The 56,478-nt window shown below is 45.4% G+C and carries 51 protein-coding genes and 1 pseudogene (1 of these 52 only partly in view); 27 read left to right on the top strand and 25 right to left on the bottom strand.

What is annotated here, in order from left to right; translation table 11 throughout:
* The coding region (locus QUA58_RS09470; RefSeq protein ID WP_333393800.1) for a transposase at positions 1 to 248 on the bottom strand (248 nt) is incomplete at its 3' end.
* A gap of 247 nt (positions 249 to 495) precedes the next feature.
* Between QUA58_RS09470 and QUA58_RS09465 the strand changes: the two are divergent.
* Both QUA58_RS09465 and QUA58_RS09460 read left to right on the top strand, forming a co-directional pair.
* Positions 496 to 957 (top strand): annotated as a pseudogene (locus QUA58_RS09465) (transposase); the annotation flags it as partial.
* 135 nt (positions 958 to 1,092) lie between these two features.
* On the top strand, positions 1,093 to 1,722 hold the full coding sequence (locus QUA58_RS09460) for an adenylate/guanylate cyclase domain-containing protein (RefSeq protein WP_333393803.1): 630 nt from the start codon (positions 1,093 to 1,095) through the stop codon (positions 1,720 to 1,722).
* Positions 1,723 to 1,879: 157 nt separating this feature from the next.
* Here the strand turns inward: QUA58_RS09460 and QUA58_RS09455 are convergent, their stop codons facing one another.
* Positions 1,880 to 4,867 (bottom strand): PAS domain S-box protein, encoded by a 2,988-nt coding sequence (locus QUA58_RS09455; RefSeq protein ID WP_333393798.1) that lies wholly within the window; start codon positions 4,865 to 4,867, stop codon positions 1,880 to 1,882.
* A 689-nt stretch (positions 4,868 to 5,556) separates the two neighbouring features.
* Between QUA58_RS09455 and QUA58_RS09450 the strand changes: the two genes are divergently transcribed.
* On the top strand, positions 5,557 to 5,730 hold the full coding sequence (locus QUA58_RS09450) for a hypothetical protein (protein WP_333310036.1): 174 nt from the start codon (positions 5,557 to 5,559) through the stop codon (positions 5,728 to 5,730).
* A 10-nt stretch (positions 5,731 to 5,740) separates the two neighbouring features.
* Positions 5,741 to 6,856, top strand: coding sequence for an anthranilate phosphoribosyltransferase (trpD, locus tag QUA58_RS09445; RefSeq protein ID WP_333393796.1), 1,116 nt, complete (start codon positions 5,741 to 5,743; stop codon positions 6,854 to 6,856).
* A gap of 237 nt (positions 6,857 to 7,093) precedes the next feature.
* Here trpD and QUA58_RS09440 read toward each other — a convergent pair whose 3' ends face one another.
* Positions 7,094 to 7,558 carry a retropepsin-like aspartic protease gene (locus QUA58_RS09440; RefSeq protein WP_333256398.1) on the bottom strand — a complete coding sequence of 155 codons (465 nt, stop codon included), beginning with the start codon at positions 7,556 to 7,558 and terminating at the stop codon, positions 7,094 to 7,096.
* 499 nt (positions 7,559 to 8,057) lie between these two features.
* On the opposite strand from QUA58_RS09440, the gene carA reads away from it, so the two are divergent.
* From carA to QUA58_RS09415, 5 genes are all read left to right on the top strand, one after another.
* A complete protein-coding gene (gene carA, locus QUA58_RS09435; RefSeq protein ID WP_333256401.1) occupies positions 8,058 to 9,215 on the top strand; it encodes a glutamine-hydrolyzing carbamoyl-phosphate synthase small subunit in 1,158 nt (385 codons plus the stop codon).
* A 153-nt stretch (positions 9,216 to 9,368) separates the two neighbouring features.
* Complete coding sequence (locus QUA58_RS09430; protein WP_333082737.1) at positions 9,369 to 9,725, top strand: STAS domain-containing protein; 357 nt, start codon at positions 9,369 to 9,371, stop codon at positions 9,723 to 9,725.
* A 383-nt stretch (positions 9,726 to 10,108) separates the two neighbouring features.
* Positions 10,109 to 10,555, top strand: coding sequence for a ribonuclease III domain-containing protein (locus QUA58_RS09425; RefSeq protein WP_333256403.1), 447 nt, complete (start codon positions 10,109 to 10,111; stop codon positions 10,553 to 10,555).
* 262 nt (positions 10,556 to 10,817) lie between these two features.
* Entirely contained in the window at positions 10,818 to 12,245 is a 1,428-nt protein-coding gene (rlmB, locus tag QUA58_RS09420; RefSeq protein WP_333256405.1) for a 23S rRNA (guanosine(2251)-2'-O)-methyltransferase RlmB, read from the top strand.
* A gap of 292 nt (positions 12,246 to 12,537) precedes the next feature.
* Positions 12,538 to 12,804, top strand: a complete 267-nt coding sequence (locus QUA58_RS09415; RefSeq protein WP_333256408.1) for a DUF1816 domain-containing protein — start codon at positions 12,538 to 12,540, stop codon at positions 12,802 to 12,804.
* Positions 12,805 to 12,952: 148 nt separating this feature from the next.
* Here the strand turns inward: QUA58_RS09415 and QUA58_RS09410 are convergent, their stop codons facing one another.
* From QUA58_RS09410 to QUA58_RS09400, 3 genes are all read right to left on the bottom strand, one after another.
* The gene (locus QUA58_RS09410) at positions 12,953 to 13,789 is read right to left on the bottom strand and encodes an alpha/beta hydrolase (protein ID WP_333393794.1); all 837 of its coding nucleotides are present in this window, start codon (positions 13,787 to 13,789) and stop codon (positions 12,953 to 12,955) included.
* Positions 13,790 to 13,845: 56 nt separating this feature from the next.
* A complete protein-coding gene (locus QUA58_RS09405) occupies positions 13,846 to 15,147 on the bottom strand; it encodes a serine hydrolase (RefSeq protein WP_333256414.1) in 1,302 nt (433 codons plus the stop codon).
* A 199-nt stretch (positions 15,148 to 15,346) separates the two neighbouring features.
* On the bottom strand, positions 15,347 to 15,802 hold the full coding sequence (locus QUA58_RS09400; RefSeq protein ID WP_333256417.1) for a helix-turn-helix domain-containing protein: 456 nt from the start codon (positions 15,800 to 15,802) through the stop codon (positions 15,347 to 15,349).
* A 1,103-nt stretch (positions 15,803 to 16,905) separates the two neighbouring features.
* Between QUA58_RS09400 and gatA the strand changes: the two genes are divergently transcribed.
* Together gatA and QUA58_RS09390 are read left to right on the top strand one after the other, a co-directional pair.
* Positions 16,906 to 18,366: an Asp-tRNA(Asn)/Glu-tRNA(Gln) amidotransferase subunit GatA gene (gatA, locus tag QUA58_RS09395; protein WP_333256420.1), complete on the top strand. Its 1,461-nt coding sequence runs from the start codon at positions 16,906 to 16,908 to the stop codon at positions 18,364 to 18,366.
* A gap of 142 nt (positions 18,367 to 18,508) precedes the next feature.
* The gene (locus QUA58_RS09390) at positions 18,509 to 19,483 is read left to right on the top strand and encodes an alpha/beta fold hydrolase (RefSeq protein ID WP_333393792.1); all 975 of its coding nucleotides are present in this window, start codon (positions 18,509 to 18,511) and stop codon (positions 19,481 to 19,483) included.
* A 102-nt stretch (positions 19,484 to 19,585) separates the two neighbouring features.
* Here QUA58_RS09390 and QUA58_RS09385 read toward each other — a convergent pair whose 3' ends face one another.
* Positions 19,586 to 20,329, bottom strand: coding sequence for a pentapeptide repeat-containing protein (locus QUA58_RS09385; RefSeq protein ID WP_333256425.1), 744 nt, complete (start codon positions 20,327 to 20,329; stop codon positions 19,586 to 19,588).
* 581 nt (positions 20,330 to 20,910) lie between these two features.
* Between QUA58_RS09385 and QUA58_RS09380 the strand changes: the two genes are divergently transcribed.
* The 3 genes from QUA58_RS09380 to QUA58_RS09370 all read left to right on the top strand — a co-directional run bounded on the left by QUA58_RS09380 (position 20,911) and on the right by QUA58_RS09370 (position 24,613).
* Positions 20,911 to 21,561 (top strand): ATP-binding protein, encoded by a 651-nt coding sequence (locus QUA58_RS09380; RefSeq protein ID WP_333393790.1) that lies wholly within the window; start codon positions 20,911 to 20,913, stop codon positions 21,559 to 21,561.
* A 297-nt stretch (positions 21,562 to 21,858) separates the two neighbouring features.
* Entirely contained in the window at positions 21,859 to 22,197 is a 339-nt protein-coding gene (locus QUA58_RS09375) for a DUF3593 domain-containing protein (RefSeq protein WP_333256433.1), read from the top strand.
* A 325-nt stretch (positions 22,198 to 22,522) separates the two neighbouring features.
* Positions 22,523 to 24,613: a serine/threonine-protein kinase gene (locus tag QUA58_RS09370; RefSeq protein ID WP_333393788.1), complete on the top strand. Its 2,091-nt coding sequence runs from the start codon at positions 22,523 to 22,525 to the stop codon at positions 24,611 to 24,613.
* On the opposite strand, the gene QUA58_RS09365 is transcribed toward QUA58_RS09370, so the two are convergent.
* From QUA58_RS09365 to QUA58_RS09345, 5 genes are all read right to left on the bottom strand, one after another.
* The gene (locus QUA58_RS09365; protein ID WP_333393787.1) at positions 24,590 to 26,248 is read right to left on the bottom strand and encodes a helix-hairpin-helix domain-containing protein; all 1,659 of its coding nucleotides are present in this window, start codon (positions 26,246 to 26,248) and stop codon (positions 24,590 to 24,592) included. The genes QUA58_RS09370 and QUA58_RS09365 overlap by 24 nt on opposite strands.
* Positions 26,241 to 27,020: an endonuclease gene (locus tag QUA58_RS09360; RefSeq protein WP_333393786.1), complete on the bottom strand. Its 780-nt coding sequence runs from the start codon at positions 27,018 to 27,020 to the stop codon at positions 26,241 to 26,243. The genes QUA58_RS09365 and QUA58_RS09360 overlap by 8 nt, the downstream gene beginning before the upstream one ends.
* Position 27,021: 1 nt before the next feature.
* Complete coding sequence (locus tag QUA58_RS09355) at positions 27,022 to 29,685, bottom strand: DNA polymerase III subunit alpha (protein WP_333393785.1); 2,664 nt, start codon at positions 29,683 to 29,685, stop codon at positions 27,022 to 27,024.
* Positions 29,686 to 29,918: 233 nt separating this feature from the next.
* Positions 29,919 to 30,338 carry a lysozyme inhibitor LprI family protein gene (locus QUA58_RS09350; RefSeq protein WP_333393784.1) on the bottom strand — a complete coding sequence of 140 codons (420 nt, stop codon included), beginning with the start codon at positions 30,336 to 30,338 and terminating at the stop codon, positions 29,919 to 29,921.
* Positions 30,339 to 30,354: 16 nt separating this feature from the next.
* Positions 30,355 to 30,669: a DUF2499 domain-containing protein gene (locus QUA58_RS09345; protein ID WP_333380497.1), complete on the bottom strand. Its 315-nt coding sequence runs from the start codon at positions 30,667 to 30,669 to the stop codon at positions 30,355 to 30,357.
* Between the two features lie 199 nt (positions 30,670 to 30,868).
* Between QUA58_RS09345 and csaB the strand changes: the two genes are divergently transcribed.
* The 3 genes from csaB to trmB all read left to right on the top strand — a co-directional run bounded on the left by csaB (position 30,869) and on the right by trmB (position 33,411).
* Positions 30,869 to 31,912 (top strand): polysaccharide pyruvyl transferase CsaB, encoded by a 1,044-nt coding sequence (csaB, locus tag QUA58_RS09340; protein WP_333380495.1) that lies wholly within the window; start codon positions 30,869 to 30,871, stop codon positions 31,910 to 31,912.
* Between the two features lie 16 nt (positions 31,913 to 31,928).
* A complete protein-coding gene (locus QUA58_RS09335; RefSeq protein WP_333393782.1) occupies positions 31,929 to 32,639 on the top strand; it encodes a Uma2 family endonuclease in 711 nt (236 codons plus the stop codon).
* 139 nt (positions 32,640 to 32,778) lie between these two features.
* Positions 32,779 to 33,411, top strand: coding sequence for a tRNA (guanosine(46)-N7)-methyltransferase TrmB (trmB, locus tag QUA58_RS09330; protein ID WP_194011865.1), 633 nt, complete (start codon positions 32,779 to 32,781; stop codon positions 33,409 to 33,411).
* Between the two features lie 218 nt (positions 33,412 to 33,629).
* Here trmB and QUA58_RS09325 read toward each other — a convergent pair whose 3' ends face one another.
* Complete coding sequence (locus QUA58_RS09325; protein WP_333393780.1) at positions 33,630 to 35,144, bottom strand: phospholipid carrier-dependent glycosyltransferase; 1,515 nt, start codon at positions 35,142 to 35,144, stop codon at positions 33,630 to 33,632.
* A gap of 352 nt (positions 35,145 to 35,496) precedes the next feature.
* A complete protein-coding gene (gene acsF / locus QUA58_RS09320) occupies positions 35,497 to 36,570 on the bottom strand; it encodes a magnesium-protoporphyrin IX monomethyl ester (oxidative) cyclase (protein WP_333253344.1) in 1,074 nt (357 codons plus the stop codon).
* On the opposite strand from acsF, the gene QUA58_RS09315 reads away from it, so the two are divergent.
* The 4 genes from QUA58_RS09315 (at position 36,571) to QUA58_RS09300 (ending at position 38,404) form a co-directional block, all read left to right on the top strand.
* The gene (locus QUA58_RS09315; protein WP_333253346.1) at positions 36,571 to 36,867 is read left to right on the top strand and encodes a hypothetical protein; all 297 of its coding nucleotides are present in this window, start codon (positions 36,571 to 36,573) and stop codon (positions 36,865 to 36,867) included.
* A gap of 115 nt (positions 36,868 to 36,982) precedes the next feature.
* Positions 36,983 to 37,459, top strand: coding sequence for a TM2 domain-containing protein (locus QUA58_RS09310; RefSeq protein WP_333253348.1), 477 nt, complete (start codon positions 36,983 to 36,985; stop codon positions 37,457 to 37,459).
* A gap of 181 nt (positions 37,460 to 37,640) precedes the next feature.
* Positions 37,641 to 37,814 (top strand): 50S ribosomal protein L32, encoded by a 174-nt coding sequence (gene rpmF, locus QUA58_RS09305; protein WP_006632406.1) that lies wholly within the window; start codon positions 37,641 to 37,643, stop codon positions 37,812 to 37,814.
* A 455-nt stretch (positions 37,815 to 38,269) separates the two neighbouring features.
* Entirely contained in the window at positions 38,270 to 38,404 is a 135-nt protein-coding gene (locus QUA58_RS09300; protein ID WP_333135483.1) for a hypothetical protein, read from the top strand.
* On the opposite strand, the gene queA is transcribed toward QUA58_RS09300, so the two are convergent.
* Positions 38,405 to 39,571: a tRNA preQ1(34) S-adenosylmethionine ribosyltransferase-isomerase QueA gene (gene queA / locus QUA58_RS09295; RefSeq protein WP_333253349.1), complete on the bottom strand. Its 1,167-nt coding sequence runs from the start codon at positions 39,569 to 39,571 to the stop codon at positions 38,405 to 38,407.
* Positions 39,572 to 39,728: 157 nt separating this feature from the next.
* On the opposite strand from queA, the gene QUA58_RS09290 reads away from it, so the two are divergent.
* The gene (locus QUA58_RS09290; RefSeq protein WP_006632408.1) at positions 39,729 to 40,118 is read left to right on the top strand and encodes a hypothetical protein; all 390 of its coding nucleotides are present in this window, start codon (positions 39,729 to 39,731) and stop codon (positions 40,116 to 40,118) included.
* A gap of 197 nt (positions 40,119 to 40,315) precedes the next feature.
* Here QUA58_RS09290 and QUA58_RS09285 read toward each other — a convergent pair whose 3' ends face one another.
* On the bottom strand, positions 40,316 to 40,909 hold the full coding sequence (locus QUA58_RS09285; RefSeq protein WP_333253353.1) for a YraN family protein: 594 nt from the start codon (positions 40,907 to 40,909) through the stop codon (positions 40,316 to 40,318).
* Between the two features lie 14 nt (positions 40,910 to 40,923).
* On the opposite strand from QUA58_RS09285, the gene QUA58_RS09280 reads away from it, so the two are divergent.
* Positions 40,924 to 41,439 (top strand): pentapeptide repeat-containing protein, encoded by a 516-nt coding sequence (locus tag QUA58_RS09280; RefSeq protein WP_333253355.1) that lies wholly within the window; start codon positions 40,924 to 40,926, stop codon positions 41,437 to 41,439.
* Positions 41,440 to 41,455: 16 nt separating this feature from the next.
* On the opposite strand, the gene QUA58_RS09275 is transcribed toward QUA58_RS09280, so the two are convergent.
* The 3 genes from QUA58_RS09275 to dnaG all read right to left on the bottom strand — a co-directional run bounded on the left by QUA58_RS09275 (position 41,456) and on the right by dnaG (position 45,131).
* A complete protein-coding gene (locus QUA58_RS09275) occupies positions 41,456 to 42,463 on the bottom strand; it encodes a transposase (protein WP_333393779.1) in 1,008 nt (335 codons plus the stop codon).
* Positions 42,464 to 42,629: 166 nt separating this feature from the next.
* Positions 42,630 to 42,842 (bottom strand): hypothetical protein, encoded by a 213-nt coding sequence (locus QUA58_RS09270; protein WP_333393778.1) that lies wholly within the window; start codon positions 42,840 to 42,842, stop codon positions 42,630 to 42,632.
* Between the two features lie 270 nt (positions 42,843 to 43,112).
* Positions 43,113 to 45,131, bottom strand: coding sequence for a DNA primase (dnaG, locus tag QUA58_RS09265; protein WP_333253362.1), 2,019 nt, complete (start codon positions 45,129 to 45,131; stop codon positions 43,113 to 43,115).
* Between the two features lie 976 nt (positions 45,132 to 46,107).
* On the opposite strand from dnaG, the gene QUA58_RS09260 reads away from it, so the two are divergent.
* Positions 46,108 to 46,581: a transposase gene (locus QUA58_RS09260; RefSeq protein ID WP_333253431.1), complete on the top strand. Its 474-nt coding sequence runs from the start codon at positions 46,108 to 46,110 to the stop codon at positions 46,579 to 46,581.
* A 323-nt stretch (positions 46,582 to 46,904) separates the two neighbouring features.
* Here the strand turns inward: QUA58_RS09260 and QUA58_RS09255 are convergent, their stop codons facing one another.
* Positions 46,905 to 48,035 (bottom strand): cupin-like domain-containing protein, encoded by a 1,131-nt coding sequence (locus QUA58_RS09255; RefSeq protein WP_333253364.1) that lies wholly within the window; start codon positions 48,033 to 48,035, stop codon positions 46,905 to 46,907.
* A 229-nt stretch (positions 48,036 to 48,264) separates the two neighbouring features.
* Complete coding sequence (locus QUA58_RS09250) at positions 48,265 to 49,122, bottom strand: sugar kinase (RefSeq protein ID WP_333253366.1); 858 nt, start codon at positions 49,120 to 49,122, stop codon at positions 48,265 to 48,267.
* A gap of 48 nt (positions 49,123 to 49,170) precedes the next feature.
* Between QUA58_RS09250 and rsmI the strand changes: the two genes are divergently transcribed.
* The gene (rsmI, locus tag QUA58_RS09245; protein ID WP_333393777.1) at positions 49,171 to 50,052 is read left to right on the top strand and encodes a 16S rRNA (cytidine(1402)-2'-O)-methyltransferase; all 882 of its coding nucleotides are present in this window, start codon (positions 49,171 to 49,173) and stop codon (positions 50,050 to 50,052) included.
* 81 nt (positions 50,053 to 50,133) lie between these two features.
* Complete coding sequence (locus QUA58_RS09240) at positions 50,134 to 51,351, top strand: glycosyltransferase (RefSeq protein WP_333393776.1); 1,218 nt, start codon at positions 50,134 to 50,136, stop codon at positions 51,349 to 51,351.
* 186 nt (positions 51,352 to 51,537) lie between these two features.
* On the opposite strand, the gene QUA58_RS09235 is transcribed toward QUA58_RS09240, so the two are convergent.
* A complete protein-coding gene (locus QUA58_RS09235; RefSeq protein ID WP_445301869.1) occupies positions 51,538 to 52,536 on the bottom strand; it encodes a DNA cytosine methyltransferase in 999 nt (332 codons plus the stop codon).
* Between the two features lie 150 nt (positions 52,537 to 52,686).
* Here QUA58_RS09235 and QUA58_RS09230 point away from each other — a divergent pair, with 150 nt between their 5' ends.
* Positions 52,687 to 53,976, top strand: a complete 1,290-nt coding sequence (locus tag QUA58_RS09230; protein WP_333393774.1) for a folylpolyglutamate synthase/dihydrofolate synthase family protein — start codon at positions 52,687 to 52,689, stop codon at positions 53,974 to 53,976.
* Positions 53,977 to 53,981: 5 nt separating this feature from the next.
* Here the strand turns inward: QUA58_RS09230 and QUA58_RS09225 are convergent, their stop codons facing one another.
* From QUA58_RS09225 to QUA58_RS09215, 3 genes are all read right to left on the bottom strand, one after another.
* Positions 53,982 to 54,557 (bottom strand): Uma2 family endonuclease, encoded by a 576-nt coding sequence (locus QUA58_RS09225; protein WP_333393773.1) that lies wholly within the window; start codon positions 54,555 to 54,557, stop codon positions 53,982 to 53,984.
* Between the two features lie 164 nt (positions 54,558 to 54,721).
* A complete protein-coding gene (locus QUA58_RS09220; protein ID WP_333393772.1) occupies positions 54,722 to 55,165 on the bottom strand; it encodes a retroviral-like aspartic protease family protein in 444 nt (147 codons plus the stop codon).
* A gap of 277 nt (positions 55,166 to 55,442) precedes the next feature.
* Positions 55,443 to 56,478 carry the 3' portion of a sugar ABC transporter substrate-binding protein gene (locus tag QUA58_RS09215; RefSeq protein WP_333393802.1) on the bottom strand. It continues 248 nt past the right edge of the window, so 1,036 of the gene's 1,284 nt are visible here — the last part of the coding sequence; its start codon lies off the right edge, out of view; it ends in the stop codon at positions 55,443 to 55,445.

The raw sequence follows: 56,478 nt of genomic DNA, 5'->3' as shown, positions 1-56,478 counted from the left end.
AAACGTTGGATAGCAAAAATAGCACGTTGGGCCATCGCTTGGCGTGCCGTTGAGTTAAGCTTGCCTGCCCATTCAAACTCTTTCGCTATAACGGCGCATTGTTTGTACAGGTCTACTAACTTAATCCCTTGATTTTCTACCCAATGTCTAAGAGTTTTGTTTCTGACAAATTGAGCCGTCCGAATCATGTCGTCGATGATTCGATATTGCTCCGCTTTGCCTTTCAACTTAAACTCTAAAACTATCATTGGAATAGTTTATCACTTTTGCTAAAACTTTTACTTATAAATCTGTAGAGTTAACAAGTCTTCACACTTCTTGTAATTAAAGCCGTCCTATAAGGACGGGGCTTTAGACCCAACTTTCTGGTAAGAAATTAACAATATTTTAGCCAAAAACAAGGCTGGCATAGAATCGGGAGAAATAATAGTATTTTTTTTAGATGAATGTCATCTACTTCATGGCGATATCAATGGCTAAGCTTGGGGTCGCTCCGATCTAAGAATTGAAGTCCCAATTACCAATCAAAAAAATAGACAAACTTATTTTGGCGCACTCAATTATCAAGCCAAACAATTCCATATTAAAGGTTATAAGTCTGGGTATGGAAAATCAACAGTTGAGTTCATAAAATACTTGCAAAATAAATACAAAGAGCGGAAAATTATCTGGATTTGGGATGGAGCTAGTTATCATAGATATGGAGAATTTAGAGATTATTTGTCAGAAGTTAATCGTGACAAAGAACCTGATGATTGGTCAATCACTTGTATTTTATTTGCTCCCAATGCTCCCGAACAAAATCCCGTTGAAGATATTTGGTTACAAGCTAAAAATTTTTTACGAAAGTATTGGTATTTATGTAAGTCTTTTAAGATAATTAAATTTTTGTTTGAGTTTTTCACAAAGGAACATAAATTTGATTTCCCCAAAATTCATCAGTACACCTATACATAGAAAATGATTTAGGATTGCTATATTTGGAATTTTATTCATGACTACAATTACCAAATCCGATTAGCAATGCTGAAGACTCAACCGCCTCAATTTTATCCATCGTTTACATAAAAGCACTACCAAAATTTCAAATTTATCAATTCTTATCTGAGTCGAATGGAACCGCTGATTGTGGAAAATAAGGGGTTTATTGATAAGTATATTGGCGATGCAATTATGGCTTTGTTTAGCGAGGGTGCGGATGATGCTTTGAAAGCGGGAATTGCCATGCTGCATACTCTTGCTGAATACAATCGAGATCGCGCTTCTCTGGGTTATGTGCCGGTTCAGATTGGGGTGGGAATCAATACTGGTTCTTTGATTCTGGGTATAGTGGGCGGAAAAAGCCGGATGGACGGTACTGTGATTAGCGATGCGGTTAATTTGGCTTCTCGGATTGAAAGTTTGACGAAAAATTATGGGGTGTCGCTGTTAATTACTCAGCAGACATTCGATCGCTTGATAAATCCGGGTGATTATGCTATTCGGGTAATTGATAAAGTTCAGGTTAAGGGTAAGTCTGAATGGGTGACTGTTTATGAAGTTTTTGATGCAGATTTGCCGGAAGTTAAAGCGGGGAAGTTAGCGACTCTGCAACTATTTACTGAGGCTTTGTCTTTGTACAATATGAATAGTTTTAGGCAAGCGGCGGGACTTTTTGCGGATTGTTTGCGGCAAAATCCGGGTGATAAGGTGGCTCGAATTTATTTGGAAAGGTGTCAATAGTTAGTTGACAGTTGACAGTTGACAGTTGTCAGTTGTCAGTTGTCAGTTGTTAGTTGTTAGTTGTTAGTTGTCAGTTGTTAGTTGGTGATTTTTAGTAATAACCAATGACTACTGATTGCTGACTAATGACTAATGACTAATGACTACTGACTACTGACTACTGACTAATTTGTTCGATCGGCAATTCTATGATAAACTCGGCTCCGTGGCCGAGTGCCGACACGCAGCTCAGTTTGCCACCGTGTTCTTGGACAACTTTGTAGGAAATTGACAGGCCTAAACCGGTGCCTTTGTCGGCGGGTTTGGTGGTAAAAAAAGCCTCGAATAACTGCTGGGAAACTTCTTCTGGCATACCGGGGCCGTTGTCAGAAATCCTAATTACAGCATTGGAGTTTTGGACTTCTGTCCTAATTTTAATCTTGCTGCGGTTAGCTTTGACTTCGGCAACTGAACGCCCTTCGTTGTATTCCTCGATCGCGTCGATCGCATTTCCGATCAAATTCATAAATACCTGATTGATTTTCCCAGCATAACACTCAACCAAAGGCAAATTTCCATAGTCCTTAATTACCGCAATTTCGGGATAGTTACCTCTGGCTTTCAGGCGACTTTGCAGAATCAGCAACGTTCCTTCAATCCCTTCGTGCATGTTAACTTTGCTCATTTGAGAATCATCTTTGCGGGAGAAATTTCTGAGCGATCGCACGATTTCCCGAATGCGATCGGCCCCAACCTGCATCGAAGACATCGCTTTCGGCAAATCTTCTAGCAGAAACTCTAATTCGATATCCTTAATTTTATTTTGAATTGCTGCCGGCGTCTGCGGGCAGTGCTGCTGGTACATATCGATCAAATTCAGCAAATCTTCCGTGTAGTGGCCGACGTGAACGAGATTGCCGCAGACGCTGCTAACGGGATTGTTAATTTCGTGAGCAACACCAGCTACCATTTGACCGAGTGTAGACATTTTCTCAGTGTGAATCAATACCGCTTGAGTTTGCTGCAATTCGTGCAAAGTATTTTCGAGCTGAAGTTTTTGTTGGGTTAACTCTGTTTGCGATCGCAGCAAGGCTTCTTCACTGCGTTTCTGCTCAGAAATATCAGTAATTAACCCTTCCAAAGCTATCAATTCTCCCGAATCGGAAAACACTCCCAAACCTTGCTCCCAAACCCATTTTAATTCGCCGTTTTTAGAAGTAATTCGGTAATTTAGCTGATAGGGTCGATTTTCTTGCAAAGCAACTTGCACGGCATTCCACAAATTATCGCGATCGTCCGGGTGAGTCAATTCCGAGAGAGAAATTTGCCGAGTGCCGATAAATTCTTCAGGAGAATAGCCAGCTAACTGATAACAACCTTCGCTGACAAACTCCATACTGCGATCGGCATCGTTGCGAAAACGGTAGGCCATCCCTGGTAAATTGCTCATCAGCGTCGCCAAAGCCCGCTGGCTTTCCCGTAGGGCTTCTTCGGCGTGTTTGCGATCGGTAATATCCGTCATCACCGCCAGCATACAGAGTTCGCCCTCCAAATTAATCAATTCCGCTGACAGCAAACACACCACCACCGATCCCGACTTCATCCGAAACTCGCATTCCTGATTGCGAACAACACCTTGTTCGTGCAAACTTTGTCTAAAATTAAGTCTGTCTTGAGGCCTTACCCAAATATTTAACCCCGGTACTGTATTCCAGGTCGTTTCTTCTAAAGCGTAGCCAGTCATCGACAAGAAACTATCATTAACTTCAATAAAACGGCCCTCACCAAAAGTAGTAATAATCATCGGATCGGGGCTTGATCTAAAAGCTTTAGAAAACTTTTCTTCCGATAAACTCAACTTTTTAATAGCCTCTTCCAACTGACTTGTCCGCTCTTTAACCCGGCATTCCAATACCTCATTAGCCTGCTTCAGGGCTTCCTCAGCCTGCACCCGATAAGTGATATCGCGCACCACGCCTTGCAGCCCTATTTTGCCGCCGATATCCATAGAAGTTAGCAGCACTTCCGCCGGAAACTCAGAACCATCCAAACGGCAGTGCCGCCAGTCAAAACGGCAATTTCCCGATCGCAGAGCCGTATTAATTCGCTCTTGAGAAAGACTCCTAGAATCTTGTCCGTCCGGTTGCAACAGCGGGCTGAACTCCGAAGGATGCTTGCCGCAAAACTCCGACTCAGTGCTGCATCCAAATAACTTTAAAGTCGCCGGATTGCAATCCAAAAAACCCTCTTCGTCTAGCAGCATTACCGCATCAGTCGTCGATTCGTACAAAGTGCGAAACTTTTTTTCCGACGCCTGCAAAGAAGCAATCAACTGCATCTTTTCCTCAGCCGCCCGCTTTTGCTCAGTAATATCCTGCATTACTTGAGAAAAGCCCTGCAACTTTCCCCTTTCATCGCGCAAAGGAGTAACAATAATATTCGCCCAAAATCGCGATCCGTCTTTGCGAAGCCGCCAGCCTTCATTTTCGTATCTACCTTCTGCCACTGCCCGGATTAGTTTTTCTTTGTGCTTGCCGATTTCAAGATCTTCTTGAGTGAAAAAACACTCCGAATTATTGCCGACTATTTCATGCGCTCTGTATCCAAAAATGCGTTCTGCACCCGAATTCCAGCTAGCTACATACCCATCAGGATCTAACATGAATATAGCGTAATCCTTAACGCCTTCAATTATTAAGCGCAGGCGTTCTTCGCTTTCTCGAAGTGCAGATTCTGCTTGCTTGCGCTGGGTGATATCTTCTACAAAACCTTCGTAGTAGAGTAATTTACCCGCTTCATCGCAGACAGCCCGCGCATTTTCAGCGATCCAAATTATTGTTCCGTCTCGGCGATAAATCTGCGACTCAAAATCCGATACGATGCCCTGTTCTTGCAAAGCAGAAACAAACTGATCGCGCCGATCGCGATTGACGTAAAGCTGATCGCTGATATCAGTCAGACTGCCCATCAATTCTGCGGCGGAATTATATCCGTAGATGCGAGCCAAAGCTGGGTTAGCGCTGATGTAGCGACCCTCTTGGGTTGTTTGAAAAATGCCCGACACAGCATTTTCAAACATACTATAATATTTTGCTTCCATTTGGTGCAGTGCCTCCGCGACATTTAGGCATTCTATCGCTTTATTTTCTAATTTTTGATTTCCCACTTGTGAATACCCTGCTCTTGTGTGTGAGTTGAATATTTTTGGTCTACCGCCTGTTAAATTTGAGCCGTTATTTAGGCTGAAAGATGGTGTGTCGCAGCCGGATACGAGTGTGTTTATTGATCTGTCCTAGTGGACTGTTAGTTGTTAATAGTTGCTGCGGAAAGTTTAGGTGCTCCGGTATTTATTTGAGGGTTGACTGGCTGTCACGATCGCATTGGCATATCGATCGGCCTGCGGTGCAGGTGTTCGAGCAAAACCGGCTCCTTAAAATCTCCCTGAATATATTAGCAGTTGAATACCCTGAAATAAGTTAGTAGCAAGGATGTTGTTACAATAAAAGGCAGCGACTTTTACAACCGCAAGACTCTATTTTTAGGATTTGGGTGAGAGTACGATCGACTCTTACCCGAGGCAACTAACCCGCCTGTATGAGCTAAACGCTCGCTTTCCTTGCTGTCAGTCGATTTGTGATTTTAGATTTTAGATTAAAGAATTGACTCCACAGATGAATCTGGGGCTCTCCTAATGTCTAAAATTTTTTGCTCTCCACAACTCCTGTCGGAAACTTTTATCGGTATTTGGGTGCTCTGAGTTACTGTTAAGTATTATTGCTGATAGATAATACAGCAGACTGCTGGCAGTTGTACGATCTGGGGTTTATATGTAAAGTTGGCACAACAATAGGGTAATTGTTGTATCAAAAAATTCATATTCTGCTGCTGCGGGCGGAAAAATTCTGTAGCGGTGCTGGCATTTGGGCAAAAATATGGGCCCGATCGCGCAAAATGTGGTCGGCAAGTCTGGTAAAATCCCGATCGATTCTCGGTTTAGCCGCAAAGCTCGATCGGGCTAAATTTGACTAGAAACTAATAAATGACAGATTCTCCTCTACTAGCAACGCCAGAGTTATCCCCTGCTTCAACCCAGACGGCGGATTCTCCTCCGTGGCCAGCCATCCTGCAACAACTACTAGACAGACAATCTCTCTCACGCCCCACTGCAGCCAACTTAATGCAGGGATGGCTCGCAGAAGCGATTCCCCCCGTCCTCTCAGGAGCAATTTTAGCGGCTCTCCAAGCAAAAGGCATCTCTCCCCAAGAATTGGCAGGAATGGCTCAGGTATTGCATTCTCAGTCGCTTGCAGGCGAGTCGGAGAGCGTTTTCAATCCCAAACCCTCAATTTCCAATCTCAAATTAATTGATACTTGCGGCACAGGTGGCGACGGCGCTTCCACGTTTAACATTTCCACTGCTGTAGCTTTTGTGGCCGCCGCCGGCAAAGTTCGAGTTGCGAAACACGGAAATCGATCGGCATCAAGCAAAGTGGGTTCTGCTGACGTGTTGGAAGCACTCGGAGTCAACCTCAACGCCGATCCCGCGAAGGTTAGAGCTGCGGTAGACTCTGTGGGCATCACCTTTTTATTTGCCCCTGGGTGGCATCCCGCACTTAAGGCTGTAGCGTCGCTCCGGCGCACTTTGAAGGTGCGGACTATTTTTAACCTATTAGGGCCGCTCGTCAATCCTCTGCGCCCTACAGGGCAGGTAATCGGGGTGTTCGATCCAAGTCTGGTATCAACTATTGCCCAAGCTTTGGGCGAGTTGGGGACTGACTTGGCGATAGTCGTTCACGGCCGAGAAAAGTTGGATGAGGCGGGTTTGGGTGATGTGACTGATTTGGCGGTTTTGTCGGGCGGCGAGGTGGAACTGACTACTTTACACCCGGAACAGGTAGGATTGACACCAAGTGCGATCGGCTCGTTAAAAGGCGGAAATGTTGAGGAAAACGCCGAGATTTTGCGGAACGTTTTGCAAGGCAAAGGTACGCCCGCACAAATGGATGTTGTAGCTTTGAATGCCTCTTTGGCTTTTCAGGTGGGAGGTGCAATTCCTATGGGTTCCCACGCAGCAGGAGTTTCTCTGGCTAAGGACATTTTATTGAGCGGCGAATCTTGGTTGAAGTTGCAGCAGTTGATTGAGTTTTTGAAATGAAGTCAGTTGTCAGTTGGGAGTTGGCAGTTGACAGTTGACAGTTGACAGTTGACAGTTGACAGTTGACAGTTTTTATATCAAATCCGGGTTTGCCATCCCCATGAGGACTCGGCGGTTGAAACCGCTACTACACAAACAAAGTCCGCCTTCGCGGACTAAGAAATAAACGGGATATTTAAGGCGGATTTGGTATTAGTTGTTATTTGTAGCAACTAACAACTAACCACTAATTTCTTTTTAAGAGCGCGATCGAAATTCAATGACATCTTGCTTAATAGTCACATCTTTATTACCAAAAAAGTCGTGTCCCAACAGTCCGATATCTAGGGATGGCGAGACTGCGACAACTACATTGTTAACTGCCAGACCACCTGCTTCCATAGAAGTCAGGCGACCGAGGGGAAAAGTAGCCACTCCGTTGGGAGTTTGTGCTTGCACTGTTCCCTGGAGAACAACGCCCAAGGCTTTAGCCATTGCTGGTGTAATTACTGTGCCACTAGCTCCAGAATCTACCATCATCTCGAACTTTTGTTTGCCGTTAAACGTGACTTCTATGACCGGGATATTAGCCTCTCGGCGTTTGATTTTTGCCTGAAACACTCCCGACTTTGCCGCCGCCGAAGTGGTGGGAGTCAATCCTTCGGGTAGAAAACCGCAGACTGATTGGCTGAGGTTGAGGGTTCGGCCTGACGAGCTCCGCATGAAGCATCCCTCACTTTCTTGAGCAACTGCTGGCGAGGAGTTGGCAACAGTCCCTATTAAAATTGAGCTGCTCAGAGAAATAACTGTTGTTACAAGCAGTAACGGTTTGCACAGTTTTTGAGAGTTCAGTAGAGGCTTGTATAAGTTTGAGAGTAAAGGCAAGGGAGATTTACTAGCCATAGTTTCGTTAAACGGTGTAGCTCGATCGTAACAGCGACAACTGCCTTTTGGTATAGATTTGGTAGAGATATAGAATTTCCGCCCGCCGCCTAAGCTGCTGGCAGATCAATTGCTAGCGCAGGGGGAGATGCAGAATTTGCACTTATTGCTGCTTTTTGATTGCCTGTGGCATAAGTGCCTTCTGCCTCCGGCCTCCGGCATAAGTGCCTTGCTTTTCCGAACCCTTGCACAAATTAAAATAATATCTGTACATTGCCGACTAGCATCAAATCCCTGGCAGTGGTAAGAATTAAACCAAACGAAAGTAATTAAGGATGCCATGTCACTTTCAACTGCACAACCCGCTCTCTTAGTCCTGGCTGACGGTACTGCTTACCGCGGCTGGTCGTTTGGCGCTGACGCCACCGTCGTTGGCGAGGTAGTATTTAATACGGGAATGACGGGCTACCAAGAAGTATTGACCGATCCCAGCTATTGCGGTCAAATTGTAACTTTTACTTATCCAGAATTGGGCAATACCGGGGTAAATCTTGAAGACGAAGAATCCTCGCGCCCGCAAATTCGGGGTGCGATCGCCCGGAACGTATGCAGCAGGCCCAGCAACTGGCGCTGCTCGCAATCTCTGCAAGACTACCTAAAACAGTACGAGATCCCCGGAATTTACGGGATAGACACCCGCGCCCTCACTCGCAAAATTCGCACGGTGGGAGCGATCAACGGTGGCATTTCGACCACGATTCTCGACCAGGCGGAACTTTTGGAGCAAGTGCAAGATGCCCCCAGCATGGACGGGCTGAATCTGGTGCAGGAAGTCACCACTCGCGAGGTTTACGAGTGGTCTGAAGCCACAGATGCGGTTTGGGAGTTCAGTCCTACAGTCAAACCTGCTAACGGCAAAATGTGGACGGTGGTAGCGCTAGACTTTGGGATCAAGCGCAATATTCTGCGGCGTTTGGCGAGTTACGGCTGTCGGGTAATTGTTGTACCCGCCGACACGTCAGCCGAGGCAATTCTCAAATACAACCCGGATGGCATTTTTCTGTCCAACGGGCCCGGAGATCCGTCGGCGGTAACGGAAGGAATCGCGACTGCAAAAGCTCTGTTAAAGTCGGACAAACCCGTATTCGGCATCTGCATGGGACACCAAATTTTGGGACTTTCCTTGGGCGCAGAAACTTTTAAACTTAAGTTCGGCCATCGGGGATTGAATCATCCAGCGGGTTTAACTGAGCAAATAGAAATTACTAGCCAAAATCATGGTTTTGCGATCGACCCCGATTCCCTAGTCCCGGAAGTAGAAATTACTCATCTCAATTTGAACGATCGCACCGTAGCCGGATTGAAGCATAAAACTCTGCCACTGTTCTCAGTGCAGTACCACCCAGAAGCCAGTCCGGGCCCGCACGACGCCGACTATTTATTCGATCGATTCGTGCAGTCAATGCGAGACAATCAGAAAGTAGCCAGCAGTAAATAGTCCGCAGTCAGCAGTCAACCGTTAATGACTGCTGCCTCAAAAAAACTAAAAACCACTGACCAAAAAAAACTGTAGACAAAAGACCAAAAAACTCCTATAATGAAGCCTCGACTTTAAGCCATATCTAGCTAGGAGGGTGTCATTTCTGAGTCATTGACCCTGACCGTTAGCCTCAGAGGCACTCGCGAAGTCAGGAATAACTGTCAGTTATTTCGCCTGACGGGCCTGCTGGACGCTTTTTCTGAGGCCACTTTTCGGAAGGTAATAAGCAAATGTATTGACGACGGCCCAAAACACGTAATTTTGGACTTGTCTCAGATAGACTTTGTGGATAGTTCAGGCTTGGGCGCACTTGTGCAACTTGTCAAAAAAGCCCAAACCTTGGAAGGGACTTTGCAAATTGTCTCAAATCCCCGCGTAACTCAGACTGTTAAACTGGTTCGCTTAGAGAAATTTTTGTCTTTGCAGCCTTCGGTTGATGAGGCGGTAAAAAACGTCAAGGATGCTTGACGCCAAAGTGGATTAAATTAGCTATCCGGTTCTAAACGCTGGATAGCAAATTTTTATTTTTTTGCTGGTAAAACAATACCAATTTACCCAGAAGCTGCGACACGCGCCAGCCGCTATTTCCCCGATGCTTAGAGTTTCGGTGGATGGGCAGTAAAATATGTGTGGCAAACACGCGGAAAAATGGTATAAAAATTAGAGCATCCCGATTTGGTAAAAAGCCTTTTTTAGGAGTGCGATCGTCGCGCCAAGCTTTGCCTATATATCTCGCTTCGCGATCGGACAGCGAACACTCCTGTGAAAGCTATAATTGCTGAAGTAACGAAAGACGAAATAAGTAAGTGACTAGAAAAACCAAGCTGTGCGGAAGTTTTATTTAAAAAAGTATGTCGCCGGAAGCAGATGACGGGCTCAAACTGAGTCTGACGGATATCAGTTTAAATCGAGTGCATCCTGCGAGGGCTACACCAGCAGAAATAGAAAGAATTTCGCCCGCAGCCTGGGCATATTTGGGAGATGCAGTGTACGAACTCTACGTTCGGAGTTCGTACTTAGTGCCACCCAGAAGATTGCAAGCTTATCACGAATTAGTGGTGGGGCAAGTACGAGCCGAAACTCAAGCGCGTCATTTGCGATCGATCTCTCCTTACTTGAACAGTACAGAATTAGCAATTGTCAAGCGCGGCCGCAATGCTGCAGCGGGCCGTTCTAAGCGAGCAGATCCAGAGATATACCAACAAGCCAGCAGCTTAGAAACTTTGGTCGGATATTTGTATCTCACCGATCCCGAAAGATTGACCGAACTTCTGGCACTTTTAGATCTTGAGACTTAAAGGATTTAGCAGTTAAGAGTTGGGAGTGGGTAGGGATTAATTAACCATCCTGGCACGGCTAACACAAAACAGCAAAAATCTCGATCGGCAAAACAGGATTTATCAGTTATTAACTAGCAATTTGAACACAGCAAAATCCTTGCTCCCTCCCTAGAATATCTAAAATCTCAAAGCTCCAAGATGGCTCCCTCAATCAAGAATCTCACATCTACAATCTACAATCGATTAGCCTTCAGCCAAAACGTTTGACCACAAGAAACCAATGAGAAAATTTACCAGACCAAACTCCTCGCGATCGAATTCCGACAGCAAGCCATTCAAAAGCGAAGGCCGCCGTCAGGACTCACAACCATCCTCTCCCCGCTTTGAACGCAAGCCCCGTCCCGACACTCGCGGAGTAGACGCGCCTCAAAAGCGATCGACCTTCGCCCCGCAATCACGAGAAATGCCCGTGAGAGCAATTTTCAAACGGAGAGTCGATTCCGACAGCCAACCGGAAATTCGCAGAAATAATCATTTCAAAGATAGAGACAGCAGCCCGCAGGAATCCAGGGGCAATTATTACCAAGACAGAGACAGAGACAGAGACAGCAGCCCGCAGCCGGCCCGCAACAATTTCCGAGACAGAGACAGCAGCCCGCAGCCGGCCCGCAACAATTTCCGAGACAGAGACAGAGACAGCAGCCCGCAGCCGGCCCGCAACAATTTCCGAGACAGAGACAGAGACAGCAGCCCACAGCGGGCCCGCAATAATTTCCGAGACAGAGACAGCAGCCCACAGGAATCCAGGGGCAATTATTACAAAGACAGAGACAAAGACAATAGCCCGCAGGAATTCCGGGGCAACCATTTCAGAGACAGAGACAAAGACAGAGACACTCGCCCTGTTGACACTGCCTCAAATACAGTCGTGCAACCAGACGCAGACACAGACGACATGATTTACGGCCGCCATGCGGTGCAAGCAGCTTTAGAAACAAACCAAGTCCTCAACCGGATCTGGGTTGTTCCCCACCTGCGCTACGATCCCCGCTTTCATAGCTTGCTAACCGAAGCCAAAACCAACGGCAGCATCATTGACGAAGTTGACGATTTGCGCCTTGACTACATCACGCGCAAAGCAAACCACCAAGGCGTAGCCGCTCAAGTATCAGCCTACGAATACCTGGATTTGAGCGAACTGATCGCAAAGGCTAAGTCGGCTTGCGAAGATCCAGTAATTGTGGTAGCAGAAGGACTCAACGACCCGCACAATCTAGGGGCGATTATTCGCACCGCAGAAGCATTGGGATCTCAGGGGATGGTTATTCCGCAGCGGCGGGCTGTTGGGATTACCTCGGCAGTGAGAAAAGTGGCAGCAGGGGCATTGGAAAGCCTGCCCGTGGCGAGGGTTGTCAATCTTAACCGGGCGCTGGAAGAACTCAAAGAGGCTGGATTCTGGATTTATGGCACTGCAGCAGGCGTCGGTCAATCTATAGAGACAGTCAAGTTCTCTGGGCCCACTGTTTTAGTGGTGGGTGGTGAAGCTGACGGTTTGAGCCTTTTGATACAGCGCGGATGTGACGGATTAGTTTCAATTCCTTTAAGGGGCCATACTCCTAGCCTGAATGTCTCGGTAGCAACGGGGATGGCTTTATACGAAATTTACCGTCAGCGCGGGCCCAAAAAGTTTCACGTACACGGATCGTAAAGGTGCTTGAAAAAAAGAGCACAACAGAGTAGTTTATTGTGGATGCCGCCCAGAATTGAGCAGCACCACACCCTGAACAAGTAAGGATAGCCGATCGACTTTCGTTACTTGTTCAGGCGAAAGTAGAAGGGGCTTTCCCTCTACGTTCAAACAGGAATTCGACACCAATCTATTTAGATATCAGCTTTAAATAGGTTTGGATCGGTTCTTGGTAGCAGTCAGCCACCTGTAAATAACAAAAACCTGTGTTCGCAGCACCCTGAAAACACCGTCAAATACATTAGAAAAGCAGATGAAAGAATTCTTGATTAGCTTGCTCAATTTTTTCGGATTGGCTTGGTGGGTTGAAGTTAAAACTTCAGCGCCGCGGTGCATTTACTATTTTGGCCCGTTCTTAACCGATGGAGAGGCGGAATCTGCAAAAGCAGGATATGTAGAAGACATAGAAAATGAAGGGGCAGAAGGTGTTAATGTGTCGATTCACCGCTGCAAACCAATTACTTTGACTGTTGCAGAAGATTTGGGAAAGTTTGGTGATGGAGGGCTGTTGCCTGTTTAGAGCGGTCAGTAGAAACATGGGGGTATGGGGGTTTTGAGTTTTGAGAGGGCTACACTTCCCTCGGAACGTTGTGCGGTTTTGAGTTGTGAGTTGTAACCTCAAAACTCTTGACTGTTGGGTGATAAATTGCTTGTGACACACTCAAAACTCAACACTCGCAATTGCCAACTGCTTCGGGATGACTCTCAATCCAATGATCGATGTCTGCGAGTACCCGATCGGGAATTTCCCAAGGGAACAAGTGGGCTGTATTTGGATAGCACTGCCACTGACAATTGTGGAGGTGGCGGGCTGTTTCTAAACTGGATGCCGAGGTGATGTGCCGATCGGCTTCTCCGGCCAACACCAAGCTCGGACATTGAATGTCGCCCAGGTGGATCAGTCGATCGTATCCAGCCCTCAGAGCGGTATTTAACGCCTTGGTGGCCGGGTTGGAAGTCTTTAGGTAGGCGGGGGTACCTGCCTGTGCTAAGTAGCGGTAAGGGGTGGCTTTCTGCTGCTGTATCAAGTAGCGAAAGAGCGATCGGCTCGCAAAAGTATCAATATTCCACTGCCAACCGGGTAGGGCCCAATTGATAATTCCGGCTAAACCAGTGTAAAGGTTATCTTGCCAAGAGATGGGAGGGTGACTTCCTCGCGGTTTTGCTGCGGATGCAAGGAGAATCAAACCGGTGACTCGCTGGGGATATTTCATGGCTAATTCCAGGGCTAAAATCCCTCCCAAAGACCATCCGATCACCAAACATCGATCGACTCCTAATCTATCTAATAGTGCTTCTAAATCGACCAGATGATCGGTCATTTCAAAGAAAGTTGAGGTGCGGCTGTTGCCGTATCCGCGCAAGTCGGGGGCGATCGTTTGGAAGCGTTTTGATAGGTGCTCTGTGAAAACCGACATACAATCGCCGGAACCGGGATGGCCGTGCAAGCAGAGAATCGGAAACCCTTTGCCTTTGACGGAAACACTGAGTTGTTGATGCGGCATTTTTTAACTGTTTGGGCGGTGCGTTGTCCCCCGCTGTAAATTGTATATTCCAGCGGTTAAAAGCTGGGGTTTCGGACAATGTAATCGGCAATTTTAGAAATAGACTGGCGCATTTGTATATCGCCACTGCGGCTATCAATCACAGTCATTACATAGGCTTCGCCGTCAATGCTCATCGCTAAAGTTGTGCCGAGCACCCAGGAATTTTGGCCTGTTTTTTCCCCCAACCACTGAGCTTTCGTTCCTTCCAAGGCGGCAAATCCCAGAGCGTGATCGTACTGGCGGTTGAGAGTTTCTATTAACAGTTTAGCACCGGGTGTTTCGCCGTTGTAAATTTGCACCATCATTTCGGTGAGTTCGTTTGCAGTCACACGGTTGCGACCCGAACCGGGGTTGGAGGGCATAATTCTTTCCCCCATCAATTTGAAGTTGACGCGGGTGACTTCGTAGCCGGTATTATCTAAATATTGATTGATGTAATCCGAACCTAAATAATCGATTAGTTGATTGGTGGCGATATTGCTGCTGCGATAGATCATTTCTTCTAACAGTAGCTGTAGCGGGTAATTGCGATTGGAGGTAATCTTTGCCGATGCGTCTTCAGTGAAATTACCCCGATTGACGAATACTTCCTGGTTCAGACTAATTTTTTCTTTTTCGACTTTTTGCATCAGGGCGACAGCAATCGGCAATTTAATTAAGCTGGCCGGACTGACAGGAGGTACATCGCCCCGGAGGTTTACGCACTCTCTAGAAAGGTTGCAAATACCGATCGAAGCTTGAGCAGACAAACCGCTTTCCCGGGCAAGCGTACCCAAAAAATCAGATTTTGCTTGCTGCACTTGAAAGGTTGCTGCTGTTAAATTTTCCCGGTATTCTTGAGCTTTTGAGGCAGTGAGGGAAGCTACAAATGAATTTTGAGGAACTTCCTGCAAGTTGTTGAGGGCCTGGTTCCACAAAAATTGAGTTTGCTGCGAAGATTCGATCGACTTATTTTGCTGCCGTTTAGTTTCTACGGCTCGGTTGGCTAAACGGACTGCTTGCTGTAAGTTGTCGTTAGCCCTCTGTTCTACTAATATTTGAGCTTCCACCGCTTGCAACTGCTGTAGCAGTTGTTCTTGAGGATTAGCCGCGAAGGGAACTAAGCCGGAAAGGATGGTTGGTTCTGGGGAGGGAGATGAGGGTTGTTCTAATTCGGTGATCAGCCGATCGCGAATTTTGTAGAGTTCGTCTAAGGAACGCGGGTTAGATGATTGAGAGAATGAACTTGCGATGGTTAACATCTGAACCAGTCCAATGCCGGCTACTACTGCCGCCATCTTGTTGGCGATCGACAAAAAACGCCTGATCTCTGGCATATTTAACATCCTCAACACAACCAAATTCTATATAAGCAGCTATTGTTACATCAGTCAAACGGTTTTAGATCTTAGATAGGAGAACAAATCTAAAATCTAAAATCTAAAATCGTTTGATCGCGCCAATGTGGCAAAATAACCAAAATAAAGGGAGCGATCGCACGAAGGCAATCAACCCCCTCTAAATATTGCGAACTATCTACTTTCTGCGCCGCCGTCGCCAGTCAGCACCCAACCGCTTGAGATAATCCCAGCCGCGTTGGGGCCAGACATGATCGCTACCAATCTTTTCGGCAATCCAGCGAGCGACTTTGGGGCCTGTCCAGTCTCCGCCGTCGGGGGCAGATCCTTGCAGCGCTTGTCGCAGTTCTTCTTGCTGTTCAGGATTCAGCAAGGATTTCGCAGGAGGGGGCTGGCGGTCTCCGCTGCGATTTCTCACAGAGTTAGGCCCTTCTCGGTTGTAGCGCTGGACAATTTCTTTGGCATAGTCGTAGTTGAGGCCTACGACTTGGGCTGCTTGTTTGATAGTCCAATTTCTGGAAACTAACAGCAGCAAGTGCCAGCGGCGCGACTCTGTGGTGTTTTGTGCCTGCCGGTAGCGAATTTTGAGTTCCTCTGCCGTCAGGTGGGTTTCTAAGTGAGCTTTAGGTGGCATTCCTCCAACGGGGCATCGGGAACTTCTTACCATATATCTTTGGTTTTGGGGATAATTCCGGATGAAATTATTTTCCTGGGGATCGTGGTGGCAAATACCTAGCTTTTTTTAGCGCAGAGGCACGCAGCTAGTCGCACTTAAGGAAGGACTGCTGTTTTTTTGCAGGTGCGGGCAACAGGATACCTCGGCGTGGCGGTGAGCGTTCCGAGCTTTTTTGTGAATCCCAGATTTCTGACAGGCTTTTTGACCCGTGGCACAATGGGCGTGGATGGGAAAAGGTCGATCACTATTTTCTTCGATCGCGCAGTCGCCATTAATTCACTCGGATGACTGATAACTTTCAGTAATTTTTGACTAAAAAAGTGATCTTCATAATCTGGTTATAATTATTAGGGAATGTGCCGCCATAATCTCATATTTTATTCTCATAATTTTCTGTTAGCAGTTTAATTTTTTTTAATAGTCAGGAGGTGACTAATCTCGTAAAAAATTACCTTCAGATGCTTTGATATATGTTTTTACGAATAAATTGTATCCAACAAAAATGGTAAATTATTCTCAGGTAATATCTTAATATTATCTGAATATATTTCCCGGAATAAAGCAGTCACAATCTGGGATGAGTGTATTTCTTATGCCATTTTCTGATACCATAAATCCTGGGTTTCGTTGAATAGAAGCTGGATTATAATATTTTATAATTTAGAGGACAGAATTGGGACTGACTGATTTCCTAATGATTATGATATTGCATACACATTCTTGGAGGTAGAACCTAATTATGTAGGAGCAGTATTGCACACCTTACCCCTTACTTATATAAATCTCGCGTCAAACCACTTTTTGCATCAGTCCTGATACAGTTGCATTATTGGTTTGTTAAAAGAGTAGGTAAAAAACTTGATCGCTATTTTGTGTTAGGTGCGATTTGGGGAATTTAATCTATTGTAGATAAAATGACCGATCGCGCGTTAGCGGAGCCCTCTTCGAGGCTCGAACTTTCGCCACAAAAATAGCCGACTTTGCCTTCGGGCTGTAAGCAGGTACAATTGCCAGTTATATTAACTGTATTGTCTCAAAGTAGAAATGATAAAGGTACGAGCATGGCATCCATCCGCGAGTTGCACCGACAACTGGTCAATAAAGAACGCTCTGCTGTGGAAATTACTCAAGAAGCATTAGACCGAATTACCCAGCTAGAGCCGAAGTTGAAAAGCTTTCTGTGCGTGACAGCAGACAGCGCATTGGCGCAGGCCCATAAAGTGGATGCCCAAATCGCAGCCGGAGAGCAAATTGGCCTGTTGGCCGGCATCCCGATCGCCGTTAAAGATAATATGTGTACCGAGGGCGTTCCCACAACCTGCGCCTCTCGAATTTTGGAGAATTTTGTTCCTCCCTACGATGCCACCGTCGTCTCGAAACTCCAAGCAGCCGGTGCGGTGATTGTGGGTAAGGCGAATATGGACGAGTTTGCAATGGGGAGCTCGACGGAAACTTCTGCTTATCAAGTTACCGCGAATCCTTGGGACTTGGAGCGCGTTCCCGGAGGGTCTTCTGGCGGTTCTGCCGCAGCGGTAGCCGCTGGAGAATGCGTCGTGAGTTTGGGTTCGGATACTGGGGGCTCAATCCGCCAACCTGCTGCTTTTTGCGGGTTGGTGGGGCTGAAACCGACTTATGGGTTGGTTTCTCGCTACGGTTTGGTGGCCTATGCTTCTTCTCTCGATCAAATCGGACCCTTTGGCCGGACTGTTGAGGATACGGCGATTTTGTTGGGGGCGATCGCCGGTTATGATCCGAGAGATTCTACGAGTCTTAATGTCCCAATTCCTGACTATGCTCAAGCTTTAAGACCCAGTTTGCGACCAAAGGGTCAGATTAGAATTGGTGTAATTAAAGAAACTTTTGGTGTCGGGTTGGAATCGGGGGTTAAAGACGCTGTTACTAAGGCGATCGAGCAATTTCAACAATTGGGCGCAGAAATTCAAGTTATTTCTTGTCCCCGGTTCCGCTACGGTTTGCCCACTTACTACATCATTGCTCCCTCGGAAGCTTCGGCAAATTTGGCGCGATATGATGGAGTCAAGTACGGTTTCCGATCTCCAGATCCCGATAATCTTTTGGATATGTATGCCAAAACCCGCTCTCAAGGGTTCGGTGCGGAAGTTAAACGCCGGATTGCGATCGGCACTTACGTATTGTCGGCTGGATATTACGATGCCTATTATCTAAAAGCTCAAAAAGTTCGGACTTTGATTAAAGAAGACTTTGAAAAAGCTTTTTCTCAAGTTGATGTTTTAGTCTGTCCCACTGCTCCTACTACCGCATTTAAGGCAGGCGAAAAATTCAATGATCCTCTGAGTATGTATTTGTCAGATTTGATGACTATTCCCGTGAATCTTGCTGGTTTGCCAGCTTTGAGTTTGCCCTGCGGATTTGATGATAAAGGACTGCCCGTGGGTATACAACTGATTGGCAATGTTTTGCAAGAGTCTCGGCTATTTCAAGTGGCTCACGCTTACGAACAGTCTACGAATTGGCACTTACACCACCCGGAATTGGATTAATTTTTGAAAATGGGCGGAATGCTGCGGCGGAAGTTAGTAATCGATCTTGGCTAATTGTCTGAATTAATCATTTGCCATTAGCTTTTGAGCGATCTCTAATTTCCCGCGTGCTCTATCTATGAACAAGTTGCTAGTATTCCTTTTGTCTAAATCGCTAATAGCTTTTGGGATAGTTTTGGCCGTTGCTTATTCTGCTGCTTGTGTATTCCTATTTGTAGCCCAAGGTAAGTTTATCTTTTTTCCTGCGCGGGCGATCGAAACTACGCCAGATGATTTTCAGTTGAAATATCAAGATGTCTGGCTGCCAATTCCAACTAAAACAGGCGCGGTGGACAGCGTGCACGGGTGGTGGATTCCTGCCTCGGAAACCCCCCCCAAGGTTCCGGGAGAAGTCAGAAAGGCCGTTCGGGTTCACCCATCGGAAACCCCTCTTACTCCTCCCCTTAACAAGGGGGGGCTGGGGGGGGTTCCGGTTCATCCCCTTAACAAGAGGGGGTTAGGGGGGGTAGTTTTGTACCTGCACGGCAATGCTTCAAATGTGGGAGGAAATGTCGAACACGCTTATCGATTTCATCGATTAGGTTTGTCGGTATTTGTGATGGATTATCGTGGTTATGGAAAAAGCCAGGGCGATTTTCCGAGTGAATCTCAGGTTTATGAGGATGCTCAACTTGCTTGGGATTATTTGGTGAAACAGCGGGGGATTAACCCGAATCAAATTTATATCTACGGTCATTCTTTGGGAGGGGCAATTGCGATCGATCTAGCCGTGCGTCACCCGGAGGCGGCGGGGTTAATCGTAGAAGGCTCTTTTACTTCGACACGGGCGATGGTGAATTTCCAAAAAGGGCTGTTTTGGATGTTTCCGATCGATGTTTTGCTGACACAGCGGTTTGATTCTCTTTCAAAAGTCGATCGCCTGCAAATGCCTGTGCTGTTTATTCACGGGACTGCTGACAATGTAGTTCCAGTCGAAATGACCAAAAAACTGTTTGAGGCAGCACCTGAACCCAAACAGCTTTACATAGTTCCTGATGGAGGTCACACTAATGTGGCACATATCGGGGGCGCAGAATATCTGCAAATACTGAGCCGATTTTTAGGTTCTTCAAAGTAGATAAAAGCTATTGGCGGTAACAGGTTAAGTTTGATATCTGTACCGCCTACTCGCCCTTCTAACAGTACATATTAAACAGAGTAGTGATGGCGATGATACTGCTTAGTATAACCTTAATACATTCAGCCACCAGTCATTCAAGGCATAGCAGTAATTACAGTAATTGTTCGTGCTTATAGCTTGTTCTTTCTTAACTTCGCAGCCTCGCCGAGATGTTGTTCTGTTCGGCATCCGGGCGCCGCAGAGATTGGCATCTGTGAGATTAGTTTTGTTCAATCTCGCATCGGTCAAGTCGGCCGCTCTGAGGTCGGCACCGCTGAGATTTGCACCGCTTAAATCGGCTTCTTGGAGGTCAGCACCGGTGAGATTTGCACCACTTAAATCGGCATTTCTCAGGTCGGTTCTATTTAGTTTGGCGGCGCTCAAATTACTGCATTTTAAGTTAGCCAACTGGAGGGATGCGCCTCGAAGAGAACTCTCGCTGAGGTTAGCATTTTCTAAGTTTGCTCCCCTGATGTCGGCCCTGCTCATGTCGGCTTTGCTGAGGTCGGCGTCGGCCAAAAAGGCGTTTCTCATGTTGGCGTTGTTTAAATTAGCTTCCATTAAGTCAGCCGCAGTCAAGTCGGCATCAACTAAGTCGGCCCTGCTGAGAGTGGCGCGGCTCAAGGAAGCGCCAAACAAATCTGCACGGCTCAAGGAAGCGCCAAATAAGTCGCATCCGGGACATCCTCTGGTTTCTAGCAGCCGCTTGACTAGAGACAGATTTTGAGCTTGTAAGGGAAGTGCGGCGCAAAATGGGAGTAGCAGTATCGCTGCAGCCAGAATTGTCAGTTTGATTTTGGTCATAGTCTGGGTAAGTCCTGTAACTGCCTTTCATCACCGAGTTGTCTGCTGGACTTACACGCGCGGGCCCAAAAACCCGGTTTCCTCGTTAATTTCTCGCTGTCCAACCCAATATTCTTAGCAAAAACCGGCTTGTTGGCGTAAGTCCTAGTCTAGTGCATTGACGCGGCTCGACGGTGTAAGGTTCGATCGCGCTCACGGATATTACTTACGCCTTTGGCATGAGAGCACTTCCAGGCTCCCTTCCAGCTTCCAACGGCCCGAAGCCGGCGCTCAAGGCCAGGGATTATGGAGCTTGCGACGGCTGCGACAAGTCACCGACTCCGACAACGGATAAGTATTTGTAATCGATGCACTTGGATTTGGCTGCCGAGGGCGTGAGTTCTCCGTACAGGCGAGAGCTAAATAAGCCAATTGGCTTAGACTCTTAAGACATATTGCTGATGCGCTGCCTTCTAAAAGAAGATAGCATTTTTGTGTGATCCCCGAAATAATACCGAGCCAGCAAGTATAAAAAAAAATACCACGTGTCTCGGCGGGTGGGAAAATTGGGTACAGCTAATACTTTCAGATGAGGAAAATAGATGTCGAACAGCATAGATCAACTTGCAGAAGGCGGCAGGGGGATCAAACTCATGTGGCAGATTGCAGACGAGCTCAGTTACACCCGGACTCTCGACAATCGAAATTGTTTGTCGCTGAGCAAAAGCTACGAAGTAGAAAGTCGCACTGGCTCCCAAAATATAAAAAAAGCTAGCGTTTTAGATGGGTTAATGAATTTATTAAACACCTGGGATTGGCAGACTGAAAAACAGCAGGAAGAAGAGCTGCATGAAACTTGTGTGCAACATATTAGCCTGCAAGTCAACACAGATGTCAATGCTTTCACTCAAGTTTTGTTGTGGTTTGAACAGTTGAAAGATATATCGCTCCCCAATGAAGTTTGGTGGGACTTGCAGTTGGCGTTGGCTGAAGGTTTCACTAATGCAGTTCGCCACGCTCACAAAAATCTACCAGTAGAAACTCCTGTTCAACTGGAAAGTAGGGTGTTTAACGGACGGTTGGAACTCAAAGTTTGGGATTGCGGGCCGTGTTTTGATTTTGATGCTAAGCTCAAGGAAATTCTGGCAGCAGATAGAAATAACGGCTTGGATTTAGAGGTTTTGAACGATGCTTGCTTGATGCCGAGCAGACAGAAAACTTTGGCACCGTCTCTATTTCTAATTGCTGGGTAGCTTTGGAGTGAGAGACAATTAACAGACTGGCACGGTGCAAAATGTGTTATGCTGAAAACGGTGTTAGGGGAAAAGTTACGGGTTTTGTCTCCGCGTGGGTGAGGGGTTTTGAATACTGCCAACCTGCTGCGGCTTGGGTTAAGAGCTATGGTCTTGGGTGATTCTATAGCGCTTTGATAGAAACGGGTGCATCTGTCTAATTAAATATTAAAAACCAAACATTAAAAGTTAAAAATTATTAACACTAATTTGTGATATTTTAATTTATCATAGTATCTGGTCGCTCACCAATTACTAATGATTTCCAAAGAAACTTTATTTGTTCTGTCTCTATTTCCCTACTTAGGATTTCTCTGGTTTTTGACTCGATCGGGAAAAACACCCCGTTTAGCTCTGATGGGATTTTACGGTACTCTCGTTTTTGTAGCGGTGACGATTCCCGCCGCAATTTACGCCAAAGTTGCCTACAACGAGTCACTAGCAAATGTCGATTGGCTGCACGGTTCTGCGGAACTATTCTTAACACTTGCCAATATTTTATTAGTTTTAGGGTTTAGAGAAGCGGTGATTAAAGCCAAAGCATCCTCACAGAAGGGTGGCGAGGAGCAAGAGTGTCTTTTAGATGGGGAAGAATAGCCGGGATGGATCATCTCAGTTTTGTATTTACTCTCCGCATAAATGCTCCAGAATAGCCGTAGTTAACAGTTAATTGTTAACATACCAGTTGATGAGCCGCCAACCTGCAAAATTTTAGGAAAGCATTAGAATATATGGAAACTCACATCAAGCACTTCTAGTGTCCTCACCTTGGTTTCTTGCCACGGGCTCAACTTGAGAGCCGAGATTTTGGGTTAAGAAAGCGAGTTTCTCAGGTATTATCGAGAATAGTGCTCTGTGAGTGGAAACAGGCTACCATGTTGCTAAGTTTAGCTGTGGTGGCAATCTCCAGGCAGGAAAAAAGATGAGCTATTGCCTCAATCCCCATTGCCAAAAGCCGCAGAATGCTGACTCAACCAATTTTTGTCTGGCGTGCGGCTCTAAATTGCTACTGAAAGAGCGTTACCGCGCCATTCAACCTATCGGTGAAGGAACATTTGGCCGAACTTTTTTAGCTGTCGATGAAGATAGGTTAAAAACTCGCTGCGCCATCAAACAATTTTTTCCGCAGGTTCAAGAAAAGGCAGAATTAGAAAAGGCAACTGCACTGTTTAAACAAGAAGCTCAGCGGCTGTACGAACTCGGAGAACACCCGCAGATTCCAAGTTTGCTGGCTTCTTTTGAACAAGCCAAACGTCTGTATCTTGTGGAAGAGTTAATCGAGGGAAATAATTTGTTTCAGGAGTTGCAGCAGCGGGGAGCTTTTAGCGAAGAGCAGATTTGGGAATTGTTGATCAATTTGTTGCCTGTTTTGCAATTTGTTCATGAACAGCAGGTGATTCATCGGGATATTAAGCCGGAAAATATTGTGCGGAGAACTCCCCAAACCTTGTGGGCTGCGGCGGGATATGGCACCTCAACTCCTGGTAAAGGAAAAGGAGGGGCAAATTTACCTCAATCTTCTGCTGGTATGAAAGGGCTAATTGTCGCTGAATCTCCTGCTGTACAGGGGAATGCCAGGGGGGGTCAGTTTGTGCTAGTAGATTTTGGAGTTGCTAAGCACATTACCGGTCTTTCTGAGGCGCAAACTGGGACGATAACTGGAACTGCGGGCTATGCGCCAATCGAACAAATTCGCAGTGGCAAGGCGTATCCAGCGAGCGACCTTTACAGTTTGGGTGTTACCTGCATTCACCTGCTGACTGGGGCGGTGCTGAATGATTTGTTCGATGCTTTGGAATGCAAATGGATTTGGCGATCGCACTTAGCGCAAAAAGGCATCAAAGTCAGCAAAAAATTAACAAGTATTTTAAACAAATTGCTCAAAGATTCAGTAAGAGAGCGATATCAATCCGCTGCTGAAGTGCTGCAAGACTTAGTACATTTCGGGCAATATCCCCGCTCTCAAATCGCTTATAATTATCGACCCAAAATAGCTATTAATTCGGCAGTAACTAACTTGCAGCAAAATAGATCAACCGCCGTCTCTGTCGCGCCGCTCCACAAGATTCACGTTGCAACTGCTGCCCCTAGCAACCATAAATTATTGTCTCGTAACTGGCACTGCGCCTGCATTCTTCACGGTCATTCAGGCTCGGTTAATGCTGTTGTAATTAATCCTCAAGGCAATATTATTGCTAGCGCCAGCGACGATAAAACAATTAAGCTGTGGAACCTGCAAACAGGTGAATTGATTCATACTTTTTTCGGCCATTCTGCAACGGTTGATGCTGTGGCTATCAGCCCGGACGGGAGAATGCTGGTTAGCGGCAGTTTTGACAGAAAAGTTATTGAGTGGAAGCTGGATAAAAAGGCGATGATTCGCGAGTTTTACAGCGATTACGGTTCGCCCTACAGTCACCGGTACGGCTCCGTATATTCGGTGGCTTTTAGCTGTGATGGAGGCGCAATTGCGAGTGCTAGCGGCGACAAGAGTATTAAACTGTGGAACCAGCACAACGGAGCTTTGGTGCAAAAACTTTCGGGACATTCTGACAAGGTTTTATCTGTGAGTTTCCGCCCTCAAAGTATGATTCTGGCGAGCGGTAGTGCGGACAAAACTATTAAGATTTGGCGTGTAGGTATTGCGGAGAGTGTACGGACTTTTGTGGGTCATTCGGATTGGGTTTATGCGATCGCCTTTAGTCAAGATGGCAAGACGATTGTCAGCGGTAGTGCGGACGCTACGCTAAAATTGTGGAATGTCGATACAGGGGAATTGATTAATACTTTGAACGGGCATTCTGACGCGGTTATTTCGGTGGCGATTAGTCCCGATCGCTCTATTGTGGCTAGCGGCAGCCGAGATGGTACGGTTAAACTGTGGAACTTGCAAACAGGCGTATGTTTGTGCAGTTTGGTTGGGTGCAATCCGGTGGCTTTTAGTCCTGATGGTCAAACTTTAGTCACCGGTGGGGATGGCGACGAGGTGTTAGTTTGGCGGGCGTTTGTTTAGTTGGGCGAGATAGTTGAGATACTGGGAAATGCGATCGACCTCCGCGTCAAGTAAACGACTGGCCCAAGAATGTATGTTAAGTTGCGATCGCACTTCTCGAAACACCGCAGCATCCCCGCGATTGTCGAGAGGGAAAACCCAAGCATCAAATCCCGCCGACTTGAGACGGCTAACAGCGCCCTCGCCATCTTGTACCCACAACTGACGGTTGATGCGAAGCGGTTGACAGGAATATTCACCGACAACGATTCCCCCGACAGAAACGCTAGCATCCTCTCCACGATTGGAAAGTTCTTGCAAAATAGCTTTCAGGGAATTGAGATTTTTCGTATCTTGCACCTGCGGCGGTGTAAGCTTGACAATCACCATTTCTATAACTTGCACTGGTTTTGTCGATCGGGCAAAGTTAACCGGTTCCGTCGCCAAATAATTTGGTCTTTCCGGTTGCGCCGCCCAAGAACTTTGTGTTTCCGATTCCCTCGCCCAAGAATTTTGTATTTCCGGTTGGGCTACCTCGATTTCCTCTGCAACTTGTGAATTTTCTACAGGCTTTGCAGTGTCTACAATTATCTGAATTTCTTCGCCGTCTTTCTCTATTTTTCCACCAATTAGCAAGATCGCATTTTCTACCATGTAAGGTTTCAGTTGTTCGTAAGCCTTGGGAAACACAACAGCTTTGATTTGATGTGTCAAATCTTCTAATTGCAAAATTGCCATCGCATCGCCCTTTTTTGTCACTACAAGTTTGATAGCGTTGATCGTGACAATAACCGAAACTTTCCCTTTTTTCTCCGCCAACTGTGCCAGAGTCACAACATCTGGATCTTGATTAGATTCAAGCAGAAACTTGAGGGGATGTTCTGATACATAAAAACCCAGCAATTCTTTTTCTAAACGCAATTTTTCCTGTGTATCAAAATCTTTGACAGTCTTTGATTTTGGTGCAGACTCAAATTTATTCGCCGAGTTCCCAAAGCTATTCCCACCCAACAAGTCAAACAGATTACCTTGACCGCTTTCCCGGTCTTTCTTGCGGTCTTGAGCCCATTTCATCACCCCTTCGAGGTCGTTTACCAATTGCTGGCGGTTGGAATCGATTTTGTCAAAAGCACCGCACTGAATCAAGGCTTCTAGGGCGCGGCGGTTGACAGAATGTAGATTTACGCGATCGCACAAATCCGGCAGCGACTTAAAATTACCCCCTTCTTTGCGCGCCTCTAAAATATTTTCAATAGCGCCCTCACCCACATTTTTGACCGCCGAAATCCCAAACAAAATTTTATGTTTTTCGGCCTTTGTCATCTCTGTAGGAAGCGGCGTAAAAGTAAGTTCAGAGCCATTAATATCAGGTGGCTCAACGTCAATCTTCAGCTTGAGACAATTAGCAATATATCTCTGTACCTTCTCCTGGTCGCCTCTGTTAGCAGTCAGCAGTGCAGCCATGTATTCTACAGGAAAATTCGCCTTTAAATAAGCAGTTTGGTAAGTGATATAGGCATAGGCCATTGAATGAGATTTATTAAAACAGTTAGATGCCACCAGACTATTTTCTAGTGTAAAATTATGATCTCGTTCAACCCCAATGTCATATACTTCTTGAGTTCCTAGTGATTTTCGACTAATAATTTTAACCATGTTTGTAACTCCTGAGAATATCTTCAATTTTAGTTTTTTTTCGTTGCAGACCCAATCTGGGATACTGATAAACAAAATCATAGAACGCTTGTATGTTTTTCCGACTAAATATTCTCCAGTAATAAACTTTTTTGAATTGATGTTCTTGTACAGAACCCATTCCTAAGTGCCTTGCTAGTTCGCAGGCAAATTCAAAGGAACCGACGATGCAGACTAAACCACCACTTCTACCTTTATTTGCATAAGCACAACCGTCACCATCAAAGTAGCCTAACACATAAGACCCTAAATATTTTAAGTTCGGGAAATAAGTAACTCCCGAAAAAGTTCTTCCTGTTATAATACCGTACCCGCGTAAAGACCTTGCTAGTTGTTCTGAAGAAAAATTTATTCGGTAGTGAGGAGCATAATTTTGAGGCTGAACAACTCTAATTTCACCAGAGTATTGTAGCTCTATGCTGAGCATTTCTGTCAGTTCTTTGTCGATAGATTCAAAAGCTACATAATTAGTGTGAGTAGCGCAGCCATCAGCAGCTATAAATCCTAATAAATAGGCTTGAGCTTGAGAGTCAATTACATCAAAATAGCTTTCATTTAAAGTATAGCGGTTTCGCCGCTTAGTATTAATGTCAGCTTCTTTTAAAACTCTTGAAACCGCTCTTTCGCTCACACCAAGGTAGTTAGGAATTTCTCGACACTCCATACCATGATTAAAAGCAGAAATGATTTGTTGCTTGTGTTCGGATTTTAGTTTTCTATAGTCGAGATACATTTTATATATCTGAGCTAGAGTTGATTTGTTTTAATTCTAATCCTTTTTCAAAAATTTCGTCAATGGGCAGCATTTGACCGTCATCAGTCATAAATTTGTGATCTTTTGTGGCGCGCATTGTCGAGCCATCTTCCAGGCAATACTCAAAGACCTCCTGCTGCCCCCGGCGATGCCACTGTGCAATTGACTGTGTATAAATATGACCATTACTATCAACACTATAAACTGTACATTCAATTTCTTCCTCAACGATTTTGCCAATAGCCATCGGCCCATATTCCATAGTCAATATCTTCGTGTCATAGCTCAAGCAATATTCTGCGAATTGTAGCATTTGCCCGAACAACTCTTCGGCAACTCTTTGAGTGACACCATTCTTAGTTGCCCCATCAATAAATGTTTCCTTTTGCTTCTGCATTTCATCAGCCTTCTTCTTGCCCATTGCGCGGCGCAGCAAGTCAGCTTGACCTAAAGAATAGCCCGCCAAATCTTGAGCCATCCGCATAATTTGCTCTTGGAAACAAAGCGTTCCATAGGTTTCTTTTAAAATTGGTTCTAACAGCGGATGGTCATATTTAACCACCTCTCTACCGTGTTTGCGATCGATAAATTGTGGAATCAAACCAGCATCCAGCGGGCCGGGACGATAAAGCGCCAGAATAGAAGAAATATCATCCAGACAGGAAGGTTTAATTTTTTTTACTACATCCAGCATCCCAGAAGATTCTAGCTGAAAAATACCTTCCAAATCTCCTTTTTCTAATAGTTGATAAGTTTTTGCTACATCACCGGGTAACTTGTTGTTCCTAGTAAATGTCTCTTGAGCTCTGCGTTCTATATCAGAAGGTAAGGCTTCGGCATCGATAGTTATATCTTGCGTTTGCTTAACATACTCGACTGTTTTTTGGAGAGTTGTTAAATTTTTAAGTCCCAGAAAATCCATCTTCAGCAACCCCAAAAATTCCAAGTCTTCCATGAAATATTGGGTAATCACAGCACCATTGTCATTTTTTTGCAATGGTACAATTTCATCAAGGGGTTGGGAAGAAATGACCACACCGGCCGCGTGAACGCCATAGGTTTTGTTAGTTCCTTCAATGCGAATTGCCATGTCAATCCACTGACGCACTGGAACTTCGGTGCCAGTTTCTGCATTTATGCAAATTGTATTTTCGTAGTTGTCTTTAAAATCCTGTGCCGGTGTTCCCTCGGAAATCATCACTTTGAGTTTTTCCGGTTTCCCCCGCGACACGGGAATCATTTTTGCCATTTCGTCCGCTTTTTTGTAGGGAATTCCTAGCACTCTAGCAACATCTTTCAAGACAGCTTTTGATGTCATTCTGTTGAAAGTAATAATTTGTGCTACGCGGTCTGTACCATATTTTTCCGTAACATATTTAATCATATCGTCGCGTCTTTCTATGCAGAAATCGCTATCGATATCTGGCATAGATTTACGTTCGGGATTGAGAAATCTCTCGAACAGCAATCCGTGGTGTACGGGGTCTATGTTGGTAATATTGAGGACGTAAGCAACTAAAGAACCTGCCGCAGAACCACGTCCTGGCCCGACGGGAATATTGTTGTCTCTAGCATATTTCATGTAGTCCCAAACTACTAAAAAATATTCAGAAAACCCCATCTGCTGAATCATTTTTAGCTCATATTCTAGTCTTTGTTTGTAGACTGGGGGGATTTCGTTTCTGGTGCGGCTTTTGAGGCGTTCTAATAGTCCTAGCCAAGATATTTCTTCTACATAGGTATCGGCGGTATGTTCTGGGGGAATTGGAATTGTGGGAATTCGCGCTTCTCCTGTTAGCTCGTATCTTGATACTTTGTTTGCTACTTCTAGGGTAGTTTCGATCGCCTCTTTGATGGTTTCGTCGTCCAAATGGTCTCGAAACAGTTGCGCCATCTCGTCAGCGGACTTAAGATATTCTGTACCGCTGTAGCGCATCCGCTTGTCTTCTTCAATCAGTTTGTTGGTGTTGATGCAAAGCAAAGCATCGTGGGCTTCTACGTCGTTGCAAGAAATATAGTGAGAATCGTTAGTGGCGATTATTTTTATATTGAATTCGCGGGCAATTTTGACGATTTCCACATTCACCATGCGGTCTTCTTGGGAACCGTGGTCTTGAATTTCTATATAGTAGTCATCCCCAAATACTTCTTTATACCATTTGGCAACTTCGCGGGCAGTATCTAGCTTGTTTTGGAGAATCATTTGGGGAACTTCGCCTCCCAAACAAGCACTGGTAACAATTAAACCTTCTGAGTATTGTTTAAGCAGTTCTTTGTTGATGCAAGGGCGGGCAAAAATACCTCGTTCTGGCATTCCCTTTAAGTGGGAAATTGTGGTGAGTTTGACGAGGTTTTTATAGCCTTGGGTATTTTTAGCTAAGACAACTTGATGGTATTTTCTTCTACCTCTAACTTTGACTTCGATGTCGCCGTTGACGACGTACATTTCGTTGCCAATGATGGGCTTGATATTTTTATTTCGGCAAACTTTGATGAGTTCGATCGCGCCGTACATCACTCCGTGGTCTGTAAGGGCGATCGCGGGCATCCCCAATTCCACCGCCCGTTCGGCGAGCTGCTGTAGCTGAGAAGCGCCATCTAGGAGGCTGTAATCGCTGTGAATGTGCAAACCAACGAAGGACATGGCGATTTGAGATTTTAGCTTTTAGTTTTTAGACTTTCGATTGTACACTATTGCCGTTGAGAAAGATAAATTGATTTTTTATTTTACAGCATCGGTAACGTACAAAAACTGGTTTTTTGAACGAAATATATAGGTTTGAAGGCTATATTTTAGATCGAAAAACCGATTTTTACCACAGGTGCAACATCTCACAGAAGAAGTCGGTAATTTAATAGCTAATTCGGTAGATTTGCTTACAAATTTGCTTGTTTCAAATAATCTTCTAAATCTTTAACGCGCTGCTGTGTAACTTTTGCTCTGCAAGAAATGTATACAGGAGCCGCCAAAGTACCGCCTTCAAAGTGTCCGGCTTCATAGCTGCAAGTTTCATCGCGAAACTTGAGCCAACTACGCTGTGCAACCGTCAATCTTTGCTGCTGTTTGCTGTTGAGTTTAGGCCGAAGTTGCTGATATAATTGATTGAGCTTGGTGTCTGCTGCTTTGAACTCTTGACTAGAACACATATTCATGTCTAGCGTGGTTTGAGGACTTTTACAGTTAGGCTGTTGGGCGACTTCCTGGAAATTATTGCTGGCTTTGCTCTCCTGCAATAATCCGCCTGCTAACACGAGGGAAATTGTTGTAAATGTTGCCCAAAAAGTGCTATTTTTCATTGACTTGATACCTCTTTTAATCTTGAATTTTCTCTGCTGCTTGAGCCGATCGCCAAATCCACCAAGCCGCCGCCCACAGAGTAAAATTGCCGATGAGAGTCATCGCCGCTTGCAGGGTAACGATCCATTCTAGGGCTGGGGAGTTGTCAAAATAGTGCCAAGTGCAAGCACACATGGCGCTGACTAGGGCGGGCAGCATTCCGGCGGAAAGGGCCCACCAAGCTCGGTTTTGAGTGACTTCGCCGTAAGTCCAAATTAACCAGATGGCCGCAATCCACTCGACGACGCTAGAGATGTGAATAATCCAGGTGGGAATTGACAAAACGTGCATTTTTTGTATTCTAAAATAACAGAGAACGGGGAAGATAAAATATGTATTTATTTGTTTAAGATTGTTAACTGTTGGCTGCTAAGAAGGGCGGGCACGGGGGCACCGCCCCTACCTGTTAACTGTTAAAATATTTTACGGCTCGACCGCAACAATTAGATATTGTAATACTTAGATTCCCCATTATAAACCAAGAGTAGAAATGCGAGCAATTTTGTGCGGCTATTACGGTAAAGGCAACGGTGGCGACGAGGCGCTGTTGGCATCGCTACTGCAAATGTTACCAGATGGCGTGACGCCGATCGTCCTGTCTGGCAATCCTGTCGAGACAAATCAGCGGTACGGGGTAGCTGCGCGCGATCGGATGAATGCGTTTCAAGTTCTCGAAGCACTCCGCACCTCCGACGCGCTAATCTGGGGAGGCGGCAGTTTAATGCAAGACGCTACCAGCACGATCAGCCCTTTCTATTATGGGGGTTTAATGGGACTAGCGCAACAAATGGGCTTAAAAACAGTTGCTTGGGCCCAGGGAATTGGGCCTTTAAATCGAGAGATTACCCGCAAATTATCTCAGCGTTGTTTTGCTGGATGCACCGCCGTCAGCGTGCGGGATAAAGGCTCAGCTACCTTACTTGCAGATTGGCAAATTCCGTTCACTTTAGCGCCCGATCCCGTGTGGGCTTTAGAGAATTCCCCCGTCTCCGGTTTGTGGAATTTACCAGCGCCCAGAGTTGCAGTTTGTTTGCGTTCCCATCCTACATTAACTCCCGCCAGATTGTCAATTCTAACTCAAGCTTTAGTTGACTTTCAAAAAGCAACCAGAACCTTAATTTTACTGCTACCTTTTCAAGCATCTCGCGACTTAGAAATTGCCAAGCATTTGCACGAAGCTCTGCCGAAACGAAGTGAGATACTTAGTTTAGACGATCCGAGAAAATTGAAAGGACTATTCCGGGGAGTCGAAATGGCGATCGGGATGCGCTACCACAGTTTAATTATGGCAGCATCGGAAGAATGCCGCTGTTTTGCCCTCAGCTACGATCCCAAAGTCACTCAATTGATGGATGAGTTAGAAATGCCGGGATATGTATTATCAGAATTGCCAGAAGATCCCTATTTAATCAGCAAAACCTGGATCGAACACTACGCCAGCGGCGATGCACTATCGCCAGAAAGGATAAAATTTATTGTAGGGCGATCGCTCTTTCATAAAGAAGTATTGCAAACCGCACTCCAGCAGTCTTAGCAAGAGGTAAAATACCGTGACAGTCAGTACAGCCGACTTAAAAATTACCTGGGAAAAATTGCCAGACGATTTCATTTTAGACGAGGAACCTGTGGAAAATATCGACCAACCGCTACTCGCCGCAGCCTTGCGCGAAATCCTAGAAATCGCGGGATTAATTTTAGAACATATCTTAATTGCCTCAAATATGGGTGTTTGCGCTACATTAAACGGCAAGCTAGTTATCAAAGCCCCCGATTGGTTTTATGCCCGCAACGTCCAGCCGTTGGTGGCTCCAGGAATTCGTCGCAGTTACACCCCAAACTTAGAAGGAGAAATACCCGATATCGTCCTAGAGTTTTTATCAGTTAATCACTACGACGAATATTCAAGTAAACCAACTTTACCCCCCGGAAAATGGTTTTTTTACGAGCAAATACTTCGAGTACCAATCTATGCTATTTTTGAACCTGCGGCAGGATTGTTAGAAGTGTATCGGCTGAATTCATCAGGAAGATATGAAGTACAGCAGCCGGATGCAAACAATCGTTATTGGATTGCAGGAGTTGGGTTATTTCTGGGCGCTTGGTACGGGACAAAAGCCGAAAGAACCGGATATTGGTTGCGCTGGTGGGATGAAAGCGGAGAGATGTTATTGTGGGGAGCAGAGATGGTAGAAAGGGAAAGGCAGCGATCGGAAAGACTAGCAGCACAATTAAGAGCAGCAGGGATTGAACCAGAAGCCTAATGCAATAATGAGCAATTAAAAATAGTCCCTCTGCAATTTTTAATCGCTCATTAATTAAAAAGTATTAGACAAGATCGCAAAAATCAATATTTATCTGCCTTCATCAACCGTTAAAAACTACATTCAGGAGACAGGAAAATTGGCAAGAGTTAGAGTTCGGGAACACGTCAATCCCCTATCAATTAGATATCAAGCATCCGCAAGTCCCCCAGATTGGACTAAAATCTATGCCGACTTAAATTTACCGCTACATCTAGATATCGGCTGCGGCAGAGGAAGGTTTTTGTGGCACATGGCGCAAATCCAAACAGATTGGAATTTTCTGGGATTAGAAATTCGGGAACCTCTGGTAGATGAGGCGAATCTGTGGCGCGATGAAAAAGGCTTGACAAATTTGCACTATTTGTTTTGCAATGCGAATAGTTCCATGAAGCCAATTTTAGAAACTTTGCCCGCTGGTATTTTGCAGCGAGTCAGCATTCAATTTCCCGATCCGTGGTTCAAGAAAAAGCACCACAAGCGGCGGGTAGTGCAGCAGGAATTAGTCAGCGAATTGGCGACTTATCTGGCTGTTGGCGGTGAAGTATTTATTCAATCGGATATTGAGGAAGTAGAAGTCGAAATGTGCGATCGCTTTTCATCTCATCCCAGTTTTCAGCGTCAAAATGGCGGGGAATGGCTAGCAGAAAATCCCCTACCCGTTGCTACGGAAAGAGAAATTGCTACTCAAAAACGAGGCGAACCAGTTTATCGAGCACTGTATCAAAAATAATGCTCGCTTTTGCAAACTCCCCTTGGTAATAAATGTTATAAATTACATCTTGCACCTTTTTTAGGAACAGGCAAGATGCCTGTTCCTAAAAACTTAATTTTCTTGTAGAACGGGCATCTTGCACCTTTGTTAGGAACAGGCAAGATGCCTGTTCCACAAAACTTAACTTTATTGTGGAACGGGCGGGAGAACCCGTTAATAAAATAATTATTTCTAACTTAAACCCAAGACGGCAGCCACATCCGAATTTTCCATTCCATTTGCGACAAAGGCAGTCCCAAATAGATAGGCATCCAGAAAATAAAAGCACCCACAACCAGAAAAATAATTGTTACCCCCATCCCTCGGAGTCGAGTTTGAGGGCTGTGCAGCCACCTGTCAACCCACCAAGCAAGTGCTAAAGCTGCAAACACAGAACAGCCCATATAATGGTACAAAAATATGCAGCGAGTCACCTTCACCCAAGGCAGCAAATTAGCGGCCCAATTAATTATTAAATATAACGCCAGCCACATTTCAGCAGTCGGCGGAAACAAAATCGGCCGCTGCTGTTCTATCGTGTCAACAGAAGCCTCGCTGCGCGTTTGCTGCCACACCAAAATCCGATGAACTAAAACTCCTATTACTAGCAATAAAGCTAAGGTTGACAGCCACCAAAGCAATGGATTTCCCATTGCGTGAACGTCAAAAGTTGCCTGAGTTACACCTTCAGGTAAAGGTGGCAAAACCGGATCTGGTTGGGCATTGCTGCTAGCAGTTTTGTAGAAGTAAACTATGGGGCGCAGCATCAAAGGCCAACTGTACCACGTGGAACAGTAAGGATGCACGTCGGGCCCGCTTTTAATCCGCTGGTGATAAGTCAAAATTTCCGTTTGCATCTGCCAGAAATTGGGAGTTGGATTAAAGTGCAGGTGAGGAATCCAAGAGATGCTGTAAACTAGAATAGGAATAATAGCTAGACTTAAGCAGAGTTCTATAAAATTGAGTTTAGTCAGTTTTTGTACGGGACTTTCGGCAGGAATTAGAGGTGAATCTACGTCGCGGCTTTGTTCTTCATTTCCTCTGTTACCCTGGATAAAACGAACTGCCCAAGCACAGATTAAAATTAGATAAGTACCGAAAAGAAACCATAATCCGTTCCATTTGATAGCCGCAGATGCGCCGAAACCTATTCCGGCGAGTACCAGCCAAAGCCAGCGCTTTTTGCCTTCTGCTTCTACGGATTTTAAAATAAATAACTGACCTAAAATTCCCAACAAAACTAGATAAATGTTGTTCAGCGCGTAGCGAGACTCCACTAAAAATAGACCGTCGCAGGCGGCAAACAAAGCAGCAATAAAAGCAAAGGTGCGGCGCGGAACTAGCTGATAAGCCAGGGCTCCGACAACTAGGGGAATAAAGGAGCCTGTGAGTGCATTCAGCCAGCGGTAATCCCAAGGGGAAAGCAGGGAACCGGCCATACTGTTTACGGCGGTTTTGCCGAAGGGAAGGTGAGTTCCGATCCAAATGCCGATCGCAATTATGTACTGACTCAGAGGCGGGTGGGCGTTGAAAAAAGGAGTTTTTGTGAGATAATCGTTGGCAAATTTCGCGTAATAAACTTCGTCAAATACTAGAGTGTTAAATCTCTCTAGTTGCCAAAAGCGTAGAGTTAAGGATAGGAGAAAAACAGCGAACATTCCTAAGCAAAAAACTAAAGTAGATCTGTTGAATTGTTTTTTGTTGATTTTCATAAAACAGCAGTAAATAGTAAATGCTAGATTTGAGGGCGATCGCTAATTTAAAAATATTGAATAGGGAATAGCGTAACAATTATAATTATGACTTTTCATACCCATTAAAAAAAATAATGCAACTGTAGGCCCGTACTCCCAACCTTGATAGTCATCAGTCATTCCCTATTCTTTAATCTACAATCTTTCGACTGAGCGCTAACGCCGAAGTCTAAATTGTCAAATGGTACAACCTTTGCTGTGGCCAACCCGATCGCACGCCCGCCCACGAAAACTAATCTAACATTATACCCAAAAAAAAGCGGCTCCGCTTGTCGCAGAGCCGCCGTCACAGAGGATGAGAAATCAAAACTTAACGCACAGCGCCCTGTACTGAAGGTGATTCAATTGTTTTCATGAAGTACAGCTTCACTAATTGCCAGCCGTTCGACAGATACAAAGGCAATTTTTGGAATAACTGCAAGAATTTCGGAGTATTAGAAGCAACAATTGCTGTCAACTGCTGATTGTTCTTGAGGCAAACATCCAGGCGTTCATAAAATTCTGGATTGTTCACGTCGAGCATGACGGGGAATACGCGGCCTGCTGTTTCGTTCGTCTTTTTAATCACTTCAATGTCGTATTCGCGAGCATCTAGTCCGAGCGATCGATAAAAACCACCGCGCTGGATATCATTGAGATACATTGTCGCGAATACCGACAGCAAGAAGAAACGGCACCACAGCTTAGCGCGCCAATCGTTCAGCATTTGAGGCTGAGCTCTCATCACCGCATCGAAGAAATCTCCGTGGCGGTTTTCATCCTGACACCAATTTTCAAAGAATCGGAAAATTGGATAAATCTGGTCTTCAGGATGCGCTTTCAAGTGCTGATAAATCGTGATGTAGCGCCAATAACCGATTTTTTCGGATAAGTAAGTGGCGTAGAAAATAAACTTCGGCTTAAAAAATGTGTAACTGCGGCTCTTTGTCAAGAAACCCAAATCTAGGGACAAACCAAAGTCCGACAGCGCTTTATTTAGGAATCCGGCGTGTCGCGCTTCATCGCGGGACATCAGCAAGAAACCTTCGGCGAGTACCGGATTTTTGTCCTTGAGCTTGCGTGCCAATTCTTTGTAGAGCAAGAAGCCGGAAAACTCAGCGGTGCAAGAGCGTTCGAGGAATTCAATGAATAACTTGCGCTTTTCGCCGTCGATGTGTTCCCAAGATTGATCGAACTCGGCATCCCGCACGAAGTGGGTTTTGTTGTAGTCAACGCGGAACTCTTTGATAATTGCTTCGAGTTCGGCTTCATTTACCGAGATGTCCATTTTGGCCATCTCGTCAAAGTCTGTTGTGTAAAATCTCGGCGTGAGAATAGTTTCTTTGGCTGGGGTTTTCGCTTCTTGCTGTTCTGCAAAAGCTGGTTTTTTGAGGGAATCTACCATATGTTTATTGGATTTTTGCTTATAATTGCTCGCTCGTTTGAGGTATCGGAAGGGGCGATCGCCCTTGTATCTCCTACCAGCGCTGTGCGGCGCACTTTGGCGCTTTGTGTGGCATCCAGGTCAAAGCTGCTTAAATTTCCACGCCCTCCAGTTTACCAAGCTCTCGGCCCCGAAAATATGTTGCTGGCGTTAAGAATTGCTACGCAAAATTACTCATGGGCATGGGCATGGGGCATGGGGCATGGGCATGGGGCATGGGGCATTGGGCATGGGGCATTGGTAGTAAATAACCAATAACTTCGGACAATGCACAAATATCTGCTGGTGTCAAACTGTTCAAACACCAGATAGAAAGTACAAAATGTATAGAGGGACTCCAATTCTTAGAATAATCAGGCAGGACGGTCATAAAATGAGCAATTTAGGTGTTAGTTACCTGTTATGGGCTGCTTGTTTTTTCGGCCCATTCGGACTCCACCGTCTCTATAACGGCAAGATTGCCACGGGTTTGCTGTGGCTGTGTACCTTTGGGTTATTTGGGTTCGGGCAATTGTTTGACTTGCTGCTGCTACCGAACATGGTGGACGAACACAATGCCAGTCTCAGGGGCAAACTCGGCGTATCTCCCCAAGGTATACCGCTATCTTCCACCAGCGGGGCGATCGCCGCGACATATCCCAAGCAAACTCCAGACCAGTTAGGGGTTAAACTCCTGAAGGCAGCTTATACCAAAAACGGAAGATTATCTGTCACCCAAGGGGTGATGGCAACCGGCGCTACTTTTGCTGAAGTGGAAGAGGCTTTCACGGCAATGCTCAAAACGGGTTATGTGAGTATCGAGAACGATGCCGTAACTGGCGTCGTGATCTACCACTTTCACGAACTTTAGCTGCTGCGGGTGCGTTACCTAGGGGATTTTGTCTATTTTTCCAGAAGCTAATCGCGCTCCGCACCCTACTACTTGATATTGCTGGCCCAGCAGTTGTTGCGGTTTTTCGAGTAAGCATTGCTGGCAAAATCGGCTAGAATGTTTGTTTGTCTATATAAGCAAGCAAAAACTATTTAGCGTCATGGCAGTCCCTAAGAAGAAAACCTCCAAATCCAAGAAGAATATGCGTAAGGCCACATGGAAGCGCAAAGCTGTCGTGGCAGCTCAGAAAGCTCTGTCTCTGGGCAAATCTGTTCTGACTGGGCGTTCCAACAGCTTTGTGTATCCCGGCAATGAAGAAGAGGAGGAAGAATAGAAACGGAATACCGGGCATGGGGCGAACCCGATGCCCGATCGATCAATCCTTTTTTGCTGTTGTTGACACTCCTCGACTATCAGGTACGAGGATTCTTGGTTCAGCGACCCACCTTAAAATTATCTATCCTTGCGGCAATACTTAAACCAAATACCCGTCCGATTGAACCAAGCATCGAGCCTAACTTAGATAACCCCAGAGGGCTTTGTCTCCCCAAGCGTTTGAGAATTACTTCTCACGTTCCCGTGTGCCCCACGGTACATTTAATCTTTATTTTTTGACTTGTCTGGTTTTGGTTTACGTTGGTTAACCTAGCTGTTTTTATTCGTGGCATTCGCTACCCACTAGCCATTATTGTTTTCCGACCAGTCGTTTGAGCTTGGTGTCTCATGTGTATCGGCGGTTACTCTACCTGTGGCATAGTCTTAGTGTACACCCAAATGGGATAAGTTGCCATGAAGACTGAGAGAATCAATATCAGAACGACAAAGCAGTTGAAAGACAAGATTGCTCGGATAGCTCAAAAGCAAGGAGTGCCTGTAGCTGAATTGATTAATGACTATATCAAACAGCTACCTGAACCCCAATAATTAATCAAAGCCGTCCTGGAAGGACGGGGCTTTAAACCCATTTTTCGGTAAAATCAGCATGGCATCGCCAAAGGAATAAAAGCGGTACTGTTGCTCGATCGCTTCTCGGTACAGATCCAACAGCCGAGGCCTTCCAATCATCGCACTTACCATCATCATCAAAGTAGAGCGGGGCAAGTGGAAATTGGTAATCATCCCCTCTACAACCCGCCACTTGTAACCAGGGTAGATAAACAAAGTGGTCGGGCCACAAAAAGGTTGCAAGGAAAAATCGCCACTCGCGGCGGCAGCTCCCTCTAAAGCTCGCACTGCTGTTGTACCCACGGCAATGATCCGCCCGCCTCGGGCTTGAGTTTCCCGGATTTTCTCAACGGTGGCGGGGGGTACTTCCACCCATTCGCCGTGCATTTTGTGAGCCGTCACGTCTGCCACCTCCACCGGGCGAAACGTCCCTACTCCGACGTGTAAGGTGACAAAAGTTTTTTCGATTCCCCGCTGTTCCAAGCGGCTGAACAATTCTTTGGTGAAGTGCAGGCCTGCTGTGGGGGCAGCCACGGCCCCAAGCCGATCGGCATAAACAGTCTGGTACTGTTCCGCTGAAGCTTGGGAATTTTCGATGTAGGGTGGCAGGGGTACGTGGCCGTATTCGTCCAAAAACTTCACCAGATTCTCATCTGTGGGGATGTCAAACTCCAGCAGCCGTCCCCCTGTTGCGTCGTCCCTCTCTATAACTGTTGCAGTCAATCGACGACGATCGGCCATCGTAGCATCGGGAAGGCAACAGCAAGGAGCTGTAGTCGAGTCCTCACAGGCAGGGGCGAGGGGATCAAACTCAATTTTTGCTCCCAACTTTAAACGTTTCCCCGGTTTAACCAAAGCCAGCCAGCAGTTATGCTGCCGTTCTTCCATCAACAATATCTCCACAGCCGGGCCGTTGGGTTTGTGCCCGTAGAGCCTCGCTGGCAGCACGCGGGTGTTGTTCAGTACGAGCAAGTCGCCTGGTTGCAGCAAATCGGGTAAATCCCTAAAAATCCGGTGTTGGTGGCTGCTGGGAGAATCTACAGCCAGCAAGCGAGAACTGTCCCTCGGCACTACGGGATTTTGGGCAATGCGCGAGGGCGGGAGTTCGTAGTCGTAGCCGTCCAAAGACCAGTCCATCTCTGTCATCAAGTGAATTCCTGTGCGATCGATCTGTCAACTATGTAACAAATTGGGTAAAAACCCCCATCCAAAGTCGGGTGCTTTTCCCCTTGTGGTGGCGGGTAGAGTCCGCGACGATAGAGGTATAGCATCAGCTTTGCTCATAAGGCTCATAAGGATCGTTATGGAATATCTCTACTACATCGCCAATACTAGCCTTACTCTGAGAGTCGTGGATTACCTACGCACGGCTCATCATCTTCCCTTGCAATTTATCACTGTTATTCACCAAATTGACGGCTGGGTGGTAAAGGTGAAAATGAGCCAATATTTAACTCCCGAAATGCACGGGGATTTTCGGGCTTTTATGAACGAACTCGGGATTCCTTACGATCCTGAAATTCGCTTGCAAATGGCGCTTTGGAGTTTGGAAACCGGACAGTCGCCACTGAGCGTGATGCGCCGCTACCAGGTGGCAGTGGTTTGTCACGGCAGCCCTGACCGCAAAGAAATTGAAGCGTTTCGCCAGCAGTTTGTCAAAGGTCTCGGATATTGCCCGGAAACTCTGGCCTAGATTGCTACGCATATAAATTAACTGTGATGACAGAACAGGAGAGGGAGAGAAGGGAAAGCGGGAGAAGATTTAACGCTTTTTTCAGCTCCGTTAAAGCTCAAGAGAGAAATGCGCGACAGCCTAGGCAAGTTAACAATTAAAAATTACCTAGTGGCATTGCTTTGAGATTTTACCCTCTAAATTTTAATTATATATTTTTAATTGCTAAAAGCCGAGGGAATGTATTCTTGCAGGGTGAGTCGGTAGTTTCCTGCAACGGCAGATTGAGAGTTCGCTGCTGTTAATGGTGGTAATATTTGCTTTGGGTTTTGTTGTGAAGGTTCGCACCTGACTAAAGCGACATCAAAGCGACAATAATTATTCGCTAAATCTGGATGAGTGCTTAAAAATATTTCTGCTGTTTGCCAAAGTTTGGCTTGTTTTGTGGTAGTAACAGCCAACATTCCACCAGCATCCCAATTTCCCGGGCGGCGAGTTTTCACCTCTACAAATGCTAATGTTGGGGAGGTGTGATTGGGAAGACCTCGGTTTTTTGCGCTTTCTTCATCTCTTCCGAGTGCGATGATGTCAATCTCTCCCCAGCGACAGTGCCACTGCCGGTGCAGGATTTCCCAGCCTTGCTGCTGCAACCAGTCGGCGACTAAGTTTTCTCCCAATGTGCCGATATCCCGAGAGTTTGGGGATTGGGGGGAATTGGAGTGGGCCGTCGCTAACGGGGGATTCCCTACGGGATAGCTACGCTTGACGCGCTTTCTGGTAGAATTCAATTCTGGACTGTCACGACTGCCCATTAGCTTGAACTTGTATGATGATTTCTCGAATTCGCCAACATATTTATACTTTCTTGCTGAGTTTTGTTATTTTAGCAGTAATTGCCGCTGGGGCGATCGGCATTAATCCCGCACCTGCTTTCGCTTTGGATCACGACAAAGAAATCCTAGTCGGCGCTGATTTTACTGGCAAAGTTCTGACTGACGACAGTTTTAATAAAGCTAATCTTCGCAACAGCAATTTTACCAATGCAGATTTGCGCGGCGTCAGCTTTTTTGCAGCCAATCTGGAAGAAGCGAATTTAGAAGGCGCGAATTTTACAGGTGCGACTTTAGATTTGGCTCGCATGATGAAAGCAAATTTAACTAATGCTATCCTTGAGGGTGCTTTCGCTTACAATACCAGGCTGGAAGGAGCTATCATTGACGGTGCAGATTTTACTGAGACACTGCTGCGAGACGATATGATAGAAAAACTTTGTAAAGTGGCAAAAGGTACTAATCCGGTGACAGGGAGAGATACTCGCGAAACTCTTTTTTGCGACTATTGATATCAGGTTTGTTGAATTAACCACAATACTTGTAGATACTGTCTTGACCTGTCAAGGGGTAGCGAGTAAATAATTGGGGTCGAAAGGTTTTTGGGATTTTAAAATCCCAAAAGCCAAATGGACCAATTTCCGCATCAAAGCACCAATCACCTGCATTTTGACGCCAGCCACGACCCAATAATCGCTCACTCATAGCTTTGAGTAACGGGTTGTGACGCATCGCCACTACCGCAGGCAGATACAATGCCTTTCGTAGTCGGACATTACCGGTACAGGACAAACGAGTTTTGCCTTTAACGGAAGTCCGAGAACTGCGTTCACAGGGTGTTAAACCCGCATAAGCGGCTAGTTGACGGGCATTGTCGTAATCGGAAATCTCACGAATTTCAGCTAACAATACCGAGGCCGTCTGTTCACCAATTCCGGGAATTGAGGTCAAGAGATCACGCTGTTGTTTTAAATGTGGATGTTGGTCAAAATGGTCGCTAATCAGTTTTTTGATTAGTTTTTGTTGTTCTTTTAGGTACTCCAAATGTGCCAGTGTAAGACCGGCAACAGTTGGCGTAGCTGTTTCCAAACGGTTCTGCTCTTGAGTAGCCATTTCTGTGACTGATTCGAGCCGTCGTAACAAAGCTTGTAATTCCTTGACTTCCGGCGCTGTAGGTGTCCATAATGATGGTTTCATTGCCGCACAAAAACGAGCAATTAATGCCGCATCTACGGAGTCAGTTTTAGTTCGTAGAAGTTCGCTTTTGGCAAACCCTTTAATCCGAGCCGGATTGACAATACTGACCTGAAAACCAGCCCCATAGAGGAATTCGGCTAAGGCTTCTCCATAGATGCTAGTAGCTTCCATGCAAGCATGGAGTTCTACTACATTTTGTTGTTTGAGCCAGTTATGTAAACTCTCAAAACCTTGAGTATTGTTGGTAAACTTTTTGGGTTTAGTCGCACGACTTTCGCTCAGTAATAAGACATGAAAGTCTTTTTTACTGATGTCTATACCTAAGACTGTTGATGTCATTTTTAGCTCCAGATGTACTCCGATTTATGAAAGAACGTGACAGGCAATAATTAACTAACCTTGTGAATGCAGGCTTTCCCGACAATGCCGAGAGCCTAAGATACTGTCCAGCTTGGTGCGCCTGTCATCAGTAATGGGAGCTTATCTACACAACAGACTTGTTTAGTCACTCGGGGCGGGCCAACTTCACCGATTGCTGATGTCCTTGAAGAACACTTTCTGCTGTTACAGAACCATTTGCACGAAACTTTCCTTGTTTCTTTAGATTCGCTTTGCTTGTCGGCTCGATCGCTTTGCCTGTCGGCTCGATCGCTTTGCCTGTCGGCTCGATCGCTTTGCCTGTCGGTACGAGCAACTGATTGTCGGTACGATCGCCCACTTGTCGGCTCGATCGCTTTGCCTGTGGGTACGATCAACTGATTGTCGGTACGATCAACTGATTGTCGGTATGATCGCCTGACTCTTTTAAGATACAAGGGGCGGGTTTCACCAACAATCTATCATGTAGACTAACAATCTATATAAACCCGCCCCCACCGGGCGACATAATTTGATGGCGGGTCATTCAACGGACATGATAGGAAAGGCTGGTTAGAGAAAAAACTGGCATTCCTTACTACGAACTGGTTTGTAGTAAGGACTTCATTCCTTAGCCCCAAGGCACGGATGTTAAATCGTAAAAATTAACTTGACGTAGCCGCTCTAATTCCTTGAGCCATTCTTGTTCAGCACAGAATAGTTGGTGATATTCTATAGCCTCTTCGCCACTGCTAGCGGCCTTGGCCTTTTCCCACATATTGAGTGCAATTCGGCGGCGCTTCATGCTAATTATTTGCTCGATACAGGCGAGGGCAGATCTAATGACTAGAGGTGCGCGATAAACGTTTCTTTCTGAGAACTCATTTAAGTGAAATAAATGCGAGATTTGATTTAGTTGATTCGGATATTCAATGAAACTATCTTGCAATTTCAATATTAACTCTGAAGGCGCTACTTGTAAAGACATTTTGTGCAATATTTCTGCATTCACAATCTGATGCCACAAAAATCTGTGGTGAGACAAGCTAAACTGCACGTCTCTAGCTTCTATTGCTTCTCTGACTTCTTGGCGGTATTCGGGACAGTGCAAATAAATCTGCAATAATTGCGCTTCTGCTTCTTCTAAAAGACTGCGGGCTACAGCAGATAAGCTTGATTTTGAGTTTTTGTTTTCGCCGGTTGCACGCTGCTTTTTATATTGTTTGTTCGGCTTCAGCTTGTTTCTAATTAACAGGGGCATTGTTAAAGATTCGTCTTGATTTTGCCGCTTTGCCCAATCGCTGACTACTTGATTTAGCAAGTTTTCGGTTAGCATTTTGGTGAGTCGAGAATCTCCCTTGCTGAGGATTTCGGCGCATTTTTGTAAATAATGCGTTAGCTGATTGTCGTCGGTAATATTGGTTAGTAAATTAATGATTTTTTTTGTGACTTGCTGGGAAGTATCGGCTTGCTTCAAATCTTGATTGACGAGCATTTGTTGCAGTTGCCAATCGAGCCACAACGGAGCATTTTCGAGCAATTCTCGATATTGTTCTGGGGAGTATGTTTTGAGGTATTCGTCGGCATCTTTGCCGTCGGGAATGTTGAGCACCCGCAGTTGCACTTCTCCTTGATAGGCGAGTTTTTCTATTTCTCCAATGGCGCGCGCTGCTGCTTGATTTCCTGCTTTGTCGGCGTCGAAGTTGAGGATAATTTGTTTGGAGTCTGTGTACCGCAATAACTGTCGCACTTGGTTTAAACTCAGGGCGGTGCCGAGGGATGCTACGGCGTTGGAGATGCCTGCGGCGTGCAGTGCGATCGCATCAAAGTACCCTTCTACGACGATCGCGCGATCGGATTTGCTAATGGCTGTTTTGGCTGTATCTAAAGCATATAAGGTTTTGCCTTTGTCGAAAAGTTCTGTTTCGGGAGAATTAAGATATTTTGGTTGTTCGTCGCCGAGAGCTCTGCCGCCGAAACCGATGACTCTGCCTTGGGTGTCGCGAATGGGAATCATGATGCGGTTGCGGAAGCGATCGTAATAACCGCTGCCGCCTGATTTGCGCGGTACAATTAATCCTGCTTGTTCTACTAATTGCGCTGGATAGTTTTTTTGTTCTACTAAATAACTGTAAAGTGCTTCCCAACCTTGGGGTGCATAACCTAGTTGAAATTGTTGGATAGTTTCTTCGCCCAGTTGGCGATCGGATTTGAGATATGCTAAGGGTTCTTCTCCTTGGGTTTGCCGCAAGGCGTGTTCGTAAAAGTTGGCTGTTAGTGCTGAGATTTCATATAGTTGTTCGCGCAGGGAAATTTGGCGCTGCAATTCTTGTCGGTGTTCTGGTTCGACTGTTTTGACTGGTACTTGATAATTTTTAGCTAGTTCTAATACAACTTCGCTGAAGGATCTTTTCTCTAATTCCATGAGGAATTTAAAGGCGTTTCCTCCTGCGCCGCAGCCGAAACAATAGTACATTTGTTTGGCTTGGTTGACGGTAAAACTAGGAGATTTTTCGTCGTGAAAGGGACACAATCCGACGAATTCTTTGCCGCGTTTACGCAGGATGACGCGACCGGAAATAACGTCTACTATGTCGGCTCTTTGTTTGACTTCTTCGATGGTTTCTGGGTGCAGCCGGGGGATTTGCATAGGGCTTTTTTAGGGGGTTTGAAAGTATGTTTATTTTGAGATGGGGAGAGGGCCGGTTTTGTACTCATCTTCTCGCTTGTATGCGAGTGCTCTTAGCTGAACCCGCCCCTTGTATCTTGAAAGAGACAAGCTATCAAACCGCAGACCGCAGGCTGTCGAACCGCAGACACGGTTGTAATCGAACCGCAGACACGGTTGTAATTGAATCGTAACACGAGTAAAGATAAAGAAACCATTAAAGTTTCTTGCCTATAGGTATAGGTGACAGTACAAAGTGTTGTGATCGGACATCAGAAATAGGTGAAGTTGGCCCGCCCCGAGTGACTATTACAAGTCTGTTGTGTAGATAAGCTCCCATTACTGATGACAGGCGCACATAAAAAACTGGACAGTATCTTAGGCGCTCGTTTTCACGGGACAGCCTGCATTTATAAGGTTAGTTAAATTGCCTGTCATGTTCTTTCATATAAACAGGGAGCTTGGAGCAAACAATGACACCGACATTTTTAGGCATAGATATCATTCAGTTGACAGTTGACAGTTGACAGTTGACAGATGAGTGCGACCTCTACCTAGAAGGAAGAGGATTGGAGTAATGAATAGTTTTCTTTTAATTTCTCGCCTTTAAGGGAGAGGCTTTAAACCAATTCTTTCTGGTAAAAAAGACTTTCATGTCGTTTTACTGAAAGAAGAACGTGGCTCAAAACCCCAAAAGTTCACTAATAATACCGCAGGGTTTGAGAGCTTAAATCAGTGGCTCAAAAAGCAAGGTGTCGAAGAACTTCATGCTTGCAGGTCAGCCACGAGCATTTACGGAGATGCCCTAGCTGAATTTCTGTATGAAGCAGGCTATCAGGTGAGTGTGTTAACAGTTGACAGTTGACAGTTGACAGTTGAGTGCGAAGTTTTTAGGCAGGGGATTTAAGCCCCTGCCTAAAAACAATCCACCTAAAGGTGGGGGCTTAAATCCCCTGTGATGCAGGTTAATCCGGCTCGGATTAAAGGGTTTGCTAAAAGCGAACTTCTGCGTACCAAAACTGACTCCGTAGATGCAGCATTGATTGCTCGTTTTTGTGCGGCTATTAAACCTTCACTTTGGAAGCCAACCCCGCTCGAAGTCAAGGATTTACAAGCTTTATTGCGACGACTAGAATCTTTGACCGAGATGTATCAACAGGAAGAAAATCGTTTGGAAACAGCTACAGAAACTGTGGCTAAACTTACGAAAGCTCATTGGTCATATATCAAAGAACAACAAGCAGAAATCAAAAAAATGATTAGCGCTCATTTTGACCAACATCCGCATTTAAAACAGCAGCGCGAGCTCTTGACTTCGATTCCGGGAATTGGAGAACAGACGGCGGCTGTGTTGTTAGCTGAAGTTGGTCAGATTGAAGATTACAAAAATGCTCGTCAACTGGCAGAGAGATGCAGGTTTGACTCCCTGTGAGCGTAGTTCAGGAACTTCTGTGCGTGGCAAAACTCGGAGAGTCTTGTACAGGAAATGTCCGACTGCCAAAGGCATTGTATATGCCTGCCGTGGTGGCGATGCGTCATAACCCCTTACTCAAAGCTATGAGTGAACGATTATTGAGTCGTGGCTGGCGTCAAAATGCAGCTAATTGGTGCGCTTATGAGAAAACTGGTGCATTTGGCTTTTGGGATTTTAAAGTCCCAAAAGCCTTTCGATCCAACTTATTTGCTCGCTACCCCTTGACATATCAAGACAGTATCTACAGATTTTGGGATATTTTTGGTGAACAGAACCCAATCCTACGACCAATTAATATGAGGATATTTCCATTCATAATAATTGGGAAACACAAAATTTGTAAACGAAACCGAAATACTAACCTCTAATGATTTTACATGATGCCACCAACCGACAGGAATAAAGATAGCTTCTCCCGGTTCCAAAATCAATTCAATAATTTTCGCATCTCTGTAAAGCGGGTACTTGTCATAATCTGGATTTTCGCCGTCAACCTTGCTGAAAACTCCGACGTGATTATAAAGCAGAGGTGTTTGTTGCGGAGAAATCAATTTAATTAGTTTGCGGCCCGACACTTGCGCTAAAATTAAATTAACTGGATCATGGTGCAGCGGTGTAATCGTGCCTTTCGGGCCGAACCAAAAGAAAACTCTGCCTTTTGTATCCGTGGGATTGAGGTATTCTGGAAATATTTCAATGTCGTTAAATAGCGGTTTAAATTCCTCTCTTTCCAAAGTCTGGTTGTTAGCAACCATGTAGTAGTCATTGCTAGGCCCGCCCTTGACCACCATCTCTACATATTTGCGGAACAAAACAATTTTTTTGTGATTTTCTATCTTAATTTCGTAATTCGGGTCGGAATTCCGGTTGGCTTGAATTTGTACCTCTGCATCGCCGTATTTTTGCTGTAAATACTCCGGCGTCCACAACTGCAACGCTTTCCAGTTGTGCATGATATTGGTAATAATTACTGGAGTATTTTTGGCGTAGTAATTTTCGAGAAAATACTCTCTGGAAAGGCTGCTTTTGCGTTCGATTGTGCCAAACTTGGAAGACAATGCAGCTAATTGATTGTTAATCCTGAGATGCGATTCTAATTTCTGCAATAACTGGACGTACTGACTGCCTGCTTGGAAGTAGGGATGAGATGATATTTCCATAACTTCTGCGGTGGCTGTTTCCGCATCTATGCCCGTACTTATTAGGGCTTGAATGATTTCGGCGTCGGGTTGATTTAATAATTTGTTAGCCGCCACCCACTGTTTCATATTGTCGGGGACTTCTGGTTTGCTTGGCGCTGCGAGTAGATTGGGCAAGTTTTGTGTCAGCCATTCTAGATTAACGTGTTGTTGCTCGCTTAGAGTAATCCGCAAAGGGGGAAGGGTGATAGTTAGGGGTTGGGTGTCAGACATGATTCGGGTATGTTGTTTTGGGACTGTTTGGTTTGGTTTGAGGTGGTTTGACTAATATAGCAATTTTGTTAACGAACCGCGAAGGCGCTAAGGGCGCGAAGGAAGAGAAGAGGGAAGTTCACAAATTTTGTCGAGGTTGCTGTCAGGATTTTAACTTAACAAGTGTTGCCAGTTCAAGTTTTATAGCTTTGAGCGGTTTTAACCGGATACTTTGGTTAATTTTCTCAAATCAACTCTTATTCATCCAGGCGCGGGTTCCGAAATTTTGGCAGGAATGGGACGCGATTTTAGCTGCTGCGGTAAGAGTATCGGTAAAGTTATTTTCCAAAATGTAGTGACAGAAAGCCCCGTGAAAGATGTCGCCAGCGCCTAAAGTGTCTGTGACTTGAATTTGAGGTAGTTCTATAGTACCGTAACTGCCATTGCTGAGGTATAAAATGGATTTTTCGCCGCGAGTGATGGCAATATGGGAAATTCCGGCTGCTGACAGGTATGCAAAGACTTGTTCTGAATTGTAGCAGTTGGGCGGATGAAAGTTATCCGAACATACAGCCCATTCAATAAAAGGTAATATTTCCTCTAATCCGGGTTTCCAACTGCCACCGTCTAGGACAAGGGGAATGTTTTTTGACTTGGCAAGTTGAGCAATTTCTTTGCTGGCTGCGATTTGATGTCCGTCAAGCAGTACAATACTAACTGATGTTAAAATATCCTCGTTAATTGTTTGACTGTCAACTTGTGATTTAGTAGCATTGATGGAAATTACCGATCGATCGCCCGTTGCTTCAGTTACAATAATCGAAGAGACTGGCGGAGAGTGCGATCGCCCTGGTTGCAAATCGATTATCCTAATATCATACTCCGCTAAGTCTGCACGAATCAATTGGGCGATCGCGTGAGTGCCCAAAACGCCACCAAATACCGCCGCATTCCCCAAATAGCTAAAAGTGACCGCAGCATTTGCCGCCGGCCCGCCCGCAGCAATGGTAGAATCATAAGCAACAACTTTTTGATTTTCACCCGGAGGCTTCCGGGCCAAATAAACCAAATCTAAAGTTGCCAATCCCAAAAATAATCCCGTTTTCATATCTGCGTTAATCCGCGTTCATCTGCGGTTAAAAATCCCAATCTAAAAATGCAAGCAAATCCCACCACAGGAACACTTTACATCGTAGGAACCCCGATAGGCAACCTCGAAGACATGACCTTTCGCGCCATCCGCATCTTGCAAACAGTAGACTTCATCGCCGCCGAAGACACCCGCCATACAGGCAAACTTTTGCACCATTTTCAAATCAAAACCCCCCAAATCAGCTATCACGAACACAACCAACACCAGCGACTTCCCGAACTCATCGACAAACTGCATTTAGGCAAAGATATCGCCCTCGTCACCGATGCCGGAATGCCGGGAATTTCCGACCCCGGTTCCGAGTTAGTCAAAGCTTGTGCCGATGCTAATATTAACATTATTCCGATTCCCGGCCCGACCGCCTGCATTGTTGGCCTAACTGCATCAGGATTACCCACAGAGAGATTTGTATTTGAAGGTTTCTTACCCGTGAAAGGTCAAGAACGCCAACAGAGTTTAGAAGCTTTGCAAATAGAATCCCGCACTATAATATTATACGAATCTCCCCACCGATTGCGACAAACTTTACAAGATTTAGCAAATAGTTTGGGAAGCGACAGACAGATTGTGCTGGCGAGAGAATTAACTAAAATGCACGAAGAGTTTTGGCGTGGTAGTATCGAAAGTGCGATCGAACTTTACACCACCCGCGAACCCCAGGGAGAATTCACCCTAATAATTGCCGGCATCCAAACAGCAGCCCCAATTTTCTCAGAAGACGCCATCAAAGCCGAATTACAAACATTAATAGCAGAAGGCATCAGCCGTTCCCAAGCCAGCCGCCAACTAGCCCAACAAACATCCCTCCCCCGCCGCCAAATCTATCAACTCGCCCTCACAATAGGCGACAATGAATCGCTAGAACAACCCTTAGATAACTTGTGAAAGCTCTCTTCTCTTCTCCTCTGCGCCCTCTGCGCCCTCTGCGGTTAAATAAAAAAGCTAGATAATCACACTCAGAATTATATGGTACGCGGAAACTACGATCGCCAAAAACCTTATTTATGCAACCCCCACATCAACAAACCAATCGCCGAAATCTATGCAGACTTAGACGCCTTTACCTGGGAGATATTTGAAGACCAACCCCACCGCTTCGATACCGTCAGTTTCTACGTCTTGCTTCCCCCGCTATTTTACGAAGGAAAATTCATCAAAGGGATTTACTTCAGCGAAGCAGTCGAACTGATAAACAAACTATTTCCCCAACTTTCCTCAGTATTTTTATCCTTCACCTATTCGCCCGGAATCTCCTACTCCTGGGCCCCCATAGCTGACGCCTACTCCAGTTTATACAAAAACCCGCAACGAGATAAATGGTTTCGCGAAACTTATCCCGATCGCGCCCACAAACCAATCATACCACTGCAAGACACCGACTTCATCAACGAATACTTAATTTCCCCGCGCAACGTCCCCGCCAAAGACATAGACTTGCTAGCCGTCGCCCGAATTTCCGAAGAAAAAAATTTGCCAATCCTAGCCAAAGCCTTAAAAGTTTACCGCCAAAAATATCCGCAAAAACCGATTAAATTAACAGTAGTCACCGGACACGACTTTGATGCTAGCAACCTGAAAACTCTCGACGAGTACGCCTTAAAAGAATGGCAACAAATAGAGACTATTTTAACGAATCCCTCCGACTACATTAATTTAGTGCCGAGAGTAGACTACTACAGCGAAATCCCCACATATTATTCGCGGGCGCAAGCATTCGTTCTCGGTTCCCTTCTCGAAGGAAAAAACCGAGGAATTACCGAAGCCATGAGTTGCAACGTACCAGTAATTTGTTTTGAAGAATTCAACCAATACGCCAGAGGGAACTCGCCTGTTTTCCCCGAAGGTGCGGGTCTTTACGCCAAATTTGACCCGGAATCTCTTGCAGATACTATATATACAGTATTGGAAAATCAAACAGAATTCAAACCGCGATATCAGTATTTAAAGCATTGCGGGCGCAAGAACTTTTTCAATACTTGTATAGACAGTTTTCCTTACTATCAGCACAACATTCCCGACTACAAGCCCGGAGATGCGATTAACAATTTGTGGCTAGATTTAGCAGTTCAGCAAAATTATCAAGTTAGTTTGAATAGTTTTTTGTATGGAGGTTCGCCAGTGTCTCATATTCGTGGGATAAATGCGATTCAGCACAATCTCCGGGAGTTAATCAAGTTTCAATGACAGATAATTCGGAGTGATTAAACCGCAGAGGCCACAGAGAACACAGAGGAAGAGAAGAGAGAGATGAATAATTCTGATGTCAAGGGATTTGAGATTAGTCTTCATAGCGAGGACTTTCGCTAAAAGCCCCGTGGAATTCATTCCCTAGCGACTGGTAGATGGTCGGTTTCAGTTGACACTGATGCCCTATTCCCTATGCCCTATGACAATATCCTCAAAAATCTTACTTGCCAAAACTCTAGCCAAATTCACAGGAACAGCATTGCCGACCATTTTGTAGCCGTCAGCAATATACTTGTACTTAAAAATAAAGTCATCTGGGAAAGTCTGAACTCTCGCACACTCTCGCACAGAAAGCCGGCGGTAAGGGTGAGGCGAATTCTGGTCAAAAATGCGTTTATCCTTGCCAACCAGAATCATTTTACTAGCTTGAGGATGGAGAGGCGCGTGTCTGCCGCTTGCCTGAATTGTAAAAGAAGGTTCTGACCAACTTCTAACTCGATTTCGCGACATATAAATGCTCGAAAACCCCAAATCGGCACATTCGTGATTCGCGACAGAATCGTGATAATTATCTACTTTACCCTTAACTGACATTGGGGCGATCGCCTGCAAATCAAAAATAGCATCTTTCAGCGTCAAAACCTCGGTTCCAGGTTCGGGAAACTCAAAACCCAAACCCAGAGTTTCCCGATAACCAACAACAATCACCCTTTGCCTATCTTGCGGAACACCAAAATTTCTCGCATTCAACAACTGGAACGAAACCCGATACCCGATAGCCTCAAACTGAGATAATATATAAGTGAAAGCATCCTTATTTCTAGGTGCCAAAATACCGCTAACATTCTCAGCCAAAAAGAACAAAGGTTGCTTGTCCCGCACAATTCTGATATACTCCCAGAAAAGTTGACCCCGACTATCATCAATCCCCCGTTTCGCGCCCGCCTCACTCCAACTTTGACAAGGAGGCCCGCCAATAATTCCAATACAGTTGGGAATTTCATCAGAATTAATTATTCTGATATCTCTGCGGTCTAAAATAGTTTCAGGATGATTGAACTCGTAGGTATCCCAAATAGACTTATCGTATTCATTCGACCAAACCGGATTAAACCCAGCCAAGCGAAAACCCAAATCCAACCCGCCACAACCCGCAAACAAAGAAATAATATCCAAAGCCACCTTTTTTTACCAACAATCAATACAACAAATCAATTATAAACATCTCTCTTATTAACTTTCTTTCTCTTTATTCTCTCACTCTGGGCCCTCTGCGCCCTCTGCGGTAAAAAAAATCTAATTCACAAACAAATATAACACTTATAATCCTCAATGAATGCAAACTCCATCCTCAAATCCTACCAACACTTCGGCGTACACCTGGGCTTAGAAAGAATTCACCAACTCCTCGAAAAACTAGATAACCCTCACAAACAAGTACCCATTATCCACATTGCCGGGACAAACGGCAAAGGTTCCGTTTGCGCTTATCTTTCTTCCATACTCACAGCAGCAGGCTATCGAGTCGGGCGCTACACATCCCCCCACTTAATCAATTGGACAGAAAGAATTTGCATCAACCAACAACCGATTTCTACAACAGCATTGCAGCAGTGTCTAAAACAAGTTGTCAACGCTGCGGAAGGTAATACAGAAACTCCCACTCAATTTGAAATCATCACCGCTGCGGCTTGGCTGTATTTTGCAGAACAAAAAGCAGATATTGCCGTGATAGAAACCGGATTGGGTGGTAGATTAGACGCGACTAATGTTTGCGAAAATCCCCTTGTTAGTGTCATCACTTCTATCAGTCTCGAACACTGGCAAATCCTCGGCCCTACTGTCGCCGATATTGCTGGGGAAAAAGCCGGAATTATCAAATCAAAGTGTCCGGTAGTTGTCGGAGAATTGCCAGAATCTGCTAGAATAGTAGTAGAAAAACGCATTCAAAAATTAGACTGTCCGGCAATTTGGGTAAAACCAGCGGTAGATTTAGGAGAAGGATTTGCAGAATACGATCCCAATCCTGAAATCAGCGTTAATTCGCGTACATCTGCTGTTAAAATAAAGTATGAATTGCCATTGTTGGGCAAAATTCAATTAATGAATTCGGCGATCGCACTTGCCACTATCCACACCCTCCAAAACCTAGGATGGCAAATCTCCCCAACCGCCATCACCAACGGAATCGCCAAAACTCAATGGCCCGGAAGACTTCAGCAAACTACCTGGAAAAACCGCAACATCCTGATTGACGGCGCGCACAACCCCGCCGCAGCGCTCGCCCTGCGCGAATATGTAGATAATCTTACCAGTTCCCCGTCACCGATTAACTGGGTAATCGGCATTTTGGCGACTAAAGACTGCGATGATATTTTACAAGCATTACTCAAAAAGGGCGATCGGCTTTACCTAGTACCCGTACCAGATCAAAACTCATCATCCCCCGCAGAATTAGCCGCCATTGCTCAAATTATCTGCCCCGAATTAACTGTTTGTCAAGCCTTCCCAGACTTAACAACAGCCTTAGATGTTGCAGTTGCAGGCGACAATTTAACAGTCCTTTGCGGTTCCCTGTATCTCGTCGGCTACTTCCTGCAACAACAACAATCCCAAGCTTAAACGCATTATAATTGCGTTTCTTCTTCTGTAAAAATAGGAGGCCACAGTTCCGAAACGGGCAATTCCCAACCGGGAAAAAGTTCTGCTACTGTTAAGATATCGCCATTTCCTAAAACAGTCGGTTCATCTGTAGAGCGATAAATAGTCACTGTTTCTTCATCAGGATCGATCAGAATCCCGACAACCGCCCCCAACTCGATAAACTTCAAAACCTTGGTTTCTATAGGCTTAATGCGATCGATCTGAGATTTAATCTCAACCACCAAATCCGGGACAAGTTCACCAAAATAACGCGGACTTTGGCACAATCGGGCGGCGCGCACAAAAGAAACATCCGGTGCTTTGACATTCGTATCCGGCATGATGAAACCGCCTGCGGAGTCAAAAACTCTCCCCAAGCGACGGGGGTAAACCCAGTTACCCAGCAAGCGAATCAAAATACTACTGATTTCACTCGATACGATGTCTGATGGCCCCACAATTGAAAGTCTCCCGTCTTCTAGTTCAATTTTGTAATCTAAACCCGCTTCGGAAAAAAGGGTTTGAACTTGGTTTAAATCTTTGAGTGTCATCGCTGGCATAAGAATTTTCTCCTATTCCGATCGGAGCTTTGATTTTAACACAAGTCAAATTTATGAATATTTGAGGAATTTAGGCTATTTTTCTATAAATCATCAATCAAGCTGCATTCAGAAAGGCGATCGCGCTTTTCAACGCACAATCGCTTCAAATATAAGGTTTTTTGCTACAAAATCGTCAAATATGTTTCAGTTGGACTGATGGGTAAAGGCTTCAAAATTTGATTTTGCAAGTCTATTTCCAATCCCAATGCTTCCAAAGGTATCACGCCCAAAAGCGCATCATTGCCTCCCGGCAATTCTAAGCACTCGAAAGTGCCTTCTCGCTCGAACATTGATATTTTGGCATCTTGGAAAATTCGGGCTTTACCAATACCCCTTGCTGTTGCTACGTCTACTTCTTTGAGCAGTTTTAGTCCCAATTGGGCGATCGCATTTTTCGGCAAACACAAGGTAGTAGCCCCCGTATCCACCAATACATTTTTGAGGGTTATCGACCGAATTTCTTCTTCTGATCTCACCCCCGCTTCTGCCAAAATTTGGTCGGCTCGATTAATGATTGTCAGAGTGGCAAAAACTTTTCCCATTGGATTGCTGTTTTTAATTTGCATAGTTGTCTCCTGCGGTAGCATCGGAGTTATTACTGCTTTTAATTATAACTTCTACGCAGTCGCGATAGCCCCTACAAAAAAACAGGTTCGTAGTGAGGACTTTAGTCATTCTTGATGCGGACTAAAGTCCTCACTACGAACCTCGTAATAATTTTTAAGCTGATAAATAATTTATATATATGGCGGCACGGATTCCCATTATTTAATAATATGTCAAGTCGCATAAAAAAGCAAGGGGGAAAAGCAAAAATATTTCCGCCCCAGCTTCAATTCAAAACTACCTTTGATCCCAAGCCTTAGCCGCATCACTCACAGCTTGTTCCACCGATTTTTCCTCCAACATTGCCGCCTGCAAATTGTCATAAATCGCCTTTTGCAACTTCTTAACATCCTTGAGAGGCGGAATCAATAGCTCGGCGGAACTCAACCCAGAAGCACTAACAACCCGAGCTCGATCGGCTGCAGGAGCATCAGCCGGAACGCTCTTAAAATAAGAGTCTTGCAAAGCCTCAACTGTAGAAGGCAAAACATTAGCAGCCTTAGCAAAAGCCAACTGATTTTGAGAATTAGTCACGTACAAAGCAAACTTGACAGCATCATCCGGGCGCTTGCTGTCGCGAGGCACAACCAAATTCATCACCGCCACAGTCTTCTTGCCGGTTTCCCCTGTAATTTGAGGCGCAGCAGCCGAAACAGCACCAATATTCGGAGCATTCTCGGCGATCGCCTTTAAAAACTGTGGCCCCGAAGCTAACAAAGTAGTTTCCCCAGCTTGATAAAGCTCGATCGCCCTACGATGTCCCTGCACCAAAACATCCTGCGGCAAAAGTCCGCCCTTGTACAAATCCACCCAATACTGAAAAACAGCCTTGCCCTTATCAGTATTAAAAGCCGCCTTGCCTTGAGCATCAACCAAAGGCACACCCATCTGCACGAAAGATTGCAAAACTTCCGCCGAATCTTCCGGCACAAAAGTCACAAAAAAAGCAAACTTACCAGTCTTTTCTTTCACCTGCTTGGCAACAGTTACCAACTCGGCATAAGTAGCCGGAGGCTTAGCAATTCCAGCCTTCTTCAACAACTCCGTATTGTAAATTGTCACCCCAGTCGTGAGATACCAAGGAATGCCAAAACTCTTGCCGTCAAGTACGCCAGCTTTCCAGATATTTGGCAGATAGGTCGATCGAACTTGCTCAGAAATTCGAGAATCCAAATCCAGCCAAGCATTGCGCCCCGCCAACAGCGAAGCAAAATCGGGATTTAGGTTTACCACATCCGGCGCAGTTTTCGCCGAAACCGCCCCCAAAATCTTG

The organism is Microcoleus sp. N9_A1 (assembly GCF_036701795.1).
Lineage (GTDB): Bacteria > Cyanobacteriota > Cyanobacteriia > Cyanobacteriales > Microcoleaceae > Microcoleus.
The sequence above is the reverse complement of the archived record's forward strand: the minus strand, read 5'-3'. Positions and strand labels throughout refer to the sequence as shown.

Bases quoted from the DNA above. Each gene is read 5' to 3' on its own strand.
- csaB (WP_333380495.1), top strand. From the start codon at position 30,869: ATGCGAGCAATTTTGTGCGGCTATTACGGTAAAGGCAACGGTGGCGAC.
- QUA58_RS09260 (WP_333253431.1), top strand. From the start codon at position 46,108: ATGCAGGTTAATCCGGCTCGGATTAAAGGGTTTGCTAAAAGCGAACTT.
- rlmB (WP_333256405.1), top strand. From the start codon at position 10,818: ATGAGAAAATTTACCAGACCAAACTCCTCGCGATCGAATTCCGACAGC.
- rsmI (WP_333393777.1), top strand. From the start codon at position 49,171: ATGCAAGCAAATCCCACCACAGGAACACTTTACATCGTAGGAACCCCG.
- QUA58_RS09355 (WP_333393785.1), bottom strand. From the start codon at position 29,685: ATGTCCTTCGTTGGTTTGCACATTCACAGCGATTACAGCCTCCTAGAT.
- QUA58_RS09370 (WP_333393788.1), top strand. From the start codon at position 22,523: ATGAGCTATTGCCTCAATCCCCATTGCCAAAAGCCGCAGAATGCTGAC.
- QUA58_RS09410 (WP_333393794.1), bottom strand. From the start codon at position 13,789: ATGCCGCATCAACAACTCAGTGTTTCCGTCAAAGGCAAAGGGTTTCCG.
- trpD (WP_333393796.1), top strand. From the start codon at position 5,741: ATGACAGATTCTCCTCTACTAGCAACGCCAGAGTTATCCCCTGCTTCA.
- QUA58_RS09290 (WP_006632408.1), top strand. From the start codon at position 39,729: ATGGAATATCTCTACTACATCGCCAATACTAGCCTTACTCTGAGAGTC.
- QUA58_RS09255 (WP_333253364.1), bottom strand. From the start codon at position 48,035: ATGTCTGACACCCAACCCCTAACTATCACCCTTCCCCCTTTGCGGATT.
- QUA58_RS09300 (WP_333135483.1), top strand. From the start codon at position 38,270: ATGAAGACTGAGAGAATCAATATCAGAACGACAAAGCAGTTGAAAGAC.
- dnaG (WP_333253362.1), bottom strand. From the start codon at position 45,131: ATGCAAATCCCCCGGCTGCACCCAGAAACCATCGAAGAAGTCAAACAA.
- gatA (WP_333256420.1), top strand. From the start codon at position 16,906: ATGGCATCCATCCGCGAGTTGCACCGACAACTGGTCAATAAAGAACGC.
- QUA58_RS09375 (WP_333256433.1), top strand. From the start codon at position 21,859: ATGATTTCCAAAGAAACTTTATTTGTTCTGTCTCTATTTCCCTACTTA.
- QUA58_RS09315 (WP_333253346.1), top strand. From the start codon at position 36,571: ATGTTTATTGGATTTTTGCTTATAATTGCTCGCTCGTTTGAGGTATCG.
- QUA58_RS09350 (WP_333393784.1), bottom strand. From the start codon at position 30,338: ATGAAAAATAGCACTTTTTGGGCAACATTTACAACAATTTCCCTCGTG.
- QUA58_RS09415 (WP_333256408.1), top strand. From the start codon at position 12,538: ATGAAAGAATTCTTGATTAGCTTGCTCAATTTTTTCGGATTGGCTTGG.
- QUA58_RS09240 (WP_333393776.1), top strand. From the start codon at position 50,134: ATGGTACGCGGAAACTACGATCGCCAAAAACCTTATTTATGCAACCCC.
- QUA58_RS09400 (WP_333256417.1), bottom strand. From the start codon at position 15,802: ATGCCACCTAAAGCTCACTTAGAAACCCACCTGACGGCAGAGGAACTC.
- QUA58_RS09360 (WP_333393786.1), bottom strand. From the start codon at position 27,020: ATGTATCTCGACTATAGAAAACTAAAATCCGAACACAAGCAACAAATC.
- QUA58_RS09230 (WP_333393774.1), top strand. From the start codon at position 52,687: ATGAATGCAAACTCCATCCTCAAATCCTACCAACACTTCGGCGTACAC.
- QUA58_RS09285 (WP_333253353.1), bottom strand. From the start codon at position 40,909: ATGGGCAGTCGTGACAGTCCAGAATTGAATTCTACCAGAAAGCGCGTC.
- QUA58_RS09275 (WP_333393779.1), bottom strand. From the start codon at position 42,463: ATGACATCAACAGTCTTAGGTATAGACATCAGTAAAAAAGACTTTCAT.
- QUA58_RS09280 (WP_333253355.1), top strand. From the start codon at position 40,924: ATGATGATTTCTCGAATTCGCCAACATATTTATACTTTCTTGCTGAGT.
- QUA58_RS09310 (WP_333253348.1), top strand. From the start codon at position 36,983: ATGAGCAATTTAGGTGTTAGTTACCTGTTATGGGCTGCTTGTTTTTTC.
- QUA58_RS09425 (WP_333256403.1), top strand. From the start codon at position 10,109: ATGTCGCCGGAAGCAGATGACGGGCTCAAACTGAGTCTGACGGATATC.
- QUA58_RS09380 (WP_333393790.1), top strand. From the start codon at position 20,911: ATGTCGAACAGCATAGATCAACTTGCAGAAGGCGGCAGGGGGATCAAA.
- carA (WP_333256401.1), top strand. From the start codon at position 8,058: ATGTCACTTTCAACTGCACAACCCGCTCTCTTAGTCCTGGCTGACGGT.
- QUA58_RS09365 (WP_333393787.1), bottom strand. From the start codon at position 26,248: ATGGTTAAAATTATTAGTCGAAAATCACTAGGAACTCAAGAAGTATAT.
- QUA58_RS09385 (WP_333256425.1), bottom strand. From the start codon at position 20,329: ATGACCAAAATCAAACTGACAATTCTGGCTGCAGCGATACTGCTACTC.
- QUA58_RS09345 (WP_333380497.1), bottom strand. From the start codon at position 30,669: ATGCACGTTTTGTCAATTCCCACCTGGATTATTCACATCTCTAGCGTC.
- rpmF (WP_006632406.1), top strand. From the start codon at position 37,641: ATGGCAGTCCCTAAGAAGAAAACCTCCAAATCCAAGAAGAATATGCGT.
- queA (WP_333253349.1), bottom strand. From the start codon at position 39,571: ATGACAGAGATGGACTGGTCTTTGGACGGCTACGACTACGAACTCCCG.
- QUA58_RS09225 (WP_333393773.1), bottom strand. From the start codon at position 54,557: ATGCCAGCGATGACACTCAAAGATTTAAACCAAGTTCAAACCCTTTTT.
- acsF (WP_333253344.1), bottom strand. From the start codon at position 36,570: ATGGTAGATTCCCTCAAAAAACCAGCTTTTGCAGAACAGCAAGAAGCG.
- QUA58_RS09440 (WP_333256398.1), bottom strand. From the start codon at position 7,558: ATGCGGAGCTCGTCAGGCCGAACCCTCAACCTCAGCCAATCAGTCTGC.
- QUA58_RS09250 (WP_333253366.1), bottom strand. From the start codon at position 49,122: ATGAAAACGGGATTATTTTTGGGATTGGCAACTTTAGATTTGGTTTAT.
- QUA58_RS09220 (WP_333393772.1), bottom strand. From the start codon at position 55,165: ATGCAAATTAAAAACAGCAATCCAATGGGAAAAGTTTTTGCCACTCTG.
- QUA58_RS09325 (WP_333393780.1), bottom strand. From the start codon at position 35,144: ATGAAAATCAACAAAAAACAATTCAACAGATCTACTTTAGTTTTTTGC.
- QUA58_RS09405 (WP_333256414.1), bottom strand. From the start codon at position 15,147: ATGCCAGAGATCAGGCGTTTTTTGTCGATCGCCAACAAGATGGCGGCA.